Here is a 57,671-nt window from a genome sequence, read left to right as displayed (position 1 = left end):
TTATGGCAAATGGGTTAGGATTATTTTTTAATAAAACGTCTTACCGTTTTAATTCCGTTTTTCTCAACTGAAATCAGATAAATTCCTGTTTTTAAAGTCGAAACATCAATGCTGTTATCATTTACAGTTTGAGAGAAAATAGTTGCTCCGCCTTCTGTATTGATGACATTTACATTTCCACCAGAAACCTCTGTACTAAAGAAAAGCTGACTTTCAGTTGGATTCGGATAAATCTCTAAACTCGCAATTGATTGTTCTGTACTTGCAGGCGCAGATTTAGCAGTCGCTCCAGATTTAGTGATTTTAAACCAGTTTATATTAAAACCAGTGTTTTGAACATATATCCCGAAATTATACGTTCCTGCATTTACGTTTACGGTTTGAGTAATCGTCTGCCAGTTTTGCCATCCGCCTGTATTAGGAACATTTATAGCACCTAGCTGAATCGTTCCTGCATTTAAATCAGATGATAATCTACCTCCTGTAACCGCACTTGAAACACGATATTCTATTTGATAAGAACCAGAAGTTGGAAAATTAATATTGTAATACGCCATCCAATCGCCTGTATCGCAATATCCAACATTTAATCCACCGCCAGTATCGGTTGTTGCTTCGGTTTGAACACCGCTCATTGTATTGTAATTTTCGGCCTGAATTGTAGTTCCGGTTGCTGGAGGATTACTTCCTGTAATTACCTGATTAATGGCATTTAACAAAGATTTAGTTCCTGTTGCATCTTGAGACAATTCCCAAATCATAACTCCACCTGCATTTTGAATCGCAAAAGTTGTTTTTTGTTTAATCGTTGGAATTCCGTTATAATAAATTGTATTTCCTACCTGATCCAAGTTTTCAGCTCCTGGATATTGCGCTACGATATTAGCATAAGAAATTCCCTGATTAGCAGAAGCTCCAAAACCGTAGCCATAAAATGGAAGTCCGATAATAGCCTTACTTGCTGGCAATCCTCTTCCTGTCCAGTAATTAAACTGATTTACCGCCATGCTATAAGGAGAATGCTGACCCGGATTGTTTGGCGCCCAAGGCCCTGTTGCATCATAAGCCATGATATTGATCCAGTCGTAAGCCGCAAAAGTAGATGAAGGTACATTGGTACCACCATATCCTTCTGAAAGCGCTGCTGAGATCAATTTACCATTGGCATGCAGTTTATTGGCCAAAGCGATTACAAATCCGCCATAATCACCATTAATCGCAGGGCCTTCCAAATCAACGTCTACTCCATCAAAATTGTGAGCCACCACATAATCGTAGATTTTCTGGATAAAAGCCGTTCTGTTTGCTGGCGCAATCAGATTAAAATAATTGTCACGAATTGCTCCGCCTTCTGAAACTGAACCTCCTCCAAGCGATACAAAAACTTTTACGTTTTGCGCATGCGCCGCATTAATGATGGCATTACTTCCTGAATTAAAACTTAAATAACCATTGGCATCAGGATTTTCGAACGCAATATTAATATGCGTTAATTTACTGTACTGAATGGTGCTCGAAAAAGAATTCAAATCGATCCAATTCGGAATGTAAGCTATCACTTTCTTTTGGGCCGAAACTAAACTAAAGGCTCCCAACACTAAAATAATCATGCATTTCTGCAGCATTCTTCTGTAATTGTTTTTCATAATAATTGTTTTAATAGATTAATAAACTCGTAAACATGGGACGGTTATTTGAGTTGTATATTTTTTATTTTAGATTTCAGACTTTAGATTTTAGATTTGATTTTCAATCTAATTTCGTAGAACTAACACTACTCAATTGTTATTTAAGATCTAAAGCCTGAGATCACTTTTAAAACTATTTCTTTATGAATCGCTTGATGGTTTGTTTGCCTTCTTTTTCAAAAACTATAAAATAGATACCTTTTCTAAGATGCGAAACATCAAAACTATTGTTGCTTATTTTTTGAGATGTTACAATAGATCCTGTTTGAGAATCGACTATTTTTACGCTTCCTCCAGATAAATCTGTTGTTACATACAACGTATTTTCAACTGGAATTGGATAAACATTTAAAACTGTTTCTGCTGGTTCTTCCACTGTTTCAACTGAAGCCATTCTTGCTGTTCCTCCTGCTACTTTTGTAATTTTAATCCAGTTGATATTCATTCCTGTATTCTGAATGTAGATTCCGAAGTTATATGTTCCTGCATTTACATTTACGGTTTGCGAAACGGTCTGCCAGTTCTGCCATCCTCCTGTATTCGGAATATCAACATTTCCTAAAACAATAGCTCCAGCATTTAAATCTGCAGATAATCTTCCGCCAGTGACTGCGCTAGCTACTCGGTATTCAATTAAATAAGAGCCCGTTGTTGGAAAATTAATGCTGTTATACGCCAGCCAATCTCCTGTTTCAGTGTAACCAACGTTTGATCCTCCGCCAGTATCTGTAGTTGCTTCTACTTGAATTCCGCTCATGGCTGAATAATCTTCGGCTTGAATTAAAACGGAAGTTTGAGAAGATGTCGCTGGAACTAGTTTCCATTGTCCACAAGTCTGATTGTTATTATCCCATTGCTGTACAATTGCGCCTGAAGCAGTACTTGCTCCAGCAACTTCAACAATTCTTCCGCTGTGACGGGCAACAATTTTATAATAGCCATCTCCTGTAGCAACCAAAATAAACTGCTGATTTGTTGTTGCGTTGTATGGATATTGCTCTACTCTTGCGCCATTGGCTTTATTGAAATTATTGATATCCATTGACATGCCGCTATGATTGGCAATGATTTTATACATTCCGTCGCCTAAATGCGTAAAAGTAAATTTCTGATTGTTTCCAGAATTCAAAGCGCCTTGATTGATTCCTGCTCCATTTGACATGCTAGAATTCCAAACATCCATGTATAAACCACTGTTTCTATTTTGAAGAAAGAAAGTTTGGTTTCCTAAAGTTGTTGTTCCGTTTGCAATAACTCTTATTGAACTTACTTTATCGTTCCAAGTAGCATTCAAACAAGAATTATCAGAGTTGATTACTGTTGAAGCTCCACCAAAATTATCATCCTGATATAAAATTGCTTGATAACCTTGAGTAATTTTTAGTGAAGAAATATCATCATTCAAAACTCCTAAAGAATTCAAACGAGCCAGATTATAATCTCCAATTGTTAAACCGCCTGAGAAACCTGTGTAATTGCAATCTTTATAAACTGTAATAACATCTGTTGAAGCTGGAACCGAAGGCGTTGTAAGTCCGTAATAACCGCCAAAAGTAGCGATGACTTTTGTTGGCTGTGGCGAATGAAGCGACGGCGATTGATCGGCAACATCATCATAAGCAAATCCGTAAGCTAGATTATCAATATTAATTCCTGGCAAATGCCAAAATTTAGAATAATGATTGGTTGGGTTTGTTTGATAATATTTCGATGCATCGTACCAATTCTGCTGTCCTGGATTTGCCGTTGTTGTATTTACAACGTGACGGTTAATCGCGGCCGTTAGCTGAGCTTGAATTACAAGATCTAAATCTCCATCGACCAATCTTCTGTCCAAAACACCTTTACCTTCTAGCGCTTCTTGGGTTGTTGGTCGGTTTTGAACGCGTCCTGTTCTTCCAACAAAAGCACCGGATTGTCCAACCATTTCTAATTGTTCACCAATAACTCTTCCTTTAAAAACTCCCGCATCTCCGGCATAGAAAATTAAATCTTCATTTTTGTATTTATTCCAAATCGCATCGATATACGATTTTAAATAATTAGCGTATGGTCCTGATCCTTCGGCATAAGCTGGTGTTTTAGACGGAGCTGTAATTTCTCCTGTTGCATCGTTTACACAGCCTTGAAATTCTGCTGGAACATTGGCTTTAAAAGCAGCAACGATATCCTCATGTTTTTTCAAGTCTCCTACTTTTTTTTGGTAGCCGTTTGCACCAAAAAGCTCCAATCCCATTGGATATTTGTATGAATCTACGCGAGTTGGATTTCCGAAGAAACCATATTGATTATTGGTCAATTCTATCATTTCATACAAAATTCCCTGATTTGGATCTGTAGCATTCTGCGGATTTGGCGATGCGTATCCCGAAGGCGCTCCGCTGGCTCCAAAAAAGTAAAAGTACAATTGTGATCCTTTAGAAATAAAAACTCTACAACCCGCAATTAAAGGCAAAGTGAAAGTTTTGTTTGGAATTTCGCTCAATTTGGTAAAACAGGCTGCGTATTTTGAGTTTTGTCCCGGCCCTGTATTTCCACCATAAGTTGGTCCTGTAACCGTGTTGTAAGAAGCATTCATTGGCAAAACCTGACTTGTTTTGGCATTTACCCAAACATGGTTTCCTGTAGTATAATCGATTCCTACAATGGCAACATATAAATCGCTGTCTGCAAAAGTGGAATTATTACTTATCGTAAAAGGAACTGCTCCCTGACCGTACATGAAAGTCGAAAACACTAGAAAGAGTGCGGTCAGAAAAGAAAATCTTTGAAATTTATTGTTTTTCATATCTAAATAATTTTTGCATTAATAAATAGATTCTAAAACCAAAGCCACTTTCAAATAAATGACTAAATAATCCGCCAGGTGCAATTGGTATCCCCTCCTTAAAATTGCACCCAACGGATTTAAAATTATTTCTTAATCAACTTCTTACTCCAGCTCTTTTGGTCTGATTTGAAGTTTAAAATATAGATTCCTCTGCGAAGTTTACTTACGTCAATTACGCTTTCATTTCCTTGAGGTTTATTCTGTAAAACTAAATTTCCAGTATTGTCATAAATCGTAATGACTTTATTGTCTAAGTTTTCAGGAGATGAAACTTGAACATAATTTGTTGTCGGATTTGGATAGACTGCAAAAACAGCTTCTTCCGTTTGAGGTTCTTCTTCAACATTCAAAGCCATTCTAGCCGTTGATGAAGATCCGTAAGCTTCAATTTCATACAATGAATATCCATAAGGAGCTAAAGCTTTTGCTGTACATAAAATACGCAGATATCTTCCTGTTCCGCTTACCGCTAAATCATCCGTTCCGCCATCACTTGACGTTTGTGTATTGATTGTTTCATTTTCTGTAAAAACATTATCTGCAGAAAGCTGTACTTTGTATTGAGTTGCATAAGCCGCCTCCCATTTTAATACTACGCGATTAAGAGTGTAATTACTTCCTAAATCCACATAAATCCATTCGGTTGCATTGGCAAAAGAACTCGCCCATCTTGTACCTCCATCTCCATCTGTAGCTTGGTTTGCAGTAAAAGTCGTATTTTCTAATGTCGAAGCCGTTGCTATTTTAGCCAAAGCTAAATTCACATTTGGCGTTTCTGTAGAGACTAAATTTAAAGCTCTCAGATTATCAAAATAATAGGTATTTCCAGAATTGGTTCCCGGCTCAAACAAGAAAACAAAACGGTTGACATCATTATCTGGAGTCGAAGCATCTGGCGTGCTTACATACGTAAAAGTAATAGTATGCCAAGCATTGCTTTGTTTTACAACTCCTTGATAAATACTATGTCTTCCCACAGGATAATTGGACGGAACCGAAGCGCTGCTTTCTGCCTGCCATGAAATAATAGATCCAACTGGCGCAGAAGTATAAACATCCATCGCGAATTTTTTTGTTCCAGCTTTAAAATCTCCAATATTGTTTAAAGTCGTATTGAATGAAAAATTATCATACAATTCTGTTGACTTGCGAACGTATTTTCCAACATTCGAAGAAGTATTGATTCCACTTGCATTTGGATTTGCTGTATTTGCCGTATAAGTTCCAATGGCATCTCTAAAAGTAATATTGTGAATCGTTTGATAATCTTCATAAACAACGCCTGGCGTAAACGTATCTGGCAATTTGGTTGAACCAATTCTGATATTATCAAAATAATAAGTGTCGCTTGTATATGAACCTGAATTAAACAATAAAACCATTTGATTTACTGCTAAGTTTGAAGTTCCAGCATCCGGACTGGAATTATAGTAGAAAGTTAATGTTTCCCATTGATTTTGTTTGGTTGTAATGGCTACATAATTACTATTTCTTCCTGTCGGATAATTGGCTGGAAGCGAAGTGGCACTATTTTCAAAATTCATACTTACAACCGTACCAATTGGTGCCGTTGTATAGACATCGATCATAATTTTATTGGTCTGATTTTTAAATAAACCAGCATCTTCAATTGAAGTTTGTGTATTAAAGAAAAGTACATCGTATTGTTCTGATGCATTTCGAACGTACTTCGCCACATTTGCAGATGAGTTAACCGAATTTGCTCCTGGATTTGCCACAACAGAATATGTTCCAGTCGTAGTTCCTTTTATAATTTTATTTGCTCCATCATAATTTTGCAAAACATCTGTTGCAATAATTGGCTTCTCTGGCGCTGCTTTTGTCAGCAGATTATCAAAATAATATGTCGCTCCAGAATTAGAATTCGATTCAAAAAGAATAACGACATTATTGATAGCCAAAGCACTCGTATTTGGATCAATTACTTTTTCAAATTCAAATTCAATTGTTTCCCATTTGTTCTGAACTGTTGTTGTAGCTTTAAAACCGCTATGTCTTCCTGACGGATAATTGGTTGCTGTTGTTACATTGCTATTTTCCAACTGCATGGATATTTTTGTCCCAACAGGAGCCGAAGTATAAATATCAAACGAAAGTCTTTTTCTTCCGTAAACATAATCATTCGCATTGGTGATCGTTACATTTCTGATATTCAAAACATCATACAATTCACTTGAATTTCGAACATATTTTCCAACCAAAGCCGATGTGTTAATTCCTGTAGCAGAAGGATTCGCAACAGCTTCTGTCAAAACTCCTGTTTTTACAGGATACAATACATTTCGATTGCTCTGAAAATCTTCATGTATTTTTTCGACTGGCAATGCAGCTTCAGTTGTAACCGCCAATTTGTAGGTATTAACATTACAGCCAGAAACTGTTGCAGCTACAGAAACATCTCCTCCAGAAGTTCCCCAATTTACAGTAATCGAATTTGTTCCCTGCCCTGATGCAATTGTCGCTCCTGCTGGAACAGTCCAGTTATAGGTCGCCCCCGCAATTGCATTTACAGAATAGGTTTTACTAGTTTCATTTTGGTAAACTTTGTTATCGCCAGTTACCGCATATTTAAAACTCCCATCGTAAACACGAACATAATCGACTTGTAATTTTGCTGGGAAATCACCCGGAACTGGCGCTACTCCAGCTCCATTTACACTGGTATAAGGCGTTCCTGCACTACCAACAGCAAGGTTTAAAATGATATAAAACTGACTATCGTTAAAAGGCCATCCGCCGTTAACTGTCGTATTTGGTGTTGCTGTATGAAATAAAACATCATCAACAAACCATTTAATATAATTTGGTCCCCATTCAACCGCATAAACATGAAAATCTGAAGATAAATCTGTTGGAGAACTATAGCTTCTACCTGTAAAATGATATCCGTTTCCGTCATAATGGATAGTTCCATCTACAGATTGCGGATTCCTGTGTTTGGCTTCCATAATATCAATTTCTCCAGTAAAAGGCCAATTTCCATTTACAGGAAGCATCCAAAAAGCTGGCCATGCTCCCTGCCCATTAGATAACTTCATACGGGCTTCAACTCTTCCGTATTTTAAAGAATACTTTCCTTCTGTAGTCAATTTTGAGGAAGCATACGGCTGATCTGGAAATGAAGCATTCGGCTCATACTTTGCCTGAATGTTCAAATAACTGTTTGCGCCTTCTTTTACAATTGTCGCCTGATTCGGATCATAGCGCTGTGCCTCGGCATTTCCAAATCCGCAGAGCGACGGACATCCATTTCCTGTAATGCTTTGCCATTTGGTCAAATCTACTGTTGTGCCATTAAATTCATCCGACCAGACCAATGTATTACATTGAGCTTGCGTCTTAATAAATGGCAACAGTAAGAATAGAACTGCTACACAAAATTGTTTTAATAAATAGGATTTGCTTTTCGGTGGTCGGCCGAAAAAAAAGTCTTTTTGCTTCATTTTAAATAGGTTTTAGTTAGTAAATGTTATTTCTTCAATAAATGCTGTTTTACAAAAAACAGATTGTATTTTCCGACAATAACAGCGCAATATTAACTAAAAAATCAGGCAAGACTTACATTTTCGACTACGGTTTGACTACGGTACTATCGAAGAAATGTAACAAATCATCGATGAAATGCATAAAATCACTTCAGATTTCACTTATAGGAGAAAAAATTAAAAATTAAGAATGAATTCGGTGATATTAGTATCCGATGGAAGCTGTAATTTTTTACGAATACGATAACGGGTATCTTCAACACCTCGAACAGAAATTCCTAAAAGCGGAGCAATTTCTTTTGTATTAAAGTTCATTCGCAAATATGCACACAAACGCATATCACGAGGAGTCAATTCTGGATAAGTCGATTTTAATCGCTGCATAAAATTGTCATGCAACTGATTGAAGATTTCTTCAAATTCATTCCAATGTTTGTCTCCTTGCAATTCGTGGTCAATCAACTTATTGATTTTTGTCAGCAGGCCGAAGTTTACATTCGGATCATTTTTCTTATCGATCTGTCCGATCAAGTCTTTAATCGAAAGCAATATTTCATTTAAATGAATCAAATTGACAGTATTTGAAGCCACTTTAGCATTTTTAAGATTTATGGTTGTTTGAAGATTCTCTCGTACAATCGCCATATTTTCTTGTTCCAATGCCAGTTTTTGCTCGTTTAATTCCGCACGATTTCGAAGCAATTCTTTCTCCTGATTTAGAATTAATTGTTCGCGTTCGCGTTCTGCAACACCTTTTTGATATTTGATAATGATATAAATTAAAACACCGAAAAGAGCCAAATATAAAATATAAGCCCAAATGGTTCGGTACCAAGGCGGCAAAACTTCAAATCTAAAAACCGCTTCTTCGCTAACCACATCATAAATGTTTTTTGCCCTTACGTGAAAAACATATTCGTTTTCAGGCAAATTGGTATATTCTTTTTCCGTCTGAAGGCTGTAATCTGACCATGTCGGTTCAAAACCTTCCAGCCAATATTCGTATTTTGTTGCTTCCGCATCTTCAAAACAAAGCGAAGCAAAAGAAAAATGAAGCGCATTATTAGAATATGAAAGTACCGTTGAAAGTTTGTCGTTTAGTGATTCTGTTTTCTTCGGAAGAATATCATAACGGCTAGAAAACAAAAGACTATCTTTTGGAAAAATGCTCTTTACTTCAGAAATGACAGCTTTATATTTTGTTTGATATTTCTTGTTTTTAATGACACTATAATGAATCAGCCCTTCTTGTGTACCGAAAAATACATCGCCACTTTTTGTAGTTTGAATATTTTCAAAACCTGGAACATACAAATATCCAAGTTTTCGAAAAGGAAGTTCTTCAATCTTAAAACTTCCATTTTTCTGCTTGCTCATTTTTCCTGTATTCTCCCCAGAAACATACCAAATATTATCCTGATGGTCTGGTTTTAATAATCGGATATGATTTTCCAATCCCAAGTATTTCTTAAAGACTGGATCTGGAATCATTTTTTTTGAAGATACATCTTGCCTGTAAACGCCTTTTGTTGTGCCAAACAAAATCTGATTATCCACTTTAAATGTATTCAGAAACAAACTCGACGGAAAGCCATTTTTGTCATTATAAAACTGAATATCAGCAACAGAGTCAAATGCCTCATTAAATTTCAGTTTGTAAATTCCTTTGTATCCATGTGCAATCCAAATGTTACCCCACTTATCGGTTTCCATAATTCTGCTGCTTTCTTCAAAACCTTTTATTCGATGTTGAAAAACCCAAGAACTGTTTATTTTTTTTAGCAGATATAATCCCGTATAACCTCCAACAAGAAGCAAATCAGGACGATTAGGAACTAGAATTCCCTGCCAAGCGCCATCAATTTTTGCCAACGCTTTCGCGGAATTTCCGTTGATTTCAAATATTCCATTTTTTTCAAAAGCCATTAACAAATTGCCAAAAACTCCCACATTCCAGACATTCTCTGACATTCCAGAAACATGCTGAAAAATTACATTCTCTCTCTTCCCACTTTTATAAGCCTCCCAATCCAGCCAAAATACACCATTGTCCGTACCGATATACAATTTATTTTGGTAAATCTGGCTACAATAAATTTTCGTTTCCGAATTCGTACCGTCAATAATTTTTGACAAAGGAGATGAAATCTGAATCAGCGAAATTCCACCTTTAAGCGTTACCCATAAATTGCCTTCCTTATCAATTTTAAAATTAGTTACATACTCATTCTGAAGTCCCATCTGTTTGTCGATGTGCTGAATCAAATGTCCTTCACTATCAATAACGATCAATCCAGATTGACGGGTTCCAATTCCGAAATAACCATCAGAAAGTTCAATGCCAGCCGAAATCTGATTCTGCTTCAGCAAATAATCAACTTCTGTTTCAAATGGTTTAATTTGATTTTCACTGAAAGTAAAAAGACCACTTTTTTGAGTTAATAGCAAAAGTCCACTTTTAGTTTGAAAGATCTTTCGAACCTGCAATCCAACAAACTCCCGACTATTTTCTACAGGAATTAACGTATTGCTTTTTAGCTTTAATAATCCTTTTTCATTGTCTGAAACATAAATTTCTTTTCCAACTTCAAAGAAATCATCAAAAGCTGTTTTTGCATTTATTACTTTGATTGTATTGTTTTTATAAATAAAAATCCTTTCATAAGAAAAAAAAACAATTTCATCATTTCGAATGACCGTATGGAGTACATCTCCAAAATTTCGAGCCCATTTCGGAACTAATTTCACCAAAGATGTATATTGATATTGCCCGTTTGGAAACTGAACAACAAATCCGAAATCGCCTTGAGCACCAACGTACATTTTATCCTTTTTATCAATTACCATGGAACGAACCATACTGCGATTTTCTGGCTGTGTCACAATGGCCCAACGCACGCCATCAAACTGCATGATTCCAAAATGATTGGCAAAAAACATCATACCTTTCGAGTCCTGCAAAACATCCCAATTCTCTGATGCGGCTTTATAGGTTTTCGGACTATAGTTGGTTATAAAAGGAACTCCAATCTTTTTGATTTGGGAATTGATAATCGAAGAAAATAATAGGAATAGAAGTAAAATTCTAGCTTTAAATTTCATCATTCTGTAGCGGTCTGTAGGTTAGTTCTGTGATTTTTTTGGAATCACAATCCAGAAAACGCTTCTTTGGGAAAAGTCGTTTTCTAGACAAAAAACATTCTCTTTTAAATGTACCATTAACAATTATTCATTGTTATCAAACTAAAAACGAGAATGTTTAAACTCAAATATATAAAATTTTATTTTAATGCAACAAATTACATTTTAATTAGAGAATTTGATAATTAGAAAATTTGATAATTGAACTTTGACAAGGTTCAAAAAGATGTTATTCATTCCGTAGGAATGTCTGGTTGGTAGATTTTTTTAATTAGATTCAGAGGTACACGTTCCGTAGGAACGTTTGAATACGCAAATAAAATTCATTACACAGAACAGGTGTCCCTACAGGACACACTATGCAAATGCGTTTTTATATTTCTACCGACCAGATATTCCTACCGGAATAATTTAATCGTAAAAACAAACCCGACAGGTTTTAAAAACCTGTCGGGTCTAACTTGAAACTTGAAACAAAATAAACTTGAAACAAAACTTAGATTCCAAGTTTTTCGCTTAATTCTTCATAAGAACTAAAAAGCTCTGCTCCTTCTTCCTCTAAATCTTCGTTATTAAAACCATTTGCAAAACCGTAAACCTTAAATCCGCCGTCAACACCAGCTTTTACGCCAGCTTTACTGTCTTCAACCACAATACAATCTTTTACTTCAAATCCCATTACTGCAGCGGCATGAAGGAATATTCCCGGTTCTGGTTTCCAACTGCCAATTTGATACGAACTGAATATTTTATTTTCAAATCTATCCAATAATCCAGCTACTTCAAGATTCAAACGAATTTTTTCTTCCGGTCCGCTCGATGCAACACAGTACGGAATCTTCAATTTTTCAATATTTTCGATAAAATCAATAATACCTTCCATTGGTTTTACCTGAGTTTTAAAAGCTTCAAAACTCTTTTCACGATATTCTGTTTCAAAATTTTCAGGAAGTCTCTGATCGATTGCTTCTTCAATATGTCTGAAACAATCTTTTAGATTTCTTCCATTAAAATGACGGTACGCATCTTCTAGTTCCATTTCAAATCCGTGTTCTTGCGCCATTGCAAGCAATATTCCGTTACCGATTTTCTCTGTATCGACTAAAACTCCATCACAATCGAAAATAATACATTTAACCATTTCTGTTGATTTTCATTTAATTATATAAAATCCTGAAGTAAAATCAGGAATTGTAAATTACGAAAAATAATCTATTTCATTCTCACAGCTTTTCTGCTTATTTTCAAACTTCTGTACAGAATTACTCCTATTCTGTACTTCTAATTCCGTTCTGATTTGTACTTTTATAATCCTATCAAACCTAATTTTTGAAATATTAAAAACCAAAGAATTTTGAAAAAACATCTTTTTATCATAACCATTCTGACAGCCAATTTTGCTGCTTTTTCTCAGAATAAAATTATTACAATTACCAATAATTTAAAAGTTGACCGAGAATTTGAAACCATCGAATTGACTAAAAAGTCGCTTGGATTACATGCAGATTCAAAGCTTGAAAATTATGCCGTAAAAGACATTAGCAGCAATACTTTCTTAGAAACGCAAACGGTAGATAATGATGGCGATGGAAATGCAGATTTGCTTTTATTTCAGCCAAAAATTAAAGCTTCTTCCAAGCAAGATTTTGAAGTATTGGTTGGTACAAATCCAAATGCTTCAAAAGTAGTTAGCTGTTATTCTCGTTTTGTTCCAGAGCGTACAGACGATTACGCTTGGGAAAACAACAAAGTCGCATTTAGAACTTATGGTCCTGTAGCTCAAAAAATGGTCGAAGATAAAGTACCAGGCGGAACTCTTACCAGCGGAATTGACGCATGGCTAAAAAGAGTCGATTACCCGATCATTAATAAATGGTACGAAAAAGCGACTAACGGAACAGGAACATATCATAAAGATACTGGTGAAGGATTGGATAACTTTCACGTAGGTGACAGCCGCGGTGTCGGCGGAATTGCCGTAAATGTCGATGGAAAATATTATTCTTCTAAAAACTTCATCAGTTGGAAAACCATTACAACGGGACCAATAAGAACTAGTTTTATTCTAACTTATGCCGATTGGGATGCAAAAGGCAATAAAATAACCGAATCGAAATTAATCAGTTTAGATTACGGAAGTCAGCTTTCGCGTTTTGAAATCAATATTACAGGAACACAACAAATTGCTGCTGGACTGACACTTCATGACAAAAAAGGAACAACCGGAACAAATCTAAAAGAAGGATGGTTAAGCTATTGGGAACCAATTGACAATTCTGAAATTGGAATAGGTTTAGTAGCTCCAAAAAACACTTTATTAAGTTTTGACAATCATGTAACAGACGAAAAAGACTTGAGTAATCTGTACGGAAATATTGCTGTCAAAAACAACAAAGCTATTTATTACGTTGGTTTTGGATGGAAAAAAGGAAGTCCGTTTCAGACTAAACAAGAATGGGAAAAATATTTAAGTTCTTTTGCTGAGAAGATTAACAATCCTTTGGTTGTAAAGGTTAAGAAGTGATTTTTTTTTGCCACTAAGGCACAAAGACGCAAAGTTTTTATTTTCTTAACTAAACATAGCCCGTGGTTTCAACCACGGGAACGCAATGTATATTATCAATTCGTTTCCCGTGGTTGAAACCATGGGCTATGTTTGAAATGTATTTACCTTCTAACAGGAAAATAATTCTCCTTCAAAATAATCTCCAACGGAATATAATGTGTTCGTTCTGTTTCTTCTTTAAGAACTAGTTTTTTATACAAATAATTGATTCCCAAATATCCCTGCTCTTCTGGCCTTTGATTGATTAAGAAATCAATTACACCTTTGTTTAAGTATTCTATATTTTCCTTTAGCAAATCAAAACCAATAATTCGAACACCTTTTATATTGTTTTTATTTAAAAAGTCGGCCACAATGTAAGCTCTGGAATTGGGTACAAAAACACTGTTTATTCCCGAAAACATTTCCAAACTCAGCTGATCGATTCCCGAATCTTTTAATGTCACTTCTGAGAATTTAAAATGAGTCAATTCGTTATGATCTTCAAAATACGAATAAAATCCTTTGATACGCTGCTGATACACAGATGTGCTTTCGATTTCACGAGTAATTTTAAAAATCAGAACCTGTCTTTCGTTCTTCACAGCAAAACTGATTAATCTTCCTGCCAAATACCCACTCTGGAAGGCGTCTTGCCCCACATAAGCATGCTCGTTTTCTTCAGAAATATTCGAATCGATCATCACAACTGGAATATTTTTCTTTTCGTACTCCTTTAAAAACCGAACTGAATCATCATAAAAAATTGGAGCAAAAAGTAAACCGTCACAATCAAATTGCATCACTTTTTGCACCGTTTCTTTAAAAGATATCAAATTATAATCGTAAAAAAAGTAGTCCAGTACGATTCCGAATTTGCTAAACTCTACGGCTGCTTTTTCAATACCTTCTGCCTGACTTTTCCAATATTCTAAAGTTTCCGATTTTGGAAGAAAAACTGCAAAATGAAATTTCTTATTCAGTGCCAGATTACTTGCCAGAATATTTCGCGTATAACCAAACTCTTCAATAATCGCATTGACTTTATCAACGGTTTCTTGAGCCACTTGTCCGCGTTTGTGTATAATTCTGTCTACTGTTCCAGCAGAGACATTGGCTAATTCGGCAATCTTTTTAATTGTTATGATATTGATTCTTTTTAAGTTAAAAATATAAAAGCAGTTGGGTAAAATTAATTTATTTTATCAAAAATAAGTTGTTTTACATCACATTTTGCATACATTTGTAAAATACCGTGTACGCACACGCAAATATACACATAACATTAAAAAACCAAAATAAAAACCGTACAAAATGATAATAGACTCATTGCATAACGCAGCAAAATACTATGGTCTGCATCCAAATTTCAAAAAAGCATTTGAATATGTAGACCAAAATGATATTGCCAATCTTGAAGAAGGAGCATATGAAATTGGCGAAGGTTTAAAGCTAATTGTAATTGTTGGCGAAGGAAGCACAAGAGAAGAAAGCATTAAAGGTTTTGAATGCCATGATAAAAATATTGATATTCAGATTTCTATCATTGGCCCAGAAACTTTTGCGTGGAAACCTAGAGAAAAATGCATCAGCCCAAATGGAGATTATAGCGACGAAAGAGATGTTCGTTTCTTTCATGACAAACCAGATATGTTTTTTGAAATAAAAGAAAAACAATTTACAATCCTGTTTCCAGAAGACGTTCATTCTGCTATGATTGGAAGCGGGCCATTGAAAAAAATTGTAATCAAAGTAAAAATATAACTATGAGCAACATTCAGAACGCTATAGATGTTATTTTAAAACAAGGAATGCTTCCGCTTTATTTCAATGCTGACGAAAGCAAAAGTATTGCTGTTTTAAAAACACTTTACAATGCAGGAATTAGAGCTGTGGAATATACGAGCCGTGGCCCTGAAGCACTTTCAAACTTCAAAAAAATGATCGAAGTTAGAAATGCTGAAATGCCTGAAATGCTTTTAGGAATTGGAACTATCAAAAATTTAGCGCAAGCTGAAACCTATTATTTAGCTGGCGCCGACTTTTTTATAAGTCCTGGATTTGTTCCTGAAATTGCTCCATTTTTAATTTCGAAAGAAGTTTTATACGCTCCTGGCTGTATGACGCCAACAGAAATTATTGCGGCTGAAAATGCCGGAGTAAAATTCATTAAACTTTTTCCTGGAAATATTTTAGGACCTGATTTTATGAGCGGTATCAGAGATGTTTTTCCAAATTTAACTTTTATGCCAACTGGAGGTGTTGACACTACGAGACAAAGCATTGAAACTTGGTTTAATGCTGGAGTTTCTGCTGTTGGAATGGGAAGCAAATTAATTAGCAAAGAAGTAATGGAATACGATGCTTACGACACAATTGAAAAAGAAACGAAAAGGGTTTTGGATTTGATAGATACTATCCGAAAATAAATTCCAAATTTGAAAACCCAAATTCCAAAAACTCAGTTTGAACTGATAAACTAATTAAATCAAAAAAGTAAAAATTAATTATACAAAATATGCTTTATTTCCAAATTGGAATTTGGAATTTAAAGTATTGAAAATTTAAAATTAAAATGGATTCAATATTTAATTTAAAAGGAAAAATTGCATTAATAACAGGCGGCGCTGGAGTTTTAGGAAGCCGATTTGCAAATGTTTTGGCGCAGCAAGGTGTTGTGGTCGGAATCGTTTCTCAATCATTGGAAAAGGCTGAAAACACAGTAAAAGCAATCGAAGCAAATGGCGGACAAGGATTTGCTGTTCAAGCCAATGTTTTAAATAAAGAAGAAGTAGAAAAAGTAAGAGATTTTATTGCTGAAAAATATGGACGTCTTGATATTTTGATTAATGCTGCAGGCGGAAATATGCCAGGCGCAACCATTCAGCCAGATCAAGCTGTTTATGACATGAAAAGTGATGATCTGCAAAAAGTAGTCGATTTGAATATTATTGGAACGATGCTTCCTACTCAGGTTTTTGCTGAGCTTTTTGCGAAACAAAAATCAGGAAATATTATCAATATTTCATCGGCATCAGCACAAAGACCTTTAACAAGAGTTGTAGGTTATTCTGCTTCAAAGGCCGCAATCGACAATTTCACACAATGGATGGCGGTTGAATTGGCTCAAAAATATGGAGAAGGGCTTCGTGTAAATGCTATTTCTCCTGGATTTTTTATTGGTGAACAAAACCGTGCTTTATTGCTAACTCCAGAAGGAAAACTGACTCCAAGAGGTGAAAAAATAATCGATCACACGCCAATGGGAAGATTCGGAACTCCTGAAGATATTGACGGTGCGCTTTTATTTTTATGCAGCGACATGTCAAAATTCGTTACTGGAACTATCTTAAAAGTCGACGGCGGATTTGCTGCAACGAGTATTTAAGATTTCAACCTCTCCTGCAAGGTTTCCAAAACCTTGTAGGTTTAAATTGTAGATTATTATAAATTAAAATACCTACAAGGTTTTGAAAACCTTGCAGGAAATAAAACAAAAACATAAAATGGAACAAACATTAAGATGGTTCGGACCAAATGATCCTGTTTCTTTACAAGATATCAAACAAACTGGTGCAACTGGAATTGTAACAGCTTTACACCATATTCCAAACGGAGAAGTTTGGAGCATAGATGAAATTCTTAAGCGAAAAGTTGAAATCGAGCACGAAAATGGAGATCCTAAAAAAGGTGCTTCGGGTTTGACTTGGTCAGTTGTAGAAAGTATTCCTGTTCATGAAGACATCAAAAAGCAGACTGGAAATTATTTGCAATACATTGAAAACTATAAAGAAAGCATTCGCAATCTAGCTTTATGTGGTATAAAATGTGTTTGCTACAACTTTATGCCAGTTTTAGACTGGTCAAGAACCGATTTATCCTATACAGTCGAAGACGGTTCAAAAGCTTTACGTTTTGACATCAATGCTTTTGCTGCTTTTGAATTGTTTATTTTAAAAAGACCTGGAGCGGAAAACGAATATTCGGATGTCCAGAAACAAAAAGCAAAAAGCTATTTTGAAGCCATGACTCCAGAAGATAAAATTAAATTACAGCAAAATATTTTGGCTGGACTTCCTGGGGCTGAAGAAGCTTACACGGTCGAAGATTTCTTGGTAACCTTAAGCGCTTACAATCATATTGACAGACAGGCATTAAAGAATAATCTCTTTCACTTCTTAAAAGAAATTATTCCAGTTGCTGAAAGTAAGGGTGTATCGATGGCGATTCATCCAGACGATCCTCCCTACCCAATTTTAGGTTTACCGAGAGTCGTTAGCACCGAAGAAGATTTAATGGAATTAATGAACGCTGCTCCTTCTCCATCAAACGGATTTACCATGTGTACAGGTTCTTACGGTGTTCGTGCTGATAATGATTTACCTGGAATTGTGAGACGTCATGGAGACAAAATGAATTTTATTCACTTAAGAAGCACGCAACGAGACGAAGAAGGAAGTTTCTATGAAGCAAACCATTTAGAAGGCGACGTTGATATGTACGAAGTTGTAAAAGCAATTTTGGAAGTTGAAAAAAGAAATAACAGCCAGTTGCCAATGCGTCCAGATCACGGACATCAAATGTTGGACGATTTAAAGAAAAAAACAAATCCAGGTTATTCTGCAATTGGACGTTTAAGGGGTCTTGCAGAACTCCGCGGACTAGAATTAGGGATTAAGCGATCTATATAATTTGCTTGCCACGAAGGCTCTAAGGCACGAAGATTTTTATTTTTTATTTCACGCAGATTTCGCAGATTTAAGTAGATGCACGCAGATATTAATCATAATAAAATCTGCCAAAATCTGCGAAATCTGCGTGAAATAAAATTCTATTGATCTGTTGATAAAGTAAAGTCTTTGCGAGACTAAAATACAAAGCCTAAAAAATCTTAGCGTCTTAGCGCCTCCGTGGCAAAACAAAAAAACTAACTAACCACAAAAACCACAAAACCATGATACGCCAAGCCATTCTTATATCCTGTGGCTTTTTTATAAACTCAATACTGGCGCAGGAAATACCCAAAATTTTAACTTCAAAAACCGATTATCTGCCTGATTTTAGTTATGCAGGATATCGCTTTGGCGAAAGCCCGATTCCTGAAGCTAATGGAAAAGTTATAAATGCAACAGATTTTGGCGTAAAAGCAAATGACAATCTAGACGATTCAAAAGCTCTTTTAAAAGCCTTTAAAGCTGCCAATGCTGCTGAAGGCAATGTAATTCTGCAATTGCCAGCTGGACGCATTATTTTAAGTGAAATTCTTTATATCGAAAGAAGCAATTTTGTACTTCGCGGTGCTGGTTCTAACGAAAACGGAACTGAAATCTACTGTCCAAGACCAATGATGTATCTTAAGGATTCGGATGTTTTGGCTGAACTTCGCGAATACTTAACCACTTTTGACAAAAGACAGCGTGAACCAGAAAATAATATCGATTTGCCTTTTTCGCAATATGCATGGTCTGGCGGATTTATCTGGACACAAGTTCCGGGCGAACGCGTAAAATCATATTTAGACAAATACGAACCAGATTCTAATCCGTTGGCGAAAGTCAGTTCAGGAAAAATGGGCGAACATGTTATTACCGTTTCTGATGTAAAAGGATTAAAAGTTGGCGATGTTGTCGAATTGCAATTGTTTAATAAAAATGGTGAAAATGGCGAAATCATCAACGATTTATATCAAGGAGCTAAAGTAAAACCCGGTTCGCATCATTGGAAATTTCCGAAACTTCCAATTGTAAGACAGCAGGTTGAAATCACTAAAATCTCTGGTGCAAAAATTACTTTAAAAACACCTTTAACCATTTCGATTAAACCAAGTTATCAAGCGCAATTGGTCGAATGGAAACATTTAAACGAAGTTGGAATCGAGCATCTTCGCTTTACTTTTCCTGATATTCCGAGAGTCGCACATCACGTTGAACCTGGAAATAATGGCATTTTCCTGACTCGATTGTTCAACAGCTGGGTTAAAGATGTCAAAATCACTAATGCCGACAGCGGAATTCTTGCCGAAGAAGTTGCTAATGTAACCATTCAGGATATTACAACAGATGGACCGCATTTAGCACACTACACTGTAACTTTAGGTGGCGTACACAATATTTTGGTAAAGAATCTGAAAATCTATAATTCGGCCGTTCATCCTTTAAGTTTCAACACTTTTGCTACTAAAAATGTGTATCAGAACTGCGAAATATTTACAGATCCGGTTTTAGATCAACATTCAGGAGCCAATCATCAAAATCTATTTGACCATATTACGGTTCACTTAAAAGCTGATAAAAATAATAGTTATGCCTTATTTGGCGGCGGAGGAGCCGATTACTGGAAACCTTCTCACGGACCTTTCAGCACTTTTTGGAATCTTAATGTTCAAGTAGAAAATCCAGATGCCTCAAAACCGATTTTATTGTACGGAATGAAAGATGGCTCTTTTGCCAGAATCATTGGTGTTCACGGAAATGCTAAATTTGAAATCAAATACGACGTCGATCCTTACATTGAATTTTTAAACACACCAATTGAGAAGATTCCTTCACTGTATGATTATCAATTAAGTAAACGTTTAAAAAAATAATTTAAACACATAGAAACATAGTTTTAGAGAACTTAAAAAAGTCGTTTCACTTGCATAAACAATCATAGGGTTTGCGCGAAGCTATTTGTGAAAAACTAGTTTTTTTAAGCCCTTTTATATAAAATGAAAAAATCTATGTTTCTATGTGTTTAAAAAATTAATCTCGCAAAGTCACTAAGACGCAAAGAGAAAATTTAAAAAACTTAAAAAAAATTGCGACTCTGCGACTTCGCGAGAAACTCAATTCACAACATAAATCTGTGCGCTATGAAACTTAAAATAGCTCTTTTATTATCTGTCTTTGTTTTCGGAAATGTATTTTCCCAAAATAAATATCGTCTTAAAAATTTCTCTACGACAGATGGACTTTCGCAGAGTTCTGTCATTGCCATTCATCAGGATAAGTTTGGGCAAATGTGGTTTGGTACACGCGATGGTCTGAATAAATATGATGGAAGCCGTTTTACGATTTTTAGGAACGATGCCGCAGATAAATATTCAATCAGCAACAATGATATTTTAGCCATTGAAGAGGACAACGCGGGAAAAATCTGGGTGGGAACTTACAATGGTCTAAACTGTTATGACCCTGTTTCAAACCGTTTTACAAGATATCTTCATACGAAAGCCAATCATACGATAAGCAATAATGCTGTTTGGAGCATTCGCGAAATTGGCGGTGAAATGTGGTTTGGAACTTCAAAAGGATTAACGATTTTAAATAAAAAAACAGGATTATTTACATCGGTTTTTCATTCAAATGATGATGCTTCTACTCTTCCGAGCAATAATATTTTGAGCATTTTAAAAACCAAAGAAGGCGAAATCTGGATTGGAACGACAAAAGGTTTGTGCAAGCTGACCTATCGAATGAATGGAAAATTATTCTTTAAAAATTATCCTTTAAACACAATTGATTTATTGAACGTACAATCGGTTATTGAAGATAAAGATGGTAGTTTGTGGGTTGGAACAAAAAACAAAGGACTTTTAAAATTTGACCAAAAACAGAAAACTTTCGTTTCTTTTTTACCATCTGAAAAATACCGCGAAATCAATACTGACATTCGTTCTTTAGTCATTGACAAGCAAGGTTCTTTGTGGGTTGGCGCTTATGACGGAATTTACATTTTAGGAAAAGATAAAAGCCTTCAGAAAATCAATAATAGCAATAATGCAAACGGAATCGACAAAGTAAAGTCGGTTTTCATGGATAAAAAAGGTTCAATCTGGATTGGCTGTTATTATAAAGGCGTTAATCTTTGGGATGTTTCCAATGTCAATTTCTCTAACTACAATCAGAATTCGAAAAAGATTCCGATGAGTTTTGATGTGGTGAGTTCAATAATCGCCGATAAAAACCAGAACATTTATTTTGGAACTGAAGGAGGCGGCATTACGATTTATAATAGAAATAGTGAATCTGTAAGTTACATCAATAGCAAAACCGGACAGACCAATAAAAATGATATCAAAGCAATGTGTCTTTCTGACGACCATATTTTATGGATTGGCACTTTTTCTAAAGGGTTATCTGCTTACAATACCATTTCTAAAAGAATTGAAGATAATAGAATTTCATCTGATTTAAGCGAATTACTAAAAGACAGCGGTGTTTATGCTCTTAAAACGGAAGGTTCTATTCTGTGGATTGGAACTTTCGGAAAAGGTTTAATCCGTTACAACACAATCAGCAAAACTTTTGATGCTATTGGAAATGACAATGCTAAACCTGTTTTCCTGACCAATAATATTCTTCGTACGATTTTAGTTGATAAACAAAACTTTCTTTGGGTTGGAACTCAAAATGGTCTGAATCGTATTCCGCTCAAAAATTTCAGTCCAAAGAAATATGCTATTCAGCATTTCTTTTACGATCATTCGACCGTTTCTGGCGATGATATTTTGACTTTATTTCAGGATTCTCAAAACAAAATCTGGGTAGGAACAAAAGCAAAAGGACTGCATTATTTTGATGGAAAAAAATTCAATCGAATCAATCTGAGAATTGGAAATACGGTTATAACTTCTATTCATTCCATTTTAGAAGATGATGATAAAAACCTTTGGATCAGTACCAATCAGGGGATTATCAAATACAATACAATTAAAAAATCGGTTGTTATCTACGATCAGAAAGACGGTTTAGCAAGTAATGAATTTAATGACAATTCGGCTTTAAGATTAAGTTCAAATCAGTTTTATTTCGGAAGCCCTTCTGGAGCAACATTTTTTGATGCTACCAAAATTTCCTTAAACAAATATGCTCCGCAAGTCTTAATTACCGATTTGAAAATTAAAAACGAAACGGTTCATGCACATGATAAAGAAGGCATTCTAGAACAAAGCATCGGTTTCACCAAAACCATCACTTTAGATTATGATAAGGCCAATTTCTCGATCAGTTTTGCGATTCCAAATTACATTCGATCAAAAAACAATCAATACAGTTATCGTTTAACAGGCTTGGAAAATAACTGGACAACAACTAAAAACAGCGAAGCCAATTTTGCAATTCAGAATCCGGGAACTTATACTTTTGAAGTTCGCGGTGCCAACAATGATGGCGTTTGGAATCAGAATCCAACCACGCTGACTGTTATTGTAAATCCTGCTCCGTGGCGCAGCATTTGGGCATTTATGCTGTACGGAATTGTAATTGGTTTAGGTCTTTACGGTTTAATCTGGATTATGAAATCGAAAGCCAGACTGAAACAAAAGCTTGAACTGGAATATCTGGAAACACAGCGAATTGAAGAAAACAACAAACTAAAACTGGATTTCTTTACCAATATTTCGCATGAATTCAGAACGCCTTTGACTTTGATTTTAGGACCATTGCAGCAAATTTTAGCCGATTACAACGGAACGAATGAAATGTATAAAAAGCTTCTCGTGATTGAAAGCAGTGCCAATCATTTGTTAAGCCTAATTAACCGTTTAATGGATTTCAGAAAATTGGAAAATCATCAGGTGGAGTTAGAATCTGCAAATGGAAACATTGTTAAATTCACCAAAGAGATCTTTTTATCATTTATTGAATATGCTAAAGACGGCGGTTACGATTATGAGTTTGAAACTGAAAACGAGGAAATTTTGGTTTATTTTGACCGTTACAAACTCGAACGTGTATTTTACAACTTGATTTCGAATGCTTTTAGATATACTCCAAAAGGCGGTTCGATTAAGATTAAAATCAATCACGATCAGCAAAATCTGTTTATTGCTGTTGAAGATTCGGGTGTCGGAATTGCAGAAGAACACATCGATAAAATTTTCGATTTGTTTTTTGAAGTTCCAACACACAATCAGGTTCAGAAAAACTATAATAAAGGAACTGGAATTGGGCTTTCAATCGTAAAAAACATTGTTGAGCTTCATAAAGGAAAAATCGATGTTACCAATAAACCTACCGGCGGCGTAATTTTTAAAGTGACTTTACCACTTGGTCGCGAACATCTTTTGGACAGCGAGATTATTCCTGACTTTAAAATCAGTGATGATATAGAGCAATACAAAGCGCAACTGGAACCTTCGGAAGTTGTCGAAAATGAAGACATCGAAGACTTAATTGTAAACGAAGAAAAGCAGACTATTTTAATTGTTGAAGATCATAAAGTCTTGAGAAAGTTCATGAAAAACCTTCTTAAAAAAGATTACAACATTATCGAAGCTGAAAATGGTAAAATTGCTTTAGAAAAAGCTTTGAAATTTGTTCCAAATCTGATTATCAGTGATGTTATTATGCCCGAAATGGTAGGAACTGAATTATGCTCGAAAATAAAGGAAAACATCAAAACCAGTCATATTCCGGTTATTTTATTGACTTCGCGATCTTCATTGGTTTACAAATTTGAAGGATTGGAAAGCGGCGCCGATGATTACATTAGCAAACCATTCAATTTAATGGAATTCAGGCTTCGCGTTAAAAATCTTCTAAATACAACAGAACGTTTAAAAATCAAATTTTCAAGCGAAGACAGTTTTGTTCCGTCAGAAATCACGGTTTCTTCTTTGGATGAAGAATTATTGAAAAAAGCATTCAAAATTGTGGAAGAAAACATTTCGAACGAACAATTTGATATTCCGTTTTTCTGTTCTGAATTAGGCGTAAGCCGAACGATGTTATTTTTAAAAATCAAAGCTTGGACGAATTGCACGCCAAACGAATTTATTCATGAAATTAGATTGAAACGCGCAGCTCAATTATTAGAACAAAACAAATTGACCGTTTCTGAAATCAGTTATAAAGTTGGTTTTAATAATCCGAAATACTTTAGCAAATGCTTTCAGAAAAAGTATGGAGAGACTCCATCTCAATATGCCGATAAATTTTATAAATCTTCGGTCGTAATTTAACAAAACCACTGTTTAAAAGGGTTAAAAAAGGGTATCTGTATTTTTAGATACCCTTTTTTGTATTTCTATATCGTTTTCGAAGTATACATTTGCGATATGAAATTCAAAAAAACGAGCTACTTATTGCTTCAGATTTTATTTGTCATTCTAATCATCGGAATGAGTTTATTGCTTTTCTACTTAATCTAACTTATTAACCCTAAAACCAAAAAATGAATGTTTACAAACCAAAAAAACAAATCGTTTAAATGGTGTTTACTGGTATCTTTTTTACTGATAAATATCGTGATGCACGCACAAGAACGAAAAGTGACTGGAAAAATAACTTCTAGTGAGGATCAACTCGGACTTCCTGGTGCCAATGTTTATATTAAAAATTCTTCTGTTGGAGCTTCTGCCAATATGGATGGAAATTACTCTGTAATTGTTAATGAAAAAAATGCCGTTTTAGTTTTCAATTTCGTAGGATTTCAGACTGTTGAAGTTCCCGTTGGAACAAAAAGTGTAATCAACGTAAGTTTAAAGCCAGATACAAAAGCACTTGACGAAGTTATCGTAGTAGGTTATGGAACTCGTAAAAAGAGCGATATTACTGGATCTGTATCTTCGGTTACAGCAAAAGAACTAACTGCTTTTCCTCTTTTAAATGCAGAACAAGCTTTACAAGGTCGTGCAGCGGGTGTTTCGGTAATGACGAATAATGGTGGTGAACCTGGAGCTCCTGTGAAAATCAGGGTTCGTGGAGGAACTTCTATTAATGCAAGTGGAGATGCTCTGATTGTTGTAGACGGTTTTGCAGGCGTTTCTATGCCAGCACCACAAGACATTGCTTCTATCGAGGTTCTAAAAGATGCTTCTGCAACTGCTATTTACGGATCTAGAGGTTCAAACGGAGTTATTATGGTAACGACCAAAAAAGGAAAACCTGGAAAACCAGTAATTGAATTTAGCAATTCGACTTCTGTTCAATCGGTAAACAACAAATTGCATTTATTAAATGCAGATCAGTTTGCGGCTTACAGAAAAAGTTTTACAACGCATACCCAAGGTCCAGCAAATACAGATTGGCAGGATGTAATTTATCGTGACGGAATGATTTCAAATACGCAATTGTCTTTTTCTGGTGGATCTGAAAATGTGAGATATTATGTTTCTGGAACGTATTTCAATCAAAATGGTGTTGTAATCAATTCAGGAATTGACAAATACACCATCGTAGGAAACCTTGAAGCCGATTTAACTCCGAAGTTTAAAGTGGGATTAAACACTTTTACAAGCAAACAAAACAAAGAAGGAATCGTGAGCCAAACTAGCGCTGGAGGAACGGGTGCAGCGGGTGTAATTGCATCAGCTTATCGTTTTATGCCTGATAAAGGAATTTATAATGCTGACGGAACTTATACTACAACTGCTCCAATTGGTGATGATATTGACAATCCGTATGCTACAGCAATGGAAAATATTTTGGAAACCGTTTCTGTTACAAACCGAAATAATTTCTTTGCTCAATACCAAATCACAAAAGATCTTGATTTTAAAACTACTTTAGGTTTAACTGATAGTAATTCACAAACTGGAAGATTTATTCCTTCAACCTTAATCGCTGGAAAAAACATCAAAGGAGAAGCTTCTGTAAACAACACTAGATTTTCTTCTTTCTTAACAGAGAATTATTTGACTTTCAAACGTGAAATTATCGATAAAGGAATCTTGACGGTTCTTGGAGGATATTCATACCAAAAAAACAAAAACGAAAATTCGTATGCGGCTTCAAGAGGATTTTTGACGAATACCAATTCGTATAGAAATTTAGGCGCTGGAACTGTTTTCTTAAAACCTGATTCTGGTTTATCTGAAACGGAATTAATCTCTGCTTTCGGAAGGTTAAATTTTGATTATGCCGACAAATATTTATTGACGTTTACAGCAAGACGAGATGGTTCTTCAAGTTTTAGTAAAAATTATAAATACGGAACTTTCCCTTCTGGTGCAATTGGATGGAACATTAGTAAAGAGAACTTCTTAAAAGACAATAAAACGGTTTCAAACTTAAAATTAAGAGCAAGTTATGGAGCAACAGGAAATCCTTCAATTGGGGCCTACTCTACTCTTTCTAGATTCTCTGAAATCTATTATGTAAGTGGTGACGTGATTACCAATGCAGTTCAGTTAACTTCTTTGGATAATCCGAACTTGAAATGGGAAACGTCTTATCAGCAGGATTACGGAATTGATTTAGGTTTGTTTGATAACCGAATTAGTATTACAGCAGATTATTACAAAACAATTACTAAAGATTTGTTGTTCAATAGACCGCTTCCTGGAATTTCTGGAATTGGTTCTCAGCTTCAAAACGTGGGTGAATTGGAAAATAAAGGATGGGAATTGGCTATTAATACTAGAAACTTTATTGGTGCCGATTTTACTTGGTCAACCAACTTTAATATTTCTTCAAACAAAAACAAAGTATTAAAATTGGCCGACAACAAAGACCTTTTAATCAACTCTGCTCCTGGACATTTCTTGGCTACTGAATCGCAGATTTTAAGAGTTGGACAGCCAGTTGGTTCTTTCTTCGGATTTATTTATGATGGTGTAATTCAGCAGGGAGAAGCAGTATTGCCAGGAAACTTTGAAACTGTTGCGGGAGGTGAAAAATTTAGAGATGTAAATGGCGACGGAAAACTGGATTCTCAGGATAAAACAATCATCGGAAATCCAAATCCAGATTTCATCTTCGGATTCAACAATGATTTTACTTATAAAAATCTTGATTTGAACATTTTCTTCCAAGGTTCACAAGGAGGTCAAATCTTAAACTATACTTTGATGGAATTGGCTTCTGGAAACAACAATGCTACAACTGAAGTTTTAGATGCTTGGACACCAACCAATACGGATACAAATGTTCCTGCAAATGCGGCGAGAACTAAAAGAATCACGTCAAGATTTGTTTATGACGGAAGTTACATCCGTTTAAAAAACGTTTCTATCGGATATAGTTTAGATGAGAAAATTGTTTCGAAAATAGGATTAAGTAAAGTTCGTTTTTACATCAGTGCGCAAAATCTTTGGACGATTACAGATTATCCAGGTACAGACCCTGAAACGAATTACTTAAACGACACCAACTCAAGAAGTAACACCAATTTAGGATTGGATTACGGAGGATATCCAAACGTAAGAACGTTTACAGCAGGATTCAATTTAAAATTTTAATCTAATAACCTCTTTGGGTCTATTAATTAAACACATAGAAACATAGATTTTATGTGTGAAGAAAGAATACAAAAAGAAACATGGTTTCTAACACATAGCTATCTATGTGTGTTATAGATAAGTGAAACGCCTTTTTAAGAGTTTTAAACCTATGCCTCTATGTGTTAAAATTAATTACATCCAATTAGCTCTAATAAAAATACTATGAAAAAATATATAGCTCTTCTTTGCTTAGGAACAATGACTTTTTTCAGCTGTTCTGATCTGGAAGAAAAACCAGTAGGAATTATTCGTCCAGAGAACTTTTTCAATAATACAGACGATTTGCAGGCTGCTGTAAACGGAGCTTTTGCCAACATTGGCCATAATAATTATTGGGGAAGAGAATTTACAATTGCCCTTATGCTTCGTGACGACATGTCTGATATTGGCGACAGAACAACTCAGGCTGCGCGTATTGACGTAAACGACATGTCTATGAACGATACGAATGCGCTTGTAGCAAACTTTTGGCCTCAGTCGTATGTTATTATAACTGCAGCTAATCAAGCCATTGAAGGTGCTAAAAAAACACCTGGAGATCCAGCAAAAGTAAATGCCATTGTGGCTCAAGCGTATTTTGCAAGAGCTTTTGCGTATTATCATTTAGTGCGCCTTTTTGGAGACATTCCCTATGTTGATTTTGTGGTGAACGATGTATCGCAAGTAAATTCTTTAAGCAAAACAAAAGAAGCAGACGTTTACCCAAAAATTATTGCCGATTTGGAATTTGCGAAACAATGGTTGGATGACAAACCAAAAGTAAAAGCTGTTCCAGGAAAAGGGACTGCTGCAGGTTATCTGGCTTCTGTTTACCTGACTTTAGGAAATTTTCAAAAAGCATACGATGAAGCAAAATTTGTTATTACAAACGAAGCTAAATTTGGTTTAGGTTTGGATGCTGATTTTCAGGATTTATTCAATGCTACCAAAACAGCTTCATTAAAAGAACCTTTATTTACAATCGACTTTAATAACTTAACATCTGGAAATTACGGTCAGGATTATACCGCGTTTTTTACTGGATCGTTGAAAGATGACAGTTACAGTTATGGACAAGGATTCTCGGTTGCTGTTCCTTCATTAAAAGTATTCAATACTTGGGATCAGAGAGATTACAGAAGAGCGGTAAGTTTTGATACCATTATTAGAAAGAAAACTGGTCCTGGCGGATCGCTTCAGGTTTATCCATCGAGCGATAACGAAAAAGCTCCACGTCCGCATATCGCAAAATATTTCCGTTTTCCGGGAAAAGCTGGTGCTAATGGAAGAACTTCGCAGCACAATTACATCACAATGCGTTTTGCTGAAGTTTTGTTGACTGCTGCTGAAGCTTTAAACGAAATTAATCCAGGAACAACTGAGGCTAACGGTTATGTAAACCGTGTTCGCGCAAGAGCGAGAAATAAAGCAGGAAAACTGGTTTCTTTCCCAGCAAATGTAACTCCAGGATTATCTCAAGCCGATTTCAGAAAAATGGTTATTGACGAAAGAAGATTAGAATTGGCGTTTGAATATGTGAGATGGTACGACATTAAAAGATTAAAAATCGGACCAGAAGTATTCGGACCAAACGGTTTAGAACCGCATGCTAATTTTGATCCAAACAGAGATTATTTATGGCCATTGCCAGGAACAGAATTGGCCATTAATCCGAATCTAAAACCTAATAATCCTGGTTATTAATTTAGTACAATTATAATTGAACGCGAATGAAACGGGTTCGCTATCGCGAAAACGCAGATTGAAACGGATTTTTTAATCACGTTGTGTATAATTAGGTTTCACGCAGATTTAAAAAGATTTAAGCTGATTAAAATTGATTTTTTTTTAAATCTGATTTATCTGCCAAAATCTTTTTAAATCTGCGTGAAATAAAAAAATTCCGTGCAAAATCAGCTCCGATAGAATCCGTAAAATCTGTGTCTAACATTTTAGTATAGAAACTAAAAATAAAGATTAATTAGTAATATGAATAAAATTAGTTTCATTTTAATCCTTGGGTTTGCATCGCTTGCAACAGCGTGCAAATCTGGGGTTAATCCTCAAACAAAAAGCACAGCAGAAACAAATAATCTACTCGAAACGCGTTACAAAATGCTGCTCGATTATCCAGTAGATTCGATGTCGATGCCGAGAAGCATGAATGTCAAAACTCTTGAAATTCGCAAAGTTCCGTCCAGAGATTGGACAAGCGGTTTTTTTGCTGGAAATCTTTGGCAATTGTACAGACTAACGGGCGATTCAAAATATAAAGAACAAGCTCAAAAATGGACTCCTTTCAGCAAAAAGGAAAGTGTCAACAGTAATTCGCATGACGTAGGTTTTAAAGTGTTTTGCAGTTTTGGAGAAGCACTGAAAGTGGAAAACAAGAAAGAGTACGAAGCGGTAATTGTAAAAGGCGCTGAAACTTTATGCAAAAGGTTCAACCCAAAAGTGGGTTCCATTCGTTCTTGGGATTTCAACAAAGAAATTTGGGATTATCCAGTAATCATAGACAATATGATGAATCTAGAATTGCTTTTTGAAGCGTCTAAAATATCAGGAAATCCAAAATACCGTGACATTGCAATCCAACATGCTAATACGACTTTAAAAAATCAGTTTAGAGCAGACAATTCGTGTTATCACGTTATCGATTATAATCCGAATACTGGTGAAGTTAGAAAGAAAACTACACTTCAAGGATACAATGACGATTCGGTTTGGGCACGTGGACAAGGCTGGGCAGTTTACGGATTTACTATGTCTTATCGCTATACAAAAGATCCTGCATACTTAAAACAGGCAGAAGCGACCGCAAAGTTTTTTATGACCAATAAAAACCTACCAGAAGACGGAATTCCGTATTGGGATTTTAAAGATCCTAGCATTCCAAATGCAGCAAGAGATGTTTCTGCCGCGATGGTTATGGCGCCTGCTTTATATGAGTTATACAGCTATACCCAAAATAAAACTTATCTGGCTTTCGCCGATAAGCTGATGGCTTCGGTGCAAACGGATAAATATATTTTGGATGCTAAAATTAAAGCGCCTTTCTTATTCGATCACAGCACAGGAAACTGGCCAAAACATGACGAAATTGATGAACCAATAATCTACGCCGATTATTATTTTTTGGAAGCATTAATAAAGGCGCAAAGTCTTAAAGGTTCAAAGTAACAAAGGTCCTGAATCTTTAAACCTTTGAGCCAGAAAAACCTTTGAACCTTTGTAACTATGAACCTTTGTAACTATGAATAAAACGAATAAAACTTTTTCAATTTTTGCGCTTTTTGTTTTGTTTCAAATTTGTCTGAGCAGCAGTTTTGCTCAGACAAAGATGAACATTAACGACAACTGGCTTTATTTAGAAAATGACACTCAAAAATTAAACGAAGCACAAAAAGCGTCCAATTGGACTTCTTTAAACTTACCGCATACTTGGAATGCCGAAGATGCAACCGATTTATATCCAGGTTATAGACGCGACGCTAGCTGGTATCAAAAGAAATTAAATATTCCACAAATCGACAAAAATCGCGTTTATTCTTTATACTTTGAAGGTTCGAATGTAACTACAAATGTGTATGTAAACGGAAAAGAAGCCGGATCGCATATTGGCGGTTACATTGGATTTTCTATCGATATTACCAATTTTATTAAAGAAGGAAATAACGACATTTTTGTTCGTGTAGATAATAGCTACGATATTGAAATTATTCCGTCTCAAAAAAGCGATTTCTTTATTTATGGCGGAATTACACGTGATGTATGGCTAATTTCGAAGTACAAAAATCATATCGAAAATATAAAAATTACAACTCCTGAAGTTTCTGATAAAAAAGCTTCAGTACAGATTGTTTCTTCTTTTGCAAATCCTGAGAATTCAAAAGACTTATCATTGACAATAATTTTAAAAAATCCGAAAGGGAAAAAAGTAGCAAGCAAAACCGTTTTGGTTACAGATAAAACCTCAACCATCACTTTTGAAAATATTAAAGACCCTGAACTTTGGGATACTGAAAAACCTAATTTATATAAACTAACCGCTTCTTTATCCGAGAAAAATCAAATTATAGATAGCGTTTCAGAAAAAGTAGGCTTTAGATGGTTTGAGTTTAAAGATCATGGTCCGTTTTATTTGAATGGAAAACGTTTATTGATTCGTGGTACGCATCGCCATGAAGAACAAGCTGGAGTTGGCGCCGCGATGAGCAACGAACAGCATTGGGCAGATATGAAATCGATTAAAGAAATGGGCGCTAATTTTGTCCGTTTAGCACATTATCCGCAAGATCCTGAAATTTATAAAGCTTGCGACGAACTCGGGCTTTTAGTTTGGGATGAATTGCCGTGGTGTCGTGGCGGAATTGGTAATGATGTTTGGAAAACCAACACCAAAAACATGTTGGAGGAAATCATCAATCAAAATTACAATCATCCGAGTATTATTATCTGGTCTTTAGGAAACGAAATCAATTGGCTTCCTGATTTTCCTGATGGAGATAATGCTGATAAAACCAATGTCTTTTTAAATGAATTAAATGATATTGCGCATAAACTAGATCCGACAAGAAAAACGGCAATTAGAAAATATTATGAAGGATCGCATATTGTAGATGTCTTCTCTCCTTCTATCTGGTCAGGCTGGTATTCTGGAAGCTATAAAAGCTATCAAAAAGCGATTGATGTTTATAAAAAAGAATACAAACACTTTATTCATGCCGAATATGGCGGAGACAGCCACGTTGGACGTCATAGTGAAAATCCAATTACTGGTGAAAATGTAATAAAAGCGGAAGGTTGGGAAGAAGCTATTGTACAGACTAAAGTAGCTAACATTGCACAAATTGGTGATTGGAGCGAAAATTATATAGTTGATCTGTTTGACTGGCATTTGCATATATCCGAGAATGATCCAACGTTTGTGGGAAATATTCAATGGGCATTTAAGGATTTTGCAACGCCTTTGCGACCAGAAGATGATATTCCGTACATGAACCAGAAAGGATTAACAGACCGAAACGGAGTTCCGAAAGATGCTTATTATGTTTTTAAAAGCTATTGGGCGACAGCACCTTTCGCTTACATCGAATCGCATACTTGGACAGAACGTCAAGGTCCTGAAAACACACCTAGAACAATCAGTGTTTTTAGTAACTGCGAGAAAGTAACTTTTTTCCATAACGGAAAATCATTGGGAGAAAAACAGCGAAATCTTGCTCTGTATCCTGCAAATGGACTAACATGGGATGTAAATTTTGAGAAAGGTGAAAATGTATTAGTTGCCGTTGGAAAAACAAAAGAAGGAAAAACGGTTTCTGATACATTGAAAGTCAATTATCGTTTCAATAAAAACGATACAGCTTCTTCACTCCAATTATCATCAGAAAAACTGAAAAACGGTAATTATCTGGTTACAGCAATTGCAATTGACAATAATAATTTACGCTGTCTGGATTATGAGGCTAGTGTTTATTTTCAATGTTTAAAAGGTGGTAAAACGCTAAAAAATCAAGGAACACCAACCGGAAGCGAATCTATTAAAATGGCAAACGGAAAGGCATCTATCGAAGTTATCCCTGATGGTTCTGGCAAACCGATTGAAATGACGGCATTGAATCAGAGCTTTAAAGGAGAGTATTTGAAGATTCCAGTTGAGTAAAAAAGGTTCTAAGATGCTAAGTTTTATTGTTTCACGCAGATTTAAAAAGATTTAAGCAGATCATAATTAAATCTGCTCAATCTGCAAAATCTGCGTGAAACAAAATCATTTTAATCCCTGGCTATCAATAAAATATTCATTCCAAAAAAATATAATTACAAAACAAATTAATACAAAAAATGAAAAAACTATTAACCGCACTACTCCTAACCTCTTCCGTTTTGGCTTCTGCGCAAAATCTAATCTCGAATGTACCCAACCGAAACACCACTTCTTTAAACGGAGTTTGGAATTATATTATAGATCCATATCAAACAGGTTTTTACAGCTTTCATCTTGACCAATACGATAAACAGGAAAAACCAGCAAAAGGAGCATTTTTCACCAATTACCATGCTCAAAACAAACAAGAATTAGTAGAATATGATTTTGATAAATCACCTACAATCAATATTCCAGGCGATTGGAATTCGCAGGTTACAGAACTGAAATATTATGAGGGAAATGTTTGGTTTAAAAAGTCTTTCGATTACAATTTAGCTGCTAATAAACGTCTGTTTTTATATTTGGGAGCTATTAACTATAAAGCTGATGTATATTTAAATGGAAAAAAACTAGGAACTCACGAAGGCGGTTTCACTCCATTTAATTACGAAGTAACTTCGATTGTAAAACCAACTGGAAATTATTTAGTTATCAAAGTTGATAATACACGTCACAAAGAAGATGTTCCGACTGTAAATACCGATTGGTGGAATTACGGCGGAATCACTCGCGACGTGACTTTAATAGAAGAAGAATCATCTTTTGTGGAAGATTATAATATTCAGCTGAAAAAAGGCAATGCAAATGTGATTTCAGGTTTTATTAAAATCAATAATTTGGATGCATTAAAAAATCAGATTTCAATTTCTATTCCTGAATTAAAAATTAATTTTAAAGGAAAAGCGGATAATAATGGAATTTTAAACTTCGAAATTCCAGCAAAAAAAATCTCTTATTGGTCACCAGAAAATCCGAAATTATATGAGGTTACTGTTGACTTTAATGGAAAAAAATTAAACGATCAAATTGGTTTTAGAACTATCGAAACGAAAGAAGATAAAATCTTGTTGAATGGAAAGCCAGTGTTTTTAAGAGGAATTTCGATTCACGAAGAAAATGCAAAAGGTGGACGTGCAAATTCTCAGGAAGATGCTTTACGTTTATTAAACTGGGCAAAAGAATTAGGCTGCAATTATGTTCGTCTGGCGCATTATCCGCATAACGAGAACATGGTTAGAGAAGCTGATAAATTAGGTTTAATGGTTTGGGAAGAAATTCCAGTTTACTGGACGGTTGAATTTAAAAATGAAAACACATATAAAAATGCTCAAGATCAATTAACTGCCGCTATCACAAGAGATAAAAATAGAGCTAGTATCGTGATTTGGTCTATGGCAAATGAAACTCCAGTTTCTGATACTCGAAATACTTTTATCACAAATTTGGTCAATCATACAAAATCGTTGGATAATACCAGATTAATTAGTGCCGCTTTATTAACGCATAATGGAAAGATTGACGACGAAATTGGTAAATCGCTTGACATTATTGCTTTCAATCAATATCTAGGCTGGTACGGCGGTAATTTAGAAAATGCAGAAAAGACATTCTGGACTACACCATACAATAAACCTGTTTTTGTTTCTGAATTTGGTGGTGATGCTAAAGCAGGACTTCACGGAGAAAAAAACGAACGTTGGACTGAGGAATATCAGGAATATTTATACATTCAGAACTTAAAAATGATTGAAAAGATTCCTCACTTAAGCGGAACAAGTCCGTGGATTTTGGTTGATTTCAGATCTCCGAAAAGATTGCTTCCAGGTATTCAGGACGGTTACAATCGTAAAGGCTTAATTTCAAATGATGGTGAAAAGAAAAAAGCGTTTTACATTATGCAGGATTGGTATGCTAAGAAGAAAAAGGAATATCAGAATTAATTCGTCATTACCAATTCATTAACAAAAAACAGACTGTAAATTATATGATTTTTCTTCATTATTAATTTACTTTGTAGTTAATCTAAAAATTGTAAACCATGAAAAAATTCTATTTACTAGCAGTTACGTTGTTTGCTGCTTTTACCGTTCAGGCACAAGATGTAGTAAAATTTGCTCCATTAGACAATAGTCCTGTTGATATTTCTTATTTCCCAAACAAAGCTGTTAAATTTAAAAAAACGGATAACCCAAACCCAGTTATTAAAGTTACTTACGCGAGACCTTCTGCAAAAGGAAGAACTATTTTTGGTGACGTTGTAAAATTTGGCGAAATCTGGAGAGTTGGTGCTAATGAAAATACTGAGATTAAATTCTACAAAGACGTAACAATCGGCGGTAAAAAAGTTCCAGCTGGATACTACAGTTTATTTGCTATTCCTGAAAAAGATAAATGGACAATCATCATCAATAAAGAATTGGATTTATGGGGCGGTTATGCTTACGATGAAAGTAAAGACGTTGTTAGAGTTTCTGTTCCTGTTAAACCAGTTTCTACTGTTATCGAAGCTTTGTCTATTGCATTTACAACTCAAGGTAATGTAGCAAATCTTGTTATCGGTTGGGATAAAACAACTGTTGAATTGCCAATTACGGTTAAGTAAATAATCGTTTTTAAGATATAAAAAGAGGCATCTAATATGCCTCTTTTTATGTTTATATAATTGCATTTGCAAACACAATCCTATGCAAACATAGCCCGTGGTTTCAACCACGGGGACGCTAAGCATATAACATTACGTATATTAAAATACGTTTCCCGTGGTTGAAACCACGGGCTATGTTTAAATTGTAACATAAAACAAAAAGAGGCATTTTTCAATGCCTCTTTTTATTCTAAACCTTAGCGATTTCTATTATTTTATCCAATGTAATTGGTAGATCTCGAACACGTTTTCCGGTTGCATTGAAAACAGCATTGGCAATTGCAGGCGCCATTCCGACTAAAGCTGTTTCACCCAAACCTTTTGTTCCCATTGGGTTGCTTATTGGATCTTTTTTATTAACGAAGAAAACTTCTTGTTTTTCAATATCTGCATTTACAGGAACATGATAATCTGCGAAATTATTATTGATTGGACGACCAAAGCGATGATCAATTTCTAAAGATTCCATCAATCCCATTCCGATTCCACCAACAGCTCCTCCGAACATTTGCCCTGCAGAAGTTTTCTGGCTGATTACGGTTCCAATATCGGCACAAGACACCACATGAGCTAATCTTATTTTACCCAAATTCGGATTCACTAATACTTTTACAAAATGAACAGAAAATGAATAAATTGAATATTTCTTTGCTTCTTCAGCAGCTTTCGAAAGATTTTCTACTTCAAAATCTTCTAATTTATTACTGCTTAAAAGTGCTGCTAACGTAACCGATTTAGATTTGTCTTTTTTAGAAAAAACTGCACCGTTTTCAAATGTTAGATCTGTGATTGCGATTCCTTTTAAAGCAGGATCTTTACTTCCCAATTCAATTATTTTATTCAACAATAAATTGCAAGCATCATGAACCGCTGAACCAACAGATGAAGTCGTTGCCGAACCTCCTTGCGTTGGACCTTTTGGCAAACCGCTTTTTCCCATTTCGATAATCACATTTTCAGATGGCAGACCAATTACTTCTGCCCCAATAGCAGTCATCATAGTTGCCGTTCCCGGTCCCATATCGTTTACACTACATTGCAACACTAAATCGCCATTCGCTAAGAATTTTGCTTTTACAGAAGTTGCGCTTCTATAACAGCCGAAAGTTCCTGTTCCCATTCCGTAACCAACCAGCCAGTTTCCTTCTTTAACAGAACCTGGTTCATTTTTACGGTTTTTCCAGCCTATGCGTTCCATTCCGCCTTCGTAACATTCTAAAAGAAATTTACTGCTCCACGGTTTATTTTGTTCCTGATCTTTCTCAGCATAATTCAACTTGCGAAATTCAATCGGATCTAAGTTTAATTTATACGCCATTTCATCCATTGCACTCTCTAATGCAAAAGAACCTGTCGCCTCGCCTGGTCCACGCATCCAGATTGGCGTGCAGGTGTCTAAAGGCACAATTCTATAACGTGTTGAAACGTTTGGACAATCATAAATAAATCGGGACATATTTACCGTTCCTTCCATGAAATCTTCATAACTGGAAGTCATCGCAACAGCTTCGTGCGTTAAACCTGTTAGTTTTCCATCTTTTGTTGCTCCAAGCCCCATTTTCTGAATCGTGTAAGGTCTAAAACCAACATTGGTAAACATCTGCTCACGATGTAAAACTAATTTTACCGGACGATTTAATTTTTTAGCTCCAATTAAAGCTGCAATTTCATACGGCCAAGTGTGCAATCCCATTCCGAAAGCGCCACCAAGATATTCGGCATGAACCTCAACGTCTTCAACAGGCACTCCAAAAACTCCAGCAACACTTCTGCGCGTTCCTTCAACACCTTGACTTTTTGTATATAAGATTGGTTTATTTCCGTTCCATTTGGCTATAATATTTGCCAGTTCCATTGGGTTATGCACCTCGGTTGGAATCGTATATTCGGTTTCCAAAATAACCTCAGCATTTTTATAACCGTCATGTTCACCTCGATGGTAATCATTTCCTTTATCGGTTTCGACTTTCTTTTCTTTTTCAGCTGCTTTTTTAAGTTCTGTCGAATGTTCTTCTTTAAAATAATCCGCTTTAATTAAACTCGCTGCATATCGCATGCGTTCAAAAGTATCGGCAATCACTAAAGCAATCGGCTGATCGTAATATAAAACCGAATCATCTTTAAAAATCTGCAACGGCTGACCAAAATTATGCTTGTCTTTTGCTTTTTCGTAGCCAACAGGTTTATCTACATTCAAATGCGTAATTACTGCCAGAACTCCTGGTGCCCATTCCGCTTTTTTCGTGTCAATGGTTTTAATTCTTCCTTTTGCAATTGTACTTCCAACCAAACAGGCATAAACAACACCTGCCGTTTTATATTCTGCCGAATAAGTTGCTGAACCCGTTACTTTAGCAAATCCGTCAACTCTATTAATATTACTTGTCTTGCTCATAATTTAATTATTTTGATGCTGCTATTGTAAGTGCTTCTGCTACTGCATTCTCTCCAAGCGTTAGTTTAAAATTATTATCGCCGAATCCTTTTGCGCCTTTCATAGACAAATGGCCTGCTTGTTTAAATAGATCTTCAGAAACTATTTTTCCTTTCAGGAATTTTTCTGTTTCAGTCAATCTCCAAGGTTTATGTGCTACACCGCCCATAGCCAATCTGACATCATTGATCGTATTGTTTTTTATATCTAAAGCCACAGCAACAGACACCAATGCAAAAGCATAACTCGTCCTGTCACGAACTTTTAGATAATGAACATTTTTAGTGAAATTATTATCTGGAATTTCTATAGCAGTAATCAATTCTCTGCTGTCAAGCGTATTGTCTTTTTCAGGTGTATTTCCTGGAAGACGATGAAAATCTGTAAAATCAATTTCTCGTTTTCCTTTTGGTCCTTCTACCAAAACTTTCGCGTCAAGCGCCGCCAAAGCTACGCACATATCACTTGGATGAACGGCAATGCAACTGTCTGAAGTTCCAAAAACTGCAGCCATTCGGTTAGAACCACCAATTGCCCCGCATCCGCTTTTAGGAGAGCGTTTGTTGCAAGGCATATCAGTATTATAAAAATAAGAGCAACGTGTTTTCTGCAGCATATTGCCTCCAACTGTCGCCATATGACGTATTTGTTGAGAAGCTCCAGCTGCTAAAGCTAAAGCCAATAAAGGATATTTTTCTTTTATCGAAGCATCTTCAGCAACCTGACTGTTTTTTGCCAAAGCACCGATCGAAACTTTTCCTTTTAAAAACTCAATTTTCTTTAAGTCTAATCCGTTGATGTCAACTAATTTATCCGGAGCTACGACATTCTTCTTCATTAAATCCACCAGATTCGTTCCTCCCGCAATAAACATAGAAGAATTATCTTTGGCTTTTCCTGTAATTGCCGAAGAAGACGACAAAGCTTTAATTATCTGAAAGTTTTTCATATTTCCTTCCCTCCTTCCTTCACTTCAGTTATGGCGTCAACAATGTTATGATATGCACCACATCGACAGATATTACCACTCATATATTCACTGATTTCTTCTCTGCTGTTAGCGTGGCCTTCTTTGATACAAGCAATTCCAGACATGATTTGTCCTGGAGTGCAATAACCGCACTGAAAACCATCGTGTTTGATAAAAGCTTCCTGCATTGGGTGCAGTTTTTTTCCTTTCGAAAGTCCTTCAATCGTTGTGACTTGTGCATTTTGTTGCATCGTTGCCAAAGACAAACACGACAAAATTCTCGTTCCATTTACGTGGACTGTACACGCGCCGCATTGTCCGTGATCACATCCTTTTTTAGTTCCAGTAAGCTGTAATTGTTCGCGAAGCAAATCCAATAAAGTAGTTCTTGATTCGATATTGAGATTATGTTTTGTGCCATTTACTTCAATAGAAAGCGGTACTGTTTCTAAATATTCCGCTATTTTCTCATCCCATTTCTTTTCTGAAGCCATAACCAATGAGGGCGGCGTCAGGGCAAGAGCGGTAAAAAGTCCTGATTTCTTTATAAAGTCACGACGGGAACTAGCATCTTCCGGTGTTACTTTATCCTGATTTGTTTTTTTAGAAGCCATTCAATCTATTTGTTAAATTAGCAAATTCGCTTTTGTCTTTCTAACAAATTTAACAATCTTCTATCACAAAAAGTTATGAAATTCAAACATTACTCTTATTTAGAATAATTACAATTTTGTTTTTTTAACCGCAAAGGCGCAAAGGGTTTTCACAAAGTTCACTAAGTTATTTTTCTCTCGCAGATTTGGCAGATAATGCAGATTTTGAATACGATGAAAAGATTTACACAGATTCTTTATGATAGAAATAAATAAAAAAATCTGTTTAGATCTTCAAAATCTGCGAGAAACAAAAAATTATACACATTAAAATTTTGCGTTCTTTGCGAAAACCCTTTGCGCCTTTGCGGTTAATTTTTTCACGTAGATTAATTCTGAAATTGTATTTTTACTGAACTAAGCCCAAATTATGCCACAACAAGAAATCATTTATCTCGATAATAACGCCACAACACGTGTTGATGAACGAGTTTTGAATGCAATGCTTCCGTATTTTACTGATTTTTATGCGAATTCAACAGGAACGCATTTGGCGGGATTAACGGTAAAAGAAGCTGTTGAAAATGCTGCGTGGCAAACAGCAGATTTAATAAATGCTGATGCAGATGAAATCGTATTTACTTCGGGCGCGACTGAGGCAATTAATCTCGCAATTAAAGGTTTAGCCAATCAAGACCGAAAACATATCGTTACCATTCAAACCGAACATAAAGCAGTTCTGGAAACCTGTCGTTTTATGGAAACTATTGGTTTTAAAGTAACTTATCTTCCTACTCATTCTGAAGGGCTTTTAAATCTTCAACTTTTAGAAGAAATAATCACAGATAAAACACTGGTTTTCATAGGAATGTTTTCTAATAATGAAACAGGTGTCATACAAAATATCGGTGCGATTTCTAAAATACTGAAAGCCAAAAACATACTTTTTATGTGTGATGCAACACAGGCTGTTGGTAAAATTCCTGTCGATGTAAAAAAACTCGGAATAGATCTTTTGACTCTATCTGCACACAAATTTTATGGTCCAAAAGGAATTGGCGCTTTGTATATTTCGGCAAAAGCCAAAATAAAATTGTCTCCTCAAATTCTTGGAGGCGGACAACAAAGAAAATTACGAAGTGGAACTCTAAATGTTCCCGGAATTATCGGTTTAGGAAAAGCATCTGAAATTGCTGTAAATGAATTAGAAAAAGATCAAAATAGAATTTCTCTATTACGAGATAAACTCGAAAAAGGTTTATTACAATTTGAAAGTTCTTTCGTAAATGGAAATATAGAAAACCGAATTTATAATACAACAAATATTTGTTTTCCAAACGTAAATTCAGAACAACTTATTCTGGCTTTGGGAAATATTTCGGTTTCAAATGGCGCTTCGTGCTCGGCAGTGACTTCTGAGCCTTCGCATGTTTTAAAAGCGATGGACTTGTCTGATGAAGATGCTTTGAGCTCGATTCGTTTTAGTCTTGGCCGATTTACAACTTCTGAGGAAATTGATATTGCTATTGAGCGAATTTTAGAATTGGCTAGGAAATTTGCCACTAAGACGCTAAGGCACTAAGTTTTTTTTCTTTGTTTTTAATCTCGCAAAGTCGCAGAGACGCAAAGTCTTTTAATATTTTTTGTGTTGCATCCAGCTTTAGCTGGATGAAAAAAGACAGTCTAAAAAAGGCTTTAGCCGAACTAAAACTTGTTTGGCTAAAGCCTTTTAGTTTGTAATCCATCAAATACTCCAGTTAAAACTGGAGCCAATTCATAAAAATCTTTGCGTCTCCGGGACTTTACGAGATTAAAAAATAAAAAACTTAGAGTCTTAGTGCCTTAGCGGCAAAATCAACAAATCAACTTATTATAATCTTCCTCCGTGTCAATATCAATATTCCCTTTTTCAAAAAGAACAGAAACTACATCTTCAGCATATTTCTTAACGAGTTTTTTGGCGCCTTCTTGTCCATTTAATTCCAGAAGCTCTTGGAAGTATTTTTTGTTAAACAAAACTGGTGTTCCTAAAGTTTCAGAATAAGCCGAGGCTGCAATTCCTTTTTGGGTTTTACAAGATTCCAAAATTAAATTTTCAAAGACAGAATTGGTCACAAAAGGCTGATCGCAAACTGCTAAAATACATTGTTCGCAATCAGGATTATGATCCAATAATTGATTAATGCCTTTTTTAATTGAAGAAGACATTCCCTTTTCCCAGTCAGAATTAAAAGAAAATGTTATTTCAGGTAAATTAAGCTCACTTTCGATTACATCATGGTTTGAACCCGTTACCACAATTACAAACGAATTTTCGACCTTCAAAGCTTCTGAAATGGTGTTTTTCAGTAAAGTTGATTCTTTAAATTCCAGCAATTGTTTTGGTCTGCCTAATCTGGAAGAATTCCCAGCAGCCAAAATAATAATGCCTGTTTTATTTTGAGCATTATTCTTCATAACAAATTTCATCGTGTATTTTACCCGATTTGTATTTTAGAGATGTTCCAATTCTGCCTGAAGCTACCGCTTTAATTTCAGAAATAATTGACAAAGCTATTTCTTCAGAAGTTTCGGCACCAATATCTAAACCAATAGGGCTGTGAATTCGGCTTAACTGCTCTTCGTTTACAGTGATTCCTTCGATTAAAAGATCGTCGAGCATTCGGTTGAATTTTGATTTTGGGCCAAGAATTCCAATGTAATGACAATTGGTCTGCAATAATGATTTTAAAACTGCAAGATCGTATTTGTAATTGTGGGTCATTAAAAGAAAATACGTCTGACCATCGATAGTTATATTATCTAGAAATTGTTCGGGTTTTACCACCGAAACCTGGCTTGCTTTAGGAAAACGTTTTGCAGTTGCATGAGTTGCACGGCCTTCGCCAATAGTAGCTTTCCAACCTAAAATTGAAGCCATTTTTACTAAAGGCTGAATATCGTTTCCTGCGCCAGCAATTACCAACGAAATAGATGGTTTTATATATTCGATCAAAGCTTCGCTGTCGTTTTCTTCTTGAAGTTTTTTCACCACAGAAGTTTTAGTTTTCAGTACTTCTTTTACATCCGAAATCAAACTTAAAGCTTCATTATCATGAGTTAAAACAGGGCTTTCTTTTCTGAAAAATAAAGTTGTTCCAATCTGAAAAGCATTTCTTTTTAAAGAAAAAACGGTTACAATTACAGCTTCTTTTCTTTCTAACTCCAATTGCTGTAAAAGCTGAATCGGATTGTTCTCAACCTCTTCATCAATATATTCAAAAAGAATATGGACGATTCCGTTGCATCCAAGCTGTAAACCAACTTCTGCATCATCTTCATTACTCGTATTGTAGGCAACTAACTTATTTTGCTTTTGATTGATTGATAAGAGTGCTTTTCGTAATGCGTCGCCTTCCAAACAGCCACCACTTATTGCACCTGTCAATTGTCCATCTTCTGTAACCAACATACGAGCGCCAGGCTGTCGATATGACGAACCTTCCACTTTAACGACCGTTGCTAAAGCTGTTTTTTTTTCTTCGGATTTTGCTTGAGAATAGGCTTTAAGAATTTCGTTGATTTCTTTCATAGATATTCTTCATCAATAGAAATTAGAATTGATGATACTTTTATTAAGCCTAAAAGTAAAAAAATATTACAAACTTAAGCGCGCGAAGGCAATTTAAGTTTGTAAAATCCTCTTTCAGAAATGATCTACTTTATTCATTTAATTCTAAAAAATAATTCAACTTAGACTTTATTATTTTTTTATTTCTATCTAGCAAGTATAATTTTTCAGGCTTTTTACTGTAATAACCGTAATAAACCTGATCTTTTTCTGCTTTGTCCCAGTTTAAAATATAAATCGTGCCATCGGGATCTTTTTCTAAACCTCTTTCGGTATTGATATTACCTTTTTCCTTAAAGTTTTTTTCAGGCTGTTTCCCTTTGTATGTACTAGATAAATCAAATTTATTATCTACAACATCAATTTTTAGAATCGTTTCTATTCCTTCGCAATCCGCACATGGCAGCAAACCTTCATAAACCAAAACCTTTTCGTATTCAATATTCTCTTCTTTTACATCTGTTGAATCTATTTCTTCTTGCACAATTTCCTTTTTCTTTTTTTCCGAATTGCACGCTACTAATTGAATTACAACTGCAAATAAAATAACTATCTTTTTCATAAATATTTTTTTTATCATTTTACTCAAAAATACAATAATTTCTTACATAAAAAATAACGGAAACATCTTCTTATTATTCTATGCTTTACCTTAACAAATAAAAAACTATAATTTTTTCTTACAATATCATTTATATCATCAAGTTTTGTATTTTTATCTATAACAAAATATATTGCCTAACTTTAAAAATAAATTACATGGGAAAATTTGTAATCACCACTAGAGCCAACGGAGAGTTCCAGTTCAATTTGAAAGCTGGTAATGGTCAAACCATTCTAACGAGTGAAGGCTACACAACAAAAGCGGCCTGCAATAATGGTATTGAATCTGTAAAAACCAACGCTGGAGATGATAATCGTTATGATAGAAAAGAATCTAGTAACGGAAAACCTTACTTCAATCTGAAAGCTGGAAACGGTCAGATTATTGGTTCAAGCGAAATGTACGAAAGTGTATCTGCAAGAGAAAACGGAATCGAATCTGTAAAGAAAAATGCTCCTGATGCGACAATTGATGATCAAACAGCATAATCACTATTTATAATTATAAAAAAAGCTGTTTCTATTTATTTAGAAACAGCTTTTTTATTAAATCTCCTTAATCAATTAGAACATCTTCTTGATCTTGAATTATTTTATACTTTTTAATTGATATAAAACAGAACTATGCGATTTTAATTCTGCGCCAATTTCTTTTGAAGTTACTTTTGATTTCTCGCCTGTCCACATATTTAAAACTTCAGCTGAAGTAGAAATTCCTAAATCAGAAAGATTTACAGAAACTTTTTGCGAAACATTATCTGAAATATTGAATAAAGCTAAATAAACACTGCCATCTTTTATATTTTTTGATGTCACGGCAATTTTTCCTTCCTTCTGAAAAAGCTGTTTTACATCGTTGCTTTCGTTATGCATTTTTACGACCTCTTTATTCGTTAATAATGATAAAGTAAAAGGATCATTACTTGGCAAATCTCCTCCAAAAAACAATGGCGATTTGAAGATATTGAAAAATGTAATTAAAGTATATTGTTCGTCTTTGGTTAAACGCGTCATTCTATCCTCACCTCTTTCTCCCCTTACCGAAATGCGTCCTAACGGAATCATATCGCAGTCTGGCCAAGTTCCTGGCGCGATATACGGATACCATTTTTGCGCTACATCCATTAAATGCGTAATATGTGGCCATGTATCCCAAACATCATCCACCATACGCCACATATTGGCATGAGTGCTTACATGGGCCGCAGCCGAAATTGGCGTTTCTCCTGGCGATGTGCTTAATACAATTTTTCGTCCACATTTGTCAATCGCATTTCTAATTAAGTTGATCTCACCTTCGTGATATGGTCTTGACAAATCATCAATTTTAATGAAATCTACTCCCCATTGCGCATATAATTCGAAAATAGAGTCATAATATTCCTGCGCTCCGGGTTTATCGGCCACAACGGTATAGTTGTCTCTTAGCCATTCGCATTGTAAGGCGGTGGTATAAACCTGATCTGCTGTAATTCCGTTTGCTCCTTTTATGGGCAGTTTATCTTCAACTGCTTTTTTAGGAATGCCACGCATGATGTGGATTCCGAATTTTAATCCTTTTTTATGAATATAATCTGCTAAAGGTTTAAAACCTTGACCGTCTTTTGCCGAAGGAAATCGGTTAACTGCAGGCAAATATCTTCCGTACTTATCGATTACGTAACGTGGATCGGTTTGGTTATAGCCTCCTGCTTTGTCGTTTTCTACAAACCAGCGAATGTCGACTACGATATATTCCCAGCCAAATTTCTTCAGTTCTTTTGCCATATAATCGGCGTTGGCTTTTACTTCGTGTTCTTCAACTGTTGGTCCGTAGCAATCCCAGCTATTCCAACCCATTGGAGGAGTTTGGGCCCATTGTTTGAATTCTTCTTTTTGAAATGCTTTGGTTTGAGCATTTGATAATGTAGACAGAAAAAGTATTCCTATCGCCATTGTACATAAGTTCGTAATTTTCATTGCAAGTGTGGTTAAGTGTAAGTTATACACTTTAAAAATAATAAAAAAAACGTACCATAATGATTTTTTTATTTTCTCTCATTGTCAATTCCTTTTAAATGAAAATAAAAAATGCAGAAAAGATACCCTTTCTGCATTCCACTATTTTATATTCTTTCTTTGCCTGCTTAATCCAATAAAAACACAATCAACCCTCGTGCTCCATGCGCACCAAGAACCAAAGACTGTTCAATATCGGCTGTTTTTGACGGACCTGCAATGAAAGTTCCAAAGCCATATTCCATGTTTCCAATTCTTTGATACGCTTGCTGCATTGTTGGGACAAGATCTTTTTTATGAACTATAATCGCTAAATATTGCGCAATAAAAGGTGCAACGCGCTGCCCTAAAATATCATCTGTAACCCAAAGTCCGCTGTTTTCTGCTACTCCGAAATGGGCTTTTACAACTGTTAATTCAACATCTTGAAGCGAATGCGGATCAACTGTTTTCCAATCTAAAGAAGCAATTTCAGAAAGTTCTGGAAGTGTTGTAACTAATCGTTTTTCCAGATTATAATTCGACTTTATATACTTGATGATTTCATTATAATCAGTAACTTCGACAGGATCGCCTCCAATACCTTTTAAAACCGTTTTATAGGTTTCTAATACATCAAATTGTTCTGAACCTAAAAGATTTAGATCTGGCAGTTCTGCAACCTCATTAGGCTGATTCAGTTTTATTCTTTTTAAAATTTCGCCTTTACTACTCATTCTTTTTATCTTTAGATTCTCTCGAATTTTTCTTATACCATTCTCTAAAAGATTCCTCAGGAACATCAGGCATTTCGCGTTGATCGTACCATTTGTTCATTTTATTATTGACCATTCCTGGAATATTCTTCATTACAAATCTTCCCGATTTTCCTGCAATATTAAAAACGGTCGGATTTGCTAAAACGGTAGCCATCGTTTTCATTGCAACAGTTTTTGCTGTTGGCGTATGTCCTTCTTTAACCAAAACCTGACGCCATTTGTACAATTGATCGTGAATATCAATTTTAACGGGACAAACGTTGGTACAAGAGCCGCAAAGTGTACTTGCAAAAGGCAGATCGGCATTTTTGCTCATATCTAAATTTGGCGCCAAAATAGAACCAATTGGTCCTGCAACCGCGTTATGATAGCTGTGTCCTCCGCTTCGTCTGTAAACTGGACAAGTGTTCATACATGCACCGCAGCGAATACATTTAAGCGAATTTCTAAAATCTTCTCTTCCTAATTGCGTACTTCTTCCGTTGTCTACAATTACGATATGCATTTCTTTTCCGTCTCTTGGTTTCTTGAAATGGCTTGAAAAAGTAGTAATAGGCTGACCTGTTGCGCTTCTTGCCAATAATCTCAAGAAAACGCCTAAATGTTCTCTTTTCGGAATCAATTTCTCAAATCCCATACAAGCAATATGAACATCTGCTAAATGCGCGCCCATATCGGCATTTCCTTCATTGGTGCAAACCACAAATTCTCCCGTTTCTGCAACAGCAAAATTGACTCCGGTTAAAGCCACTTTTCTAGTCAAGAAAGTATTTCTCAAACTCTGACGCGCCGATTCTGTTAAATATTGCGGATTGAAATTTCCTTTTTCGGTACCTAAATGTTCGTGAAAAGTTTCGCTTACGTCTTCTTTCTTTAAGTGAATCGCTGGAAGCACAATATGGCTTGGCGGTTCTTTACGAAGCTGTACAATATATTCTCCTAAATCGGAATCGATTACTTCAATTCCTTTTTCGGCTAAATAATCATTTAAATGGCATTCTTCTGTAAGCATCGATTTGGATTTCACCATTTGCTTTACATCATGTTTTGCCATGATCGAATGCACAATTTCGTTGTGTTCTTTGGCATCAGCTGCCCAATGCACAATTATTCCATTTCGTTGCGCATTCGCTTCAAATTCAACTAAATAATCGTGAATATTAGAAAGCACATTAAATTTAATTTGAGAGGCAGTTTCACGAAGCAGTTCCCAATCTGCTATTTGGTGTGCCGATTTATCTCTTTTAGCACGTACAAACCAAAGTGTTTCATCATGCCAATTGACACGCTCTGCATCTTTGTTAAACTTGGCTGCGGCTTCGCTGTGCTGTATTATTTTTTCTGATGACATTTTTTATTTTTTTAAGCTGTAGGCTTTAAGCTCTAAGCAGTAAGCAACTTAACTTTCTTAATATCTTAATGGTAGAAAAAAATTAGTTTTCGAGTGAATTTAATATTTCTGCAATATGGATAGTTTTAATTCTGCTTTTCTGTCTTTTTAGAATTCCGTCCAAATGCATTAAGCAAGACATATCTCCACCTGTAATATAATCCACATCGTGACTTTCGTGATCTTTAATACGATCTTGTCCCATTCTTACAGAAACCGCTTCTTCGGTAACACAGAAAGTACCTCCAAAACCACAGCATTCGTCTTTTCTCGTTAAAGCAACCAAATCAAGATCTTTAATACCGTGAAGCAACTGTTCTGGTTTAGAGAAAAATGGCGCGTTTAATTCTGACATCTGCGAAAGCTTTAACCCACGCTGACCGTGACAGCTTACGTGCATTCCCACTTTAAACGGAAATCTTCCGTCGATGTGGTCGATTTTTAAAACATCTGTAATAAACTCTGTAAGTTCGTAAACTGTATTTCGTATTGCTGTCGCTTTCTCTTCTTGTTTTTCGTCATGCAAATGGTCTTTTACATGCAAAACACAACTTCCAGAAGGACAAACTATGTAATCAAATCCAGAAAAATTGGCAATAAAATTAGCATCGCATCCTTTTGTTAAATGCGCATAACCGCTATTGGCCATTGGCTGTCCGCAGCAGGTCTGTCCCATCGGAAATTCGACATCACAACCTAATTTTTGCAGTAATTCGTAGGTTGCGATTCCTACTTTTGGATAAAATTGGTCGACATAACAAGGTATAAAAAGTCCAATTTTCATGTTGTAGTATTTAGTGTGTTGTTCATTTAGGCGTGTACTGTAAAAATGTAAAAAATACGTTTCTCAGCAAATTTACAACATACAGACCATTTTTACCTAATGTTTATAGAATTTCAAGTCAATTAAATCGTTCTGAATTGGTTTTGGATTCCAGTTATCATGTATTGCCAATGCAGCTCCCAAAGCACTCGCCTGCGCCATCGAAGCGGCATAAACTTCAATATCTGGAAAAGCTTCTGCCAATAAATTCATATAAATCGAATTTTTACTGAAACCTCCATCTACAAAAATCTTTTTTACCGGACTATTATGAATGACCAAATTGGTAGAAAAAACCTGCTGCTCTACCAAATCCAGCATCAATTGATGATAGGCTGTTTCGTAATCTTTGTAATGCGAAAGATCCCTATCCTGAAATGGGCATTCTTTCAAAATATCAAAATCGTATTTTTTTGGGTAGATAATCTGGAAGTTAAGCGCTCTTAAATTGGCTACGATTTTCTTATCAAAATAAACTTCTTTGTACGTATCAACTGGAACATTAAAATGCTGAGCCAAACGTTTAGTCTGCACTTCGTGTTCGTTTCCTGCAAATAAACGAGCCGCTTTTACAGGCTTTTCTGTGTACTGCATGTAACATAGACAATCGTTTTGCGATTCGTCAAACGTTAGGGGTTTATTGTTGAACGGATTTAAAGAAATACTCCAAGTTCCTGTTGACAATAAAACAAACGGCTCCGTAAAATTGATTGTATATGGAATAATTGCCGATGAACTATCGTGTAAACCAACTCCAATTGCCAGATTATCACTTGTCATGATCACATCTTTACCAAAATGGATTGGCGGTATTTTTCCTGAAATACCTTCTTCTTTCAGCCATTTATGGTATTTCATTTTTTTGAAATTCCACAAATTGGTATGGCAGCCAATACTCGTAATATCAGCGTATGCTTCATTCGTTAGAAGAAAACTTAAAAACTGCGGCAAGTGCAGACAGTATTTTACATTTTCAAATATTTCGGGCTTTTGTTCTTTCAATCGGTAAATCTGCATTCCCGAATTTAAACTGCCTAAAACCGGAGAAGCTGTTTTTACTGCAAACTTCTTTTCTCCTTTGTATTTATCATAGAAATTAGATTTTAATTCCTCTGGATAATCTTTTAAATAATTATACAGAGGAGTTAAAACTTTTCCGTTTTCGTCTATATAAACAAAACTGGCGCCGTAAGTGCTGAAATTGATGGCTTTTAAAACATAATCTTTAAGCTCTTTTATTTCAGATAATCGATCTAAAATCCAATTTTTAAGTACTTCGATATCTTCACACGGAAATCCGTCTTCGTCTGTGGTTTCCTCCAGATTTACCGATTTCTCCCAGACAATTTTATAATTTTCGTTAAATAAAAAAACCTTTTTGTTTGTTTTACCAATATCAAAAATCGCAACTACATTCATTTATTCTAATTATGAGTTATGAGTTATAAGTTATGAGTTCTTGAATTATGATTTTTTATGTTTAAGCTAAGTCTTTTTATGTTTTTAGTACAAAACACAAAAAGACTCAACTTATAACTCATAATTCATAACTTACAACTATAATCCCGTTGCCATTGTTTTTAAACCTCTTTCTTCGATAAGATTTTGTCTTACTTGAAGCGAACGGTATAATGCTACCGGATTCAACGCTGCTCCAGAACGTAAACGAGCTTCAGCAACTAATGCGCGAACATCTGTACGGAAAGCATTTTGAAGAATTTCCTGTGCTTTTACCACGTCGTTTTCTTCTTGCGCTTTTTCTAATGCTTTTCTATCCACAGAAAGTGCTTGTGCATAAGCAATCATAATTGCTTCAACAGATTGCAATAAATCTTCTAATGGATCTTTGATGTTGTGAGAAGCATCGATCATCCAGCCTAAATCTTTGGCGTGATTCATTCCTCTTGCATCCATTCCTTCAACTAATTCATTAAAAATCAAGAATAATTGATATGGTTTTAATGCTCCAGCAGTTAAATCGTCATCACCATATTTTGAATCATTAAAGTGGAATCCTCCTAGTTTGTTTTCCATCAACAATAAAGAAACAATCTGCTCGATATTGGCATTTGGAAGATGATGCCCTAAATCGACTAAAGTCTGCGCTTTGTCGCCTAACTTTTTAACATACGAATAAGACTGCCCCCAATCTGCTACAGTCGTAGAATAAAAGTTAGGCTCAGCACATTTGTATTCTAAAAATAATTTCCAGTTTGAAGGTAATGCATCGTAGATTTCTTCTAAACTTTCTAATGTATTTTGATATGCTTTTCTGAAGTTTAATTGCCCTGGAAAATTAGAACCGTCTGCCAGCCAAACCGTTAAAGACTCAGATCCTAATTCGATTCCGTGTTTAATTACTTCTATGTTGTGAGCAATTGCTTGTTTGCGAACCGCTTTGTTTACGTTTTGTAAAGAACCGTACTTGTAAGTATGTTCGGCACTTGCCTGATCTTGGAATGTATTTGAATTCATCGCATCAAACTTCAAACCGTGCTGATTTGCTAGTGTTTTGATTGCTTTATAATCAGTCGGGATATCCCACGGAATGTGAAGCGAAATAGCTCCCGAAGCGTTGTTTAACTTATGAAGCAAGCCAACGTCTTCGATTTTTTCTTCTAAAGAACGAGGCTCTCCTCCACCAGCAAAACGTCCAAATCTTGTTCCTCCTGTTCCTAAAGCCCAAGATGGAATTGCAATTTGAAAGTCGATTAATTTTTGAATAATCGCTTCTGTATCATTTATTTCTGATGCTGTAAAAACAAGTTTATTTTGGTGTTTTTTTAATAAATCTTCGTTATGAGATTCGATGTGGTTTGATCCGATTAACATAGTTATTGATATTTTAATAGAGTTTACAAGATATAAATTTTATACGTTTAGTATATTTTTTTAACACGCAATGCCTAGATTTTAGACGCGGATGGCACGGATTCGCTATCGCGAAAACGCTGATTGACGCCGATTTTATTTTCTGGTTTCACGCAGATTTAAAAAGGATTTTAGCAGAAAACGCAGATTTTTTTTTAATCATCTCAAATTAAAATCTGTTAGATCTGCTTAAATCTGTCTAAATCTGCGTGAAACAAAAAAATTCCTTTTTTTCAGCGTTTTCGCGATAGCGAATCCTTTTTATCTGCGTTCTATGCTTTTCATGTGTTTACTATTTTTCAACTTAAAAATTTAATATCAGTTAAACTCTGGTTGTACTTCACTTTTTTGTTAAGTTTTCTTTGTTAAAGCGAATTGTTATATGCTAAAAAAATCTAACGTTCGAAAGAATTCGAACGCTAGACCACAAAAAACCACTTTTGCTTAAACAAACTTATATAAAAAACCTAAACAATCTTTATCTATAAAAGCCCATACCTACGCCACCGTCTACGTTTAAGGCATTTCCTGTAGATTTACCTAGTAAACCTCCAACAAAAGCATAACAAGCGTTAGCAATATCATCAGGCAATATGATTTCATTTAATAACGTACGTTTTGCATAGTAAGCCGGAAGTTCTTCAACTGTAATTCCGTATGCTTTTGCACGACCTTCTGCCCATCCTCCAGACCAAATGTTTGAGTCTGAAATTACAGCATCAGGATTTACTGTATTTACACGAATTTTGTCAGCTCCAAGTTCTGCAGCCATTAAACGTGTTAAGTGCGCTTGAGCCGCTTTAGCCGAACCATAACCTGGGTTATTTGGACCTGCTACAACAGCATTTTTAGAAACGATATTTACGATATCTCCTCCAAAACCTTGTTTGCGCATCACTTCGATTCCGGCTTTAGAAACAATAAATTGTCCTTTAACCAAGATATCGTACAATCTATCCCACTCTTCAAGAGTGTGTTCTGCAATAGATTTTGAAATACTGATTCCAGCATTGTTTACAATAATATCTACACCTCCAAAAGCTAAAGAAGCTTCGTCTAATGCTTTTTCTGTACTTACTTCATCAGTAACATTCAATAAAGTGCTAGAAACGGCATCTTTACCAAAAGCTTTAACAAACTCAGCTGCAGCACCTTCTAAACGCTCTTCGTTAATATCGTTAAGAACAACACAAGCACCTTCTTGAGCGAATTTTTTAGCAATAGCTTTTCCAATTCCCCCTCCAGAACCTGTGATTAAAGCAACTCTTCCAGATAAGGCTTTTGGTTTTGGCATACGCTGTAATTTAGCTTCTTCTAGTAACCAATATTCAATATCAAAAGCTTCTTGGTGAGGCAAAGAAGTATATTCTGAAACTGCTTCAGCACCTTTCATTACGTTTACTGCATTGATATAATATTCAGATGCTAAACGTGCCATTGTTTTATCTTTAGCAAAAGTGAACATACCAACTCCAGGATATAAAATAACCACTGGATTTGGGTCACGCATTGCAGGTGAATTTGATTTTTTACATGCATTGTAATAGTCTTTGTACATTGCACGATAAGCTTCGAATGCTGGAGCTAATTTTGCTTTTACTGCAGCAACATCAGACAAATCTTCGTTTGGATCTAATTCTAAAACCAATGGACTGATTTTAGTTCTCAAGAAGTGATCTGGACAAGAAGTTCCCAATGGAGCTAATTTCGAAAGATCATTAGAATTAATGAATTCCAAAACTCTTGCATCGTCTGTATAATGACCAATCATCTGGCGTTCTGAAGAACAGAAACCTCTTAAGATTGGAGCAACTTTTGCAGCTTTCAATTTACGGTCTGCTTCTGGAAGACTGTCAATTTTTTTACCTCCAAAAACTGGACGTTTTTTTCCGTAATTATCTTCTAAGTAAGAAGCACATTTCTCGATTACTTCCAGCGTATTGATATAACTATCAAACGCAGTGTCTCCCCAAGTAAATAAACCATGAGAACCTAACATGATTCCGCGTAGTTTTTTACCGTTTTTTTCAGCTTCTTCTAGACAAGCTCTTAACTGAAGACCAAGATCAAATCCTGGACGCTGCCAGCCTACCCAGCCAATTTCTCCGTTGAATAATTCTTCGGTGATTTTCTTTCCATCTTTTGCAGCAGCGATAGCAATTGCCGCGTCTGGATGTAAGTGATCAATATGTTTGAATGGAAGAAAACCATGTAAAGGCGTATCGATAGAAGGTGCTTTTGAAGCTAAATCGAAAATACAGTGGTTAAACAATTCTACCATTTCATCTTCAAACTCAATACCTCTGTAAACATTTTCAAGATTACGAAGTCTGTCCAAATACAAAGCTGCACAACCTGATTTTGTCAACGTTCCAATATCACCGCCAGAACCTTTAATCCACATTACTTCAGAAGATTCTCCAGTAAGAGGATCTTTGTCAGTAATTTTTACAGAAGTGTTTCCACCTCCATAGTTGGTCAATCTTAAATCAGCTCCTAACAAGTTAGAACGATAAATAAAAAGCGCTACTTCATCACCTGCTAATGCTGCTGCCTTAGCTTCATCCCAAAGGTAGCTTACATGCTTAAAATTCATATTATTAATTGTGTTTGTATTCGACATATACTATTTTAAATTATTTCTTGTATTTATAATGAGTTACCAATTCCTACCAAAACGATTGCAAGCATGATAAGCCCAATTCCCCAGAAAAAAGTTCTCATTGTTTTTTTAGAAACTCCTTTCCATTCTTTCAAATAAAATCCCCAAAAGTTTGCTGTTAAAATGATGGTTGCCATGTGCAAAATCCAAGAACTTGCACCATTTCCAAGTTTGCTTTCTCCCATTCCGTAGAAGAAAAACTGCAAAAACCACATGGTTCCAGCAAGAGCAGAGAACAAAACGTTTTTGGTTATTGGAGTAGATTTATCAGTATAATTTTTGATTGATTTATTTTTAAAATTCAAATAAAGACACCAAATAAAATTGGTTGTAAGTCCACCCCAAAGCAGAACTACATAAGTCACGTTGTTTTGAAACAAAGGATTAGCTCCATTTACTACAGCTTGCTCAGCCATAGATTTTCCAGCCTCAATTCCGTAATTAAAAAATGAACTTAAAATTCCTGAAATAACGGCTACAATAAGACCTTTTACCAAATTGAAATCTTTGTCTTTATCTTCATGGCCAGTTGCAAAATCCTTTTCTTTCAACATTCCTGCTTTTCCTGAGATTGCAATTCCGATTAGATATACAACTACACCCAATAAAACGATCTGCCCGCCAGTATTAGTAAGCATATGAGAAAATGAAATTTTCCCTTCTGTTGGAACAATATCATAATAAATGGAAGGAACCAAAGCTCCAAATGCAGAGCAGAACCCTAAAGTAATTGAATTTCCTAAAGACATTCCTAAGTAGCGAACTCCCAAACCATAAGTCAAACCGCCAATTCCCCAGATTAACCCCATTGTAAAAGTGAAGGTTTTTATTGACAGAGAAGCCGCAGCAATAATTTCAGTAAAATTTGGAATCGTTAAATAGGCTGCAATTGGCGGAACAATCAGCCAAGAGAAAAACCCTCCTACTAGCCAATAGCTTTCCCAAGCCCAGTCTTTTACTTTTTTAAAAGGCATATAAAAACTACCTGAAGAAAATCCTCCGATAGAATGAAAAATGATTCCTAATAATGATTCCATTTAATAAATTTTAGTTTTTGGTTTGTTAGATAGTGATTTGGTTTTGTAAAATAAGAGAATGTCAAAAACAAAACTGTCCTGTACTATCCTTTACGTATTTTATATTTTTTGTTAAAACTAGAGATTATTAGAAATAACAACTTGCAATTATTGGGTAAATAAATTTAAAATGGCTATTTTAGCAATCGATTTCGCAATTATTAATTCCGCATTCGGGCTAAAATTTAGAAATCATAAAAAAAAGATTACAAGCCTTGTCAAATTCTCTTTTTCCTGACAAAAATGATTCAACAAAGCGGATTCCTTTTGAAAGAAGAGATTTTTTTAAATTATTTAGTATTAAAAATGAGTTTCGCTGCAATGCGAGATAAATTTCCTCACAATGAACATGATCAAACTTATTAAAATAGACGAAGATTCTCGAGTTCCCAAATACAAACAGATTGTAGACTCTATTCTTCAGAACATCGCTAACGGAAATTTAAAAATCAATCAAAAAATTCCCTCTATAAATAGTTTCAGCGAAGAATTCTATATGTCTCGCGATACTGTTGAGAAGGCTTATAATATTTTAAAAGAGCGAAAAATCATTTCTTCGATTAGAGGAAAAGGCTATTATATAACCAGAACAAAGCTAGAATCTAAGGTTAATATTTTGTTTCTGACCAATAAATTGAGTTCATATAAAATGAAAACCTATAGCTCATTTATTGACACTTTGGGCGCTAATGCACATGTTGATCTTCAAATTTACCACTGCGACGAGACTTTATTCTTAAATATCTTAGATAAGTTTGAAGGCGCTTATGATTATTATGTCATTACAACGCATTTTAAAACAGACGAATTAAAGCATTCCAGTTTTACAGACAATGTTGTAAATGCTATTAAAAATATTCCGCAAGAAAAGCTGGTTATTTTGGACAATATTAAACTAGGAGCTGGAGATGAAGTGATTAAGATTTATCAGGATTTTGAAAATGATATTTATAATGCTTTAATAGAAGGCCTTTCTAAAATCTCAAAATACAAACGTTTAATTCTAGTTTATCCAGACAAAGCGGTTTATCCTTATCCTAGACGAATTTTGCATGGGTTTAGAAAATTCTGTGTGGAACACGAAATTAATTTTGAGATTTTAAGCGAAGTTTATGATGATATGATTCTTAAAAAAGGAGACCTATTTATCACGATCGAAGAATCTGATTTGGTGAATTTAGTGAAACAGATTCGTGATGAAGAATTTGTTTTAGGAAAAGATATCGGTGTTATCTCTTATAACGACACTCCTTTAAAAGATTTACTTGGCATTACTGTAATGTCGACCGATTTTAATGTAATGGGAGAAACTGCTGCGAGAATGATCTTAAACAAAGAAAAAGGTCAGGTAAAAGTTCCTTTTAATTTTATTGATAGAAATTCTATTTAGGAGGTGCAAAGGCTCAGAGGTTCTGAGGGACAAAGGTTTCTTCTCTTTGTCTAAAAGTCTACGCCTTTTTGCTGATAATTTATTCTATAAAAAAACCTCGTCTTTTGGACGAGGTCTTAGTTGTATTATTTTTTTGATTCTTCAATATTATCAAAAGATATTGATAATATTGAAAATCAGAAGAAATAGATTATCACAAGTAGATAAACATTTTATTTCAAAACATCCTGACTATACAGGATAA

36 protein-coding genes are annotated in these 57,671 nt (G+C 35.3%); 16 read left to right on the top strand and 20 right to left on the bottom strand.

Features of this window, described 5'->3' with window-relative positions; genetic code table 11:
- Nucleotides 1-20: 20 nt before the first annotated feature.
- The 5 genes from RB618_RS14450 to RB618_RS14430 form a co-directional block, all read right to left on the bottom strand.
- Nucleotides 21-1,646 carry a glycosyl hydrolase family 18 protein gene (locus RB618_RS14450; RefSeq protein WP_308069375.1) on the bottom strand — a complete coding sequence of 542 codons (1,626 nt, stop codon included), beginning with the start codon at nt 1,644-1,646 and terminating at the stop codon, nt 21-23.
- A gap of 175 nt (nt 1,647-1,821) precedes the next feature.
- Entirely contained in the window at nt 1,822-4,476 is a 2,655-nt protein-coding gene (locus tag RB618_RS14445; protein WP_308069374.1) for a beta-1,3-glucanase family protein, read from the bottom strand.
- A 125-nt stretch (nt 4,477-4,601) separates the two neighbouring features.
- Nucleotides 4,602-7,982 carry a family 16 glycosylhydrolase gene (locus tag RB618_RS14440; RefSeq protein WP_308069373.1) on the bottom strand — a complete coding sequence of 1,127 codons (3,381 nt, stop codon included), beginning with the start codon at nt 7,980-7,982 and terminating at the stop codon, nt 4,602-4,604.
- 219 nt (nt 7,983-8,201) lie between these two features.
- Nucleotides 8,202-11,129, bottom strand: coding sequence for a triple tyrosine motif-containing protein (locus RB618_RS14435; protein WP_308069372.1), 2,928 nt, complete (start codon nt 11,127-11,129; stop codon nt 8,202-8,204).
- Nucleotides 11,130-11,661: 532 nt separating this feature from the next.
- On the bottom strand, nt 11,662-12,306 hold the full coding sequence (locus RB618_RS14430; RefSeq protein ID WP_308069371.1) for an HAD family hydrolase: 645 nt from the start codon (nt 12,304-12,306) through the stop codon (nt 11,662-11,664).
- A gap of 213 nt (nt 12,307-12,519) precedes the next feature.
- Here RB618_RS14430 and RB618_RS14425 point away from each other — a divergent pair, with 213 nt between their 5' ends.
- Nucleotides 12,520-13,689 (top strand): DUF4861 family protein, encoded by a 1,170-nt coding sequence (locus RB618_RS14425; protein ID WP_308069370.1) that lies wholly within the window; start codon nt 12,520-12,522, stop codon nt 13,687-13,689.
- A 143-nt stretch (nt 13,690-13,832) separates the two neighbouring features.
- Here the strand turns inward: RB618_RS14425 and RB618_RS14420 are convergent, their stop codons facing one another.
- Nucleotides 13,833-14,840 (bottom strand): LacI family DNA-binding transcriptional regulator, encoded by a 1,008-nt coding sequence (locus RB618_RS14420; protein WP_308069525.1) that lies wholly within the window; start codon nt 14,838-14,840, stop codon nt 13,833-13,835.
- A gap of 184 nt (nt 14,841-15,024) precedes the next feature.
- Between RB618_RS14420 and RB618_RS14415 the strand changes: the two genes are divergently transcribed.
- The 12 genes from RB618_RS14415 (at nt 15,025) to RB618_RS14360 (ending at nt 36,207) form a co-directional block, all read left to right on the top strand.
- On the top strand, nt 15,025-15,474 hold the full coding sequence (locus tag RB618_RS14415) for a YhcH/YjgK/YiaL family protein (RefSeq protein WP_308069369.1): 450 nt from the start codon (nt 15,025-15,027) through the stop codon (nt 15,472-15,474).
- A gap of 2 nt (nt 15,475-15,476) precedes the next feature.
- A complete protein-coding gene (locus RB618_RS14410) occupies nt 15,477-16,139 on the top strand; it encodes a bifunctional 4-hydroxy-2-oxoglutarate aldolase/2-dehydro-3-deoxy-phosphogluconate aldolase (protein ID WP_308069368.1) in 663 nt (220 codons plus the stop codon).
- Nucleotides 16,140-16,285: 146 nt separating this feature from the next.
- Complete coding sequence (locus tag RB618_RS14405) at nt 16,286-17,098, top strand: SDR family oxidoreductase (protein ID WP_308069367.1); 813 nt, start codon at nt 16,286-16,288, stop codon at nt 17,096-17,098.
- A gap of 118 nt (nt 17,099-17,216) precedes the next feature.
- Nucleotides 17,217-18,401: a mannonate dehydratase gene (gene uxuA, locus RB618_RS14400; RefSeq protein ID WP_308069366.1), complete on the top strand. Its 1,185-nt coding sequence runs from the start codon at nt 17,217-17,219 to the stop codon at nt 18,399-18,401.
- A 263-nt stretch (nt 18,402-18,664) separates the two neighbouring features.
- Nucleotides 18,665-20,296 (top strand): hypothetical protein, encoded by a 1,632-nt coding sequence (locus RB618_RS14395; RefSeq protein ID WP_308069365.1) that lies wholly within the window; start codon nt 18,665-18,667, stop codon nt 20,294-20,296.
- 267 nt (nt 20,297-20,563) lie between these two features.
- Nucleotides 20,564-24,655 (top strand): two-component regulator propeller domain-containing protein, encoded by a 4,092-nt coding sequence (locus tag RB618_RS14390; protein WP_308069364.1) that lies wholly within the window; start codon nt 20,564-20,566, stop codon nt 24,653-24,655.
- Between the two features lie 216 nt (nt 24,656-24,871).
- Entirely contained in the window at nt 24,872-27,874 is a 3,003-nt protein-coding gene (locus RB618_RS14385; protein ID WP_308069363.1) for a TonB-dependent receptor, read from the top strand.
- Between the two features lie 204 nt (nt 27,875-28,078).
- Nucleotides 28,079-29,599, top strand: coding sequence for a RagB/SusD family nutrient uptake outer membrane protein (locus RB618_RS14380; protein ID WP_308069362.1), 1,521 nt, complete (start codon nt 28,079-28,081; stop codon nt 29,597-29,599).
- A 285-nt stretch (nt 29,600-29,884) separates the two neighbouring features.
- Nucleotides 29,885-31,075, top strand: coding sequence for a glycoside hydrolase family 88 protein (locus RB618_RS14375; RefSeq protein WP_308069361.1), 1,191 nt, complete (start codon nt 29,885-29,887; stop codon nt 31,073-31,075).
- Between the two features lie 160 nt (nt 31,076-31,235).
- A complete protein-coding gene (locus RB618_RS14370; RefSeq protein WP_308069360.1) occupies nt 31,236-33,560 on the top strand; it encodes a glycoside hydrolase family 2 TIM barrel-domain containing protein in 2,325 nt (774 codons plus the stop codon).
- A gap of 179 nt (nt 33,561-33,739) precedes the next feature.
- Nucleotides 33,740-35,545 (top strand): glycoside hydrolase family 2 TIM barrel-domain containing protein, encoded by a 1,806-nt coding sequence (locus tag RB618_RS14365; protein WP_308069359.1) that lies wholly within the window; start codon nt 33,740-33,742, stop codon nt 35,543-35,545.
- Nucleotides 35,546-35,643: 98 nt separating this feature from the next.
- On the top strand, nt 35,644-36,207 hold the full coding sequence (locus tag RB618_RS14360) for a DUF2911 domain-containing protein (RefSeq protein WP_308069358.1): 564 nt from the start codon (nt 35,644-35,646) through the stop codon (nt 36,205-36,207).
- A gap of 232 nt (nt 36,208-36,439) precedes the next feature.
- Here the strand turns inward: RB618_RS14360 and RB618_RS14355 are convergent, their stop codons facing one another.
- The 3 genes from RB618_RS14355 to RB618_RS14345 are packed head-to-tail and all read right to left on the bottom strand — an operon-like array spanning nt 36,440 to nt 40,267.
- Nucleotides 36,440-38,644 (bottom strand): xanthine dehydrogenase family protein molybdopterin-binding subunit, encoded by a 2,205-nt coding sequence (locus tag RB618_RS14355; RefSeq protein ID WP_308069357.1) that lies wholly within the window; start codon nt 38,642-38,644, stop codon nt 36,440-36,442.
- Between the two features lie 7 nt (nt 38,645-38,651).
- Nucleotides 38,652-39,632: a xanthine dehydrogenase family protein subunit M gene (locus RB618_RS14350; RefSeq protein ID WP_308069356.1), complete on the bottom strand. Its 981-nt coding sequence runs from the start codon at nt 39,630-39,632 to the stop codon at nt 38,652-38,654.
- The gene (locus RB618_RS14345; protein ID WP_308069355.1) at nt 39,629-40,267 is read right to left on the bottom strand and encodes a 2Fe-2S iron-sulfur cluster-binding protein; all 639 of its coding nucleotides are present in this window, start codon (nt 40,265-40,267) and stop codon (nt 39,629-39,631) included. The genes RB618_RS14350 and RB618_RS14345 overlap by 4 nt, the downstream gene beginning before the upstream one ends.
- Before the next feature lie 409 nt (nt 40,268-40,676).
- Here RB618_RS14345 and RB618_RS14340 point away from each other — a divergent pair, with 409 nt between their 5' ends.
- Nucleotides 40,677-41,828, top strand: a complete 1,152-nt coding sequence (locus RB618_RS14340) for a cysteine desulfurase family protein (protein ID WP_308069354.1) — start codon at nt 40,677-40,679, stop codon at nt 41,826-41,828.
- Nucleotides 41,829-42,100: 272 nt separating this feature from the next.
- On the opposite strand, the gene RB618_RS14335 is transcribed toward RB618_RS14340, so the two are convergent.
- The 3 genes from RB618_RS14335 to RB618_RS14325 all read right to left on the bottom strand — a co-directional run bounded on the left by RB618_RS14335 (nt 42,101) and on the right by RB618_RS14325 (nt 44,418).
- Entirely contained in the window at nt 42,101-42,703 is a 603-nt protein-coding gene (locus tag RB618_RS14335) for a nucleotidyltransferase family protein (protein WP_308069353.1), read from the bottom strand.
- Nucleotides 42,693-43,817, bottom strand: coding sequence for an XdhC family protein (locus RB618_RS14330; protein ID WP_308069352.1), 1,125 nt, complete (start codon nt 43,815-43,817; stop codon nt 42,693-42,695). The genes RB618_RS14335 and RB618_RS14330 overlap by 11 nt, the downstream gene beginning before the upstream one ends.
- A 130-nt stretch (nt 43,818-43,947) precedes the next feature.
- Nucleotides 43,948-44,418, bottom strand: a complete 471-nt coding sequence (locus tag RB618_RS14325; RefSeq protein ID WP_308069351.1) for a copper resistance protein NlpE N-terminal domain-containing protein — start codon at nt 44,416-44,418, stop codon at nt 43,948-43,950.
- 197 nt (nt 44,419-44,615) lie between these two features.
- Between RB618_RS14325 and RB618_RS14320 the strand changes: the two genes are divergently transcribed.
- Entirely contained in the window at nt 44,616-44,948 is a 333-nt protein-coding gene (locus RB618_RS14320) for a YegP family protein (protein ID WP_095930765.1), read from the top strand.
- Between the two features lie 99 nt (nt 44,949-45,047).
- Here RB618_RS14320 and RB618_RS14315 read toward each other — a convergent pair whose 3' ends face one another.
- The 8 genes from RB618_RS14315 to rhaT all read right to left on the bottom strand — a co-directional run bounded on the left by RB618_RS14315 (nt 45,048) and on the right by rhaT (nt 55,998).
- Nucleotides 45,048-46,418, bottom strand: coding sequence for a glycoside hydrolase family 27 protein (locus tag RB618_RS14315; RefSeq protein WP_308069350.1), 1,371 nt, complete (start codon nt 46,416-46,418; stop codon nt 45,048-45,050).
- A 167-nt stretch (nt 46,419-46,585) separates the two neighbouring features.
- Nucleotides 46,586-47,173, bottom strand: coding sequence for an LUD domain-containing protein (locus tag RB618_RS14310; RefSeq protein WP_308069349.1), 588 nt, complete (start codon nt 47,171-47,173; stop codon nt 46,586-46,588).
- Nucleotides 47,166-48,566 (bottom strand): lactate utilization protein B, encoded by a 1,401-nt coding sequence (locus RB618_RS14305; protein WP_308069348.1) that lies wholly within the window; start codon nt 48,564-48,566, stop codon nt 47,166-47,168. The genes RB618_RS14310 and RB618_RS14305 overlap by 8 nt, the downstream gene beginning before the upstream one ends.
- An 82-nt stretch (nt 48,567-48,648) precedes the next feature.
- On the bottom strand, nt 48,649-49,389 hold the full coding sequence (locus RB618_RS14300) for a (Fe-S)-binding protein (RefSeq protein ID WP_308069347.1): 741 nt from the start codon (nt 49,387-49,389) through the stop codon (nt 48,649-48,651).
- A gap of 96 nt (nt 49,390-49,485) precedes the next feature.
- Complete coding sequence (locus RB618_RS14295) at nt 49,486-50,847, bottom strand: FGGY-family carbohydrate kinase (protein ID WP_308069346.1); 1,362 nt, start codon at nt 50,845-50,847, stop codon at nt 49,486-49,488.
- Nucleotides 50,848-50,985: 138 nt separating this feature from the next.
- Nucleotides 50,986-52,260, bottom strand: a complete 1,275-nt coding sequence (locus tag RB618_RS14290) for a TIM barrel protein (RefSeq protein ID WP_274257486.1) — start codon at nt 52,258-52,260, stop codon at nt 50,986-50,988.
- A 517-nt stretch (nt 52,261-52,777) separates the two neighbouring features.
- Complete coding sequence (locus RB618_RS14285) at nt 52,778-54,922, bottom strand: bifunctional aldolase/short-chain dehydrogenase (protein ID WP_308069345.1); 2,145 nt, start codon at nt 54,920-54,922, stop codon at nt 52,778-52,780.
- 26 nt (nt 54,923-54,948) lie between these two features.
- A complete protein-coding gene (rhaT, locus tag RB618_RS14280) occupies nt 54,949-55,998 on the bottom strand; it encodes an L-rhamnose/proton symporter RhaT (protein ID WP_308069344.1) in 1,050 nt (349 codons plus the stop codon).
- A gap of 388 nt (nt 55,999-56,386) precedes the next feature.
- On the opposite strand from rhaT, the gene RB618_RS14275 reads away from it, so the two are divergent.
- Nucleotides 56,387-57,427 carry a GntR family transcriptional regulator gene (locus RB618_RS14275; protein WP_308069524.1) on the top strand — a complete coding sequence of 347 codons (1,041 nt, stop codon included), beginning with the start codon at nt 56,387-56,389 and terminating at the stop codon, nt 57,425-57,427.
- The last annotated feature ends 244 nt before the right edge of the window (nt 57,428-57,671 follow it).

Origin of the sequence: Flavobacterium sp. LHD-85, assembly GCF_030929595.1 — a bacterium.
Lineage (GTDB): Bacteria > Bacteroidota > Bacteroidia > Flavobacteriales > Flavobacteriaceae > Flavobacterium.
This window is presented reverse-complemented; position numbering and strand designations above follow the sequence as displayed.

What these genes read in the sequence shown, in the direction of transcription:
- RB618_RS14380 (WP_308069362.1), top strand. Translation starts at nt 28,079, where the DNA reads ATGAAAAAATATATAGCTCTTCTTTGCTTAGGAACAATGACTTTTTTC.
- RB618_RS14345 (WP_308069355.1), bottom strand. Translation starts at nt 40,267, where the DNA reads ATGGCTTCTAAAAAAACAAATCAGGATAAAGTAACACCGGAAGATGCT.
- RB618_RS14365 (WP_308069359.1), top strand. Translation starts at nt 33,740, where the DNA reads ATGAAAAAACTATTAACCGCACTACTCCTAACCTCTTCCGTTTTGGCT.
- RB618_RS14330 (WP_308069352.1), bottom strand. Translation starts at nt 43,817, where the DNA reads ATGAAAGAAATCAACGAAATTCTTAAAGCCTATTCTCAAGCAAAATCC.
- RB618_RS14430 (WP_308069371.1), bottom strand. Translation starts at nt 12,306, where the DNA reads ATGGTTAAATGTATTATTTTCGATTGTGATGGAGTTTTAGTCGATACA.
- RB618_RS14360 (WP_308069358.1), top strand. Translation starts at nt 35,644, where the DNA reads ATGAAAAAATTCTATTTACTAGCAGTTACGTTGTTTGCTGCTTTTACC.
- rhaT (WP_308069344.1), bottom strand. Translation starts at nt 55,998, where the DNA reads ATGGAATCATTATTAGGAATCATTTTTCATTCTATCGGAGGATTTTCT.
- RB618_RS14385 (WP_308069363.1), top strand. Translation starts at nt 24,872, where the DNA reads ATGTTTACAAACCAAAAAAACAAATCGTTTAAATGGTGTTTACTGGTA.
- RB618_RS14410 (WP_308069368.1), top strand. Translation starts at nt 15,477, where the DNA reads ATGAGCAACATTCAGAACGCTATAGATGTTATTTTAAAACAAGGAATG.
- RB618_RS14335 (WP_308069353.1), bottom strand. Translation starts at nt 42,703, where the DNA reads ATGAAGAATAATGCTCAAAATAAAACAGGCATTATTATTTTGGCTGCT.
- RB618_RS14445 (WP_308069374.1), bottom strand. Translation starts at nt 4,476, where the DNA reads ATGAAAAACAATAAATTTCAAAGATTTTCTTTTCTGACCGCACTCTTT.
- RB618_RS14295 (WP_308069346.1), bottom strand. Translation starts at nt 50,847, where the DNA reads ATGAATGTAGTTGCGATTTTTGATATTGGTAAAACAAACAAAAAGGTT.
- uxuA (WP_308069366.1), top strand. Translation starts at nt 17,217, where the DNA reads ATGGAACAAACATTAAGATGGTTCGGACCAAATGATCCTGTTTCTTTA.
- RB618_RS14305 (WP_308069348.1), bottom strand. Translation starts at nt 48,566, where the DNA reads ATGTCATCAGAAAAAATAATACAGCACAGCGAAGCCGCAGCCAAGTTT.
- RB618_RS14350 (WP_308069356.1), bottom strand. Translation starts at nt 39,632, where the DNA reads ATGAAAAACTTTCAGATAATTAAAGCTTTGTCGTCTTCTTCGGCAATT.
- RB618_RS14300 (WP_308069347.1), bottom strand. Translation starts at nt 49,389, where the DNA reads ATGAAAATTGGACTTTTTATACCTTGTTATGTCGACCAATTTTATCCA.
- RB618_RS14355 (WP_308069357.1), bottom strand. Translation starts at nt 38,644, where the DNA reads ATGAGCAAGACAAGTAATATTAATAGAGTTGACGGATTTGCTAAAGTA.
- RB618_RS14415 (WP_308069369.1), top strand. Translation starts at nt 15,025, where the DNA reads ATGATAATAGACTCATTGCATAACGCAGCAAAATACTATGGTCTGCAT.
- RB618_RS14395 (WP_308069365.1), top strand. Translation starts at nt 18,665, where the DNA reads ATGATACGCCAAGCCATTCTTATATCCTGTGGCTTTTTTATAAACTCA.
- RB618_RS14370 (WP_308069360.1), top strand. Translation starts at nt 31,236, where the DNA reads ATGAACATTAACGACAACTGGCTTTATTTAGAAAATGACACTCAAAAA.
- RB618_RS14325 (WP_308069351.1), bottom strand. Translation starts at nt 44,418, where the DNA reads ATGAAAAAGATAGTTATTTTATTTGCAGTTGTAATTCAATTAGTAGCG.
- RB618_RS14275 (WP_308069524.1), top strand. Translation starts at nt 56,387, where the DNA reads ATGATCAAACTTATTAAAATAGACGAAGATTCTCGAGTTCCCAAATAC.
- RB618_RS14390 (WP_308069364.1), top strand. Translation starts at nt 20,564, where the DNA reads ATGAAACTTAAAATAGCTCTTTTATTATCTGTCTTTGTTTTCGGAAAT.
- RB618_RS14375 (WP_308069361.1), top strand. Translation starts at nt 29,885, where the DNA reads ATGAATAAAATTAGTTTCATTTTAATCCTTGGGTTTGCATCGCTTGCA.
- RB618_RS14310 (WP_308069349.1), bottom strand. Translation starts at nt 47,173, where the DNA reads ATGAGTAGTAAAGGCGAAATTTTAAAAAGAATAAAACTGAATCAGCCT.
- RB618_RS14320 (WP_095930765.1), top strand. Translation starts at nt 44,616, where the DNA reads ATGGGAAAATTTGTAATCACCACTAGAGCCAACGGAGAGTTCCAGTTC.
- RB618_RS14405 (WP_308069367.1), top strand. Translation starts at nt 16,286, where the DNA reads ATGGATTCAATATTTAATTTAAAAGGAAAAATTGCATTAATAACAGGC.
- RB618_RS14340 (WP_308069354.1), top strand. Translation starts at nt 40,677, where the DNA reads ATGCCACAACAAGAAATCATTTATCTCGATAATAACGCCACAACACGT.
- RB618_RS14440 (WP_308069373.1), bottom strand. Translation starts at nt 7,982, where the DNA reads ATGAAGCAAAAAGACTTTTTTTTCGGCCGACCACCGAAAAGCAAATCC.
- RB618_RS14285 (WP_308069345.1), bottom strand. Translation starts at nt 54,922, where the DNA reads ATGTCGAATACAAACACAATTAATAATATGAATTTTAAGCATGTAAGC.
- RB618_RS14450 (WP_308069375.1), bottom strand. Translation starts at nt 1,646, where the DNA reads ATGAAAAACAATTACAGAAGAATGCTGCAGAAATGCATGATTATTTTA.
- RB618_RS14315 (WP_308069350.1), bottom strand. Translation starts at nt 46,418, where the DNA reads ATGAAAATTACGAACTTATGTACAATGGCGATAGGAATACTTTTTCTG.
- RB618_RS14290 (WP_274257486.1), bottom strand. Translation starts at nt 52,260, where the DNA reads ATGTTAATCGGATCAAACCACATCGAATCTCATAACGAAGATTTATTA.
- RB618_RS14435 (WP_308069372.1), bottom strand. Translation starts at nt 11,129, where the DNA reads ATGATGAAATTTAAAGCTAGAATTTTACTTCTATTCCTATTATTTTCT.